This window comes from Ruegeria sp. BI7 (assembly GCF_056537925.1).
Genome location: NZ_JBQFSK010000001.1, coordinates 678,089 through 734,861 on the forward strand (window position 1 = coordinate 678,089; position 56,773 = coordinate 734,861).

Here is a 56,773-nt window from a genome sequence, read left to right on the forward strand (position 1 = left end):
GTGAACCTGACAGTCGACAAAGGCGATTTCGTCAGCTTCATCGGCCCCTCGGGCTGTGGGAAAACCACCTTTCTGCGCTGTATCGCGGCGCTGGAAACACCGACAGGGGGAACGTTAACCGTCAATGGAATGACCCCGGATGAGGCGCGGCGGAACCGTGCCTATGGCTATGTGTTTCAGGCGGCGGGGCTATATCCTTGGCGGACCATTGCCAAGAACATTAAACTACCCTTGGAAATCATGGGTTATTCCGCCAGCGAGCAGGAAGAGAGGGTTAAAAAAGTTCTGGAACTTGTTGATCTAGAGGGATTTGGCGGGAAATTCCCCTGGCAGCTTTCTGGCGGCATGCAGCAACGCGCCAGCATTGCGCGGGCGCTGGCTTTTGACGCCGATATCCTTTTGATGGATGAGCCCTTTGGCGCGCTGGATGAGATCGTGCGCGATCACCTGAACGAACAGCTTCTGGCACTTTGGGCGCGCACTGAAAAGACCATCGGTTTCGTGACGCACTCGATCCCCGAGGCGGTGTATCTCAGCACAAAGATCGTGGTGATGAGCCCGCGACCGGGACGGATCACTGATGTGATCGACAGCCCTCTGCCAAAGGAACGGCCGCTGGATATCCGCGACACGCCTGAATTCATCGAAGTCGCCCATCGTGTGCGCGAGGGGCTGCGGGCGGGGCATACGGATGACTAGTGCAGGGATCAAAGCTGTCTGGGCCGTTTTGACTGTTGTAGGCGTCATTATCCTGTTCTGGTATGCCGCCAGCGTGCCGATGAACATCAAAGGTGTTCTGACTGAATTCGAACGAGCCGGGGAACAGGTCGATCCGCCCAAAGCTGTTGACCGCCGCGACATGAGCGAGTTCGAGTTGGTCATCGACAACCCCTATGCCATTGATGAGACATGGGAACAGGACCGACCGCGTTTGCCCGCACCGCATCAGGTGGCCGAAGAGCTGTGGGACACCACGGTCGAGAAGAAAATCACCTCGAAAAGATCATTGATCTATCATTCCTGGGTGACACTCAGCGCCACTATTCTGGGTTTTGCGATTGGCACCGGGTTAGGCATTCTGCTGGCAGTGGGAATTGTACACAGCCGGGTGATGGACCTGTCGGTCATGCCCTGGGCCATTGTTAGCCAAACTATTCCAATCATCGCGCTGGCCCCGATGATCATCGTGGTGCTGTATTCGATAGGTATTCAGGGGATCATCCCCAAGGCGATCATCTCGGCCTACCTTAGCTTTTTCCCCGTCGTGGTCGGTATGGTGAAGGGGCTGCGCAGCCCCGATGCGATGCAATTGGACCTGTTGCGCACGTATAATGCCAGTCGGTCTCAGGGTTTCTGGAAGCTGCGCTTACCAGCGTCGATGCCGTATCTGTTTACTTCGCTGAAGATTGGTATCGCAGCCTCACTGGTCGGGGCTATCGTCGGAGAGCTGCCGACAGGGGCCGTGGCTGGTTTGGGTGCGCGGTTGCTGGCCGGCAGCTATTACGGTCAGACCGTGCAAATCTGGTCGGCGTTGTTTGCGGCGGCCATCCTGGCGGCCTGTCTGGTCGGGCTGTTGGGTCTGATCGAGCGGACGGTCCTGAAACGGATGGGGATGGCGCAATGATATCTGTTCTTGGTGCAATTGGCGTCTGGCTGTTTGGCTGGTGGTTGAACAGCCGCCTGGCCAGTGGCCCCTATGCCGATACAAAGACAGTGCGGTTTTTGGCGCCGCTGATCTTTGGCCTGACCGTGATTGCAATTTGGGAACTGCTGGTGCGCGGGCTTGATGTGCCGTTGGTCATTTTGCCTGCACCGTCAGTGATCGCTGTGCGCTTTGCTGACAGCCTGCCAATCCTGTGGGCGGATTTCGTGCAAACCATCATCAAAGGCGCGCTGAGCGGTTACATCATCGGTTGCGGATCGGCTTTCCTGATGGCGATTGCCGTGGATCGCTGGGATTTCCTGCGCCTCGGATTGTTGCCGGTCGGGAACTTTGTAGCGGCCCTGCCTATTGTCGGGACGGCCCCCATTCTGGTGATGTGGTTCGGGTTCGACTGGCATTCCAAGGCAGCAGTGGTCGTGGTGATGGTGTTCTTTCCCATGTTGGTTAACACCGTTGCCGGTCTACGAGAAGCCACCGTCATGCAGCGCGACCTGATGGAGACCTATGCCGCGACCTATTGGCAGAGCTTCCTGAAACTTCGCTTGCCCGCAGCGATGCCGTTTGTTTTCAACGGGCTAAAGATTTCTACCACTCTGGCGCTGATCGGCGCTATCGTGGCCGAGTTCTTTGGTTCACCCATTGTGGGCATGGGCTTTCGGATTTCAACCAGTGTTGGCCAATTGTCACTGGATATGGTCTGGGCCGAGATTGTCGTGGCCGCTTTGGCCGGGACAGCGTTCTACGGTCTGGTCGCCATGATCGAAAAGGCGGTGACATTCTGGCACCCATCGCAACGCGGATGACAACTTGAATTAATCAGACCCCGAAATGGGGCGTCAATAGCAACTAGGAGACTTGAAGATGAATAAGCTACTTAGCGGGGCGGTCGCCGCCTTGAGCCTGGCAGCCAGCACAGCTTTGGCAGCGGATGAGGTGACACTACAACTGAAGTGGGTCGGTCAAGCTCAGTTTGCCGGGTATTTCGTGGCGGAAGCCAAAGGGTTTTATGACGAAGAGGGGCTGGATGTCACTATCAAACCCGGTGGCCCTGATATCGCACCCGAACAGGTGATTGCTGGTGGCGGGGCGGATGTCATCACGACCTGGATGGCAGCTGGGTTGGCCGCGCGCGAGCGCGGGGTGCCGCTGGTCAATATTGCGCAGCCTTTCAAAACCGGTGGTTTGCAAGTGAACTGCCTCAAATCGACAGGTGTTGAATCTCCTGATGATTTCCCGGGGCGGACCATGGGCGTGTGGTTCTTTGGAAACGAATATCCGTTCTATGCGTGGATGGCGTCACTGGGGATTGAAACAGACGGCGCGGATGAAAACGGCGTGACCGTTCTGAAGCAGGCGTTTTCTGCTGATCCGTTGATCCAAGGGCAGGCGGATTGCATCTCGACCATGACGTACAATGAATACCGCCAGATCCTGCAGGCAGGCATCACGCCTGAAGAACTGGTCACCTTCAACTACCTTCAGATGGGTTTCGGCATGCTTGAGGACGGATTGTACGTTCTTCAAGAAAACCTGGACGACCCCGAGTTTGCCGACAAAATGGTCCGTTTCGTGCGGGCGTCGATGAAAGGGTGGGAATACGCCGCCGAGCATCAGGAAGAAGCCGCCGAGATCGTTCTTGATTTCGACGCGAGCGGCGCGCAGGAGTTGGACCATCAGATCTACATGATGGGTGAGGTTGCTAAACTGATTGAAGGATCTGACGGAGCGCTTGATCCCGCCGACTATGAGCAGACTGTGAAAACGCTGCTTTCGGCAGTTTCAGCGGAAAACCCTGCGATCACCGAAGAGCCCGACGGCGCCTGGACACATCAGATCACAGATGCGGCGCTGAACTGATCCCAGTTCAATTGCCTAAACACGCGCGGCTCCAGTTGGGGCCGCGTTTTCGTTTGGGGATGTCGGAATCGTGTCTGTACTTGGTGAGTAAATGGTCTAGTATCTTTATGAAATTAGGCGCATTTTGTACGAAATGCTCGTTATGTGGTAGAAAATGCAGGGATTTGCATCAGAATTCAACTCGGCAATGACTCTGATCCTAAACGGGGATGCAGAGTTGTGGGCGATTGTGTTGCTGTCCCTGAAAGTTTCCATCTTTGCCGTGCTGATTTCTGCGTTGATTGGCATGCCCGTTGGTGCGGCTTTGGCGGTCGCTCGGTTTCCGGGACGTCGAATTCTGATCGTGCTGATGAATGCTTTAATGGGGTTCCCTCCGGTCGTTGTCGGGCTGTTGGTCTATCTGATGTTGTCACGCTCGGGTCCGTTGGGTGTGCTTGAGTTGCTGTATACGCCGACCGCGATGATCATTGCGCAGGTTGTTCTAGTTACCCCCATCATCGCAGCGTTGACCCGGCAAGTGGTCGAATTGCTGGCCGAGGAGTATTCGGAACAGCTCCGCTCACTGGGGGTGTCCCGGCTGGCATCGGTTCCGGTGCTGTTGTGGGATGCGCGATTGGCGCTGGTGACCGCACTGCTGGCTGGATTTGGTCGGGCCATTGCCGAGGTCGGTGCGGTGATCATCGTTGGCGGCAACATCAATCACGTGACACGTGTTATGACGACCACCATTGCATTGGAGACCTCAAAGGGCAATCTGGCGCTGGCGTTGGCACTGGGGGCGATCCTGATCGGTATCGCGGTGGCGGTGAACGCCATGGTCAGCACGCTCAGCCTGCGAGCCGAGCAGGAGGGGTTGCGCCATGCGTGATTTGACTTTGCAATTGGCCAGTTGTTTGTCGGTTGATGGGATGCGGATCACCCGTAAAGGCAAGGCCTTGTTGGATGTGCCGCAGCTTATCCTTGATGGTCCGGGGCCAACCTTGATCCTTGGGCCGAATGGATCGGGCAAAAGCCTGCTGCTGCGCTGTCTGCATGGGCTGATCGTACCGAATCGCGGGCAGGTTCGGCAGGATGGTGTCGAGCTGAATGCTGATCACAAGGCGCGGCAGGCGATGGTGTTTCAGCAGCCCGTGCTGTTGCGCCGGACCGTTGCTTCCAACCTGGATTTTGTGCTGAAGCGCAAGGGGGTGCCGCGCAGCACGCGCAAGTCCCGGATCGAGGAATTGCTGACCGAAGGCGGTCTGGATGGCAAAGCCCGCCAATCCGCCCGGTCCCTGTCAGGGGGAGAAGCGCAGCGGCTGGCCATTCTGCGCGCTCTCGCGCTGGACCCAGAGACGTTGTTTCTGGATGAACCTACCAGCGCGCTTGATCCCAATGCCACGCAGATGATCGAAAGGATGATCCTGCGCGCCTCAACCCGGGGTGTCCGCATCGTTATGGTGACGCATGACATCGGGCAGGCCCGGCGGTTAGCCGCCGATATCGTGATGATGCAGGGCGGTCACGTGGTTGAACATGGGGCGGCCAAACAGGTACTGGATGCCCCCAAAAGCGACGCCGCACGCCGATATCTGGCTGGCGGGCTAGTCACTTAAACAATAACGGAGATCTAAATGATCCGAACTTTTTTTCGAGCAGCTCTTTTCGCCGTTGGTTTGACCGCTGCGTCCGCCAACGCCGAGGAACCCTTTATCGTGGTGCAATCGACGACGTCCACTCAGAATTCGGGTTTGCTGGATTACATCCTGCCGGGGTTCGAGGCCGAGACGGGTATTGACGTACGTGTTGTTGCCGTGGGCACCGGTCAGGCGATCCGCAATGCCATCAACGGGGATGGGGACGTGTTGCTGGTGCATTCCAGACCAGCCGAGGAACAATTCGTTGACGACGGTTGGGGGGTCGAGCGGTTTGACGTGATGTACAACGATTTTGTTCTGGTCGGGCCAAAATCCGATCCGGCCAAGGTGCGGGGTGGCATGGATATCGTTGAGGCGCTGGTTGCGGTGTCCGAAGCCGAAGCGCCCTTTGCCTCGCGCGGAGATGACAGCGGAACGCACAAGGCCGAGATGCGCCTTTGGGATTGGGCGGGTGCCGATCCGACCGCCGCATCGGGGACGTGGTACCGCGAGACCGGCTCGGGCATGGGGGCGACTTTGAACGTGGCCAGCGGGATGGGGGCCTATGTGCTAACGGATCGCGCCACGTGGCAATCCTTTGGCAACAGAGGGGATCTAGAGGTTCTGGTCGAGGGTGACCCGCGTCTATTCAATCAATACGGTATCATCCTTGTGAACCCGGATAAGCATCCGCAGGTCCGGGCCGCAGCGGGTCAACGGTTCATTGACTGGCTGATCGGCCCCGACGGGCAGGCGGCCATTGCGTCTTACAAGCTGGATGGTGAGCAGTTGTTCTTTCCCAACGCCGAGTGATCGGGGTCAGCCGCTTGCGCCATTGTGGTGGATCGTGCCCAACTCGGACAAGTCATAACCACCGAATTCGGCAGCACGGTTGGCGAAACGTTCAGACTGAAAAAAGCTGAGAAGTTTCAGCATCGGGTCATCAAAATAAGCGCGGCGCCAGATGGCCAGGTCCAACCGTTCAGTATGGGTGGGCGCGAAGCCCAGATTGTATAGGCTGGCCAGGGCACCCAACCCAAACCCGGCTTCGGCCTTGCTGTCATGCAGGGCAATGGCCAGTTCTTCTTCGGTCCGGGCGCAGGCGGGTAGGGCGTCCAGATCGTCGCGCGTCAGATCGTGGGCTTCTAGCTGTGCGTCGAACAGCCGTTGGCTGGCGGCGCTGTCCTGCCGCAGGATCACCCGCCGTCCTTTCAGATCGGCAAAGTCAGTGATACCGGTGACGCCCGGTGCCAATAACAATCCGCGTTGCCGCTGCGCGACTTCAAACAAAACCACCGGGGCTTCACCCAGATTGGCGCGCAGGGATTGCGTATTGAACCCCTGATCCTCATGAATATGCAGTGCCGCAGCTTGCGCGCTGCGGTCCTTCAGGCGGGTCAGCCCGTCGAAGGAACCGTCATAATACGTGGCCAGACCCGAACCGCTTTCGCGCAAAGCCCAATCAAGCAGCGGATCATGGCTGCCAGCAATGATCGGGGGCAGGGCGGGTTCTGCCACTTGCGGGCCGGACCGGGATGCGTTCAGCCAGGCGATGACCTCAGCCCGAGGAAACAGCAGCTTGCCCATGGCGCGCACGCAGGGGACCGCGCCGGATGAGGCCAGATCATAGGCCTTACGCTCGCCAATGCGCAGCAGGTCGGCCAGCTCTTTGGTGGTCAGGTATTCGGACATTCAGTCGAGACGCACAGCCGAACCGGTTCCCGCATCGGCAGCGCTGAACCCGACCTGTTGCAGTGCATAGGGCGCAGCGACGGTGATTACGACCATTACGGCCACAGCGGCAAGAAAGGCTTTCATTGGTCTCCTCCGGTCTTATTCTCCGGTGCCGTTGCGCGGCGCAAATAGGCAATCAGGTCATCGCGATCCTGGGCCTGAGTGATCCGCTGCATCGGCATCTTCGATCCCGGTATGTAGTGGTCTGGCCCCTCGTCGAAAAGGGCATTTATCGTTTCGTCATTCCAAACGATATCAGAGTCTTGCAGCGTATCCGAGTAGAAATATCCCGCCAGCGTACCGGCCTTGCGTCCGAAGACTCCATACAAAGTCGGCCCTGCACGTCTTTGCCCATCAGGCGTAAGGCTGTGGCAGATCGAACATTTTCGGAAAAATTGCCGTTCCCCGTTGCTCATTTCTTCGGGGTTCTTCAGGAAACTGGGCTCGGCCGCTGCCATCTGTTCGCGATTGCCGAGGGATGAAACCGGCCAGCTATACATCGCCTCGTCAATGCCTCCCGCGTGGATGTTCTGACCGTCCGCAGAAAAGGCCAGCGCCCAGACCGGCCCGCGCAGAGTGGCGCGGAAATCCTGCGCGATGTGCCATTCAGCCGTATCGATCACCATGATGTAACCCTCGCCGTCGCCAACAGCCAACAGGCTGCGATCCGGGCTAAGGGCCAAGGCCAGAATGGGGCGGCGATCCAGGGTAAAATCACGTTCTTCTCTGGTGGTCAGCTCCAAAATGCGGGTCACACCGTCGACTGCACCATAGGCAATCCAGTTGTCGGCGGCGTTCAGAACCAATTCATTGATCCCGAACCCGTGTTCCACCAGTCGCCGGATTTCCTGTCCACTGGCTACATCCCAAACTCGCAGTGTTCCATCTATGCCAGCCGAGTACAGCGTTGCACCATCTGGTGAAAAAGTGACGGCGTTCACACCGCTGCCCGCCGTAAGCGTTTGTGCGGCTGATCCATCTTCGGGCCAGAGTCCAATGGTGCCGTCCCAACTGGCAGTGGCGACATGCGTTTTCGAGGCCGCGACCCCCACGATCTTGCCTTTGTGCTGGCCAACAACCTCTCCGCCCGGCCAGCGGCGCAGGGTGAAATCATCGCCTGCTGAATAGATCGCGCGCCCGTTGAACGCGACCGAGTTTACGGCTGCCTCGTGCCCTTCCAGCCATTCGGGCGTACGGTTCGACCACAAGCCAACCGAGTTGTCGAAACTGGCCGTGGCGATCCGCCCGTCCGGCGCGGTGGCGATCCCCATGATCGGTCCGCCGTGACCCTTGAGTGTGAAAAACTCGGCCATGGCGGGCAGGGGGACCAGCGCCAGGGCCAGGACCAGCCCACGCATCTATTCTGCGGGTGAGGCCGCTGCCTTACCGGCCTCTTTTTCTTGTACCTCTTCCAACCACAGCGAGTGATGCTCGCGTGCCCATTGCTCTTCGACTTCGCCGGTACCCATTGCGTCAAAGGCACCTTCCATGCCGACCGAACCCAGATAGATGTGGGCGATAATGATGGCGATGAACACATAGGCGATCATCACGTGCCAAACCTGCGCGTATTGCATCTCCTCCTGTGGGGACATCTGGGTTGGCAAATTCAGGCCAAACATCTGTGGAATACCGGTGGAATTGGCGACCGAGAAGGTCTTGGCAAACATCGGCAGTTCGAACGGGAACAGCAGCGACAGCCCGGACAGGCTGATCGAAACGCCCAGCAGGATACAGGCCCAGAAGATGACCTTTTGTCCTGCGTTAAACTTCCTGGCAGGCGGATGGCTGCCTTTGGTGAAAAGGCCCCCACCGGCGGCCAGCCACTTCAAGTCCACCCGGTTGGGGATGTTGTGGGCGATCCAGTTCACGGTGACGATGACCAAACCCAGCATAAAGGCCCATGCGAGATTGTTGTGTAACCACTTGCAGCCTTGTGCGATGGTGGCAAACCCTTCTTTCCCGAAAAGCGGGATTAGGAAATCACGGCCATAAAGGGTCAGCAGGCCGGTCAGGCCAAGTACAAGGAAAGACCCGGCGAACAGCCAGTGCCCGAACCGCTCAAAGCTGTTAAAGCGGGTTACGGTGCGGCCGGTTTTTTCCCCGTCGATGCGGATTTTTCCGCGGATCAGGAAAAACAACACGATGATGGCCGCCATTCCGCCCAGGATGTACGTTCCGAATTCGCGCAAGGGGCCTGTGCGGAAGTTCAGCCACCACATGCCACCGTCCTGGATTAGAACGCCAGCCGCAGGCCCCTTGGATGAAACTGTTGTATCGGCCGAGCCGTATCGGATCGCGCGATAGACATCACTGTCTGAGGCAACGCCGCGTGTTCCCAACTGGCCCAGCAGACCTTCGGCATTGCCTTGACCGGTGTTGTCCGAGCGATAACGATTGTCGACCTTTTCACCGCGCTGACGGGCCAGAATGTCTTCCAGTGTCGTGGCGCCGCCAGTGGTGCTGCGTTCGGATTCAATCGGGACATCCGCACTTTCTTGAGCCAAGGCGACACTGGTGAGGAATAGGGGGATCAGCAGCATTAAGATCAGGCGCATCTGTCGAATCTCCTGTGTCGTTCGTGTCTATCGGTCAAAGCCGCTGACTTGTTTGTGAAAGACCGCTCCAACCGGCGTAAGCGCCGCGTGCAGGTCTTCTTTAGCGGGGCCGTAAACGTCCAGCTGAGTTGGTGTCAGAATTGCCAGAAAACGATCTGCGAAATTTGCCCCGAAGTTTTGCATATGGATCATCGCATCATCAGAACTGGCGTATCGTTCAAATATGTGAACTGCCGATCCGCTGCGGTGCCATTCATAGGACTTCGCACCGCTTTCATTTAGTGTTGCATCCACCATTTCAGCCATTAGCGCATCGAATATGTCATCCTGATCTGCTTGCAGGTCAAGTTTCAGCAGCCAATAAACATCTTCGGTCATGAATTACTCCGTTCAGGTTGGTCACGCCAACTTATGCCCGGCCAAGTGGTTTGGCCGGGCTGGGGCGGTCCCGTAGCTGACACTACGGGACCGCCAATTTCAAAACGGGACTAACCGTCTTTCTGGTCGTAGGCCGTGCCCCAACCCCAGGCGCCCGAGCCAAACCCGCGCGCCACGACGCGTTCGCGGTAGATGGCCGAAACCACGTCGCCATCACCGGCGAGCAGGGCCTTGGTGGAACACATCTCGGCGCAGATGGGCAGTTTGCCCTCGGCGATCCGATTGCGACCGTATTTGGCGAACTCTGCGGTCGAGTGCGTTTCCTCGGGACCACCGGCGCAGAAGGTACATTTGTCCATCTTGCCGCGTGATCCGAAGTTTCCGGCCTGCGGATACTGCGGCGCGCCGAAGGGGCACGCATAGAAGCAATAACCGCAACCGATGCACAGGTCCTTGGAGTGCAGGACGACGCCTTCTTCGTTCTGATAGAAGCAGTCGACCGGGCACACTGCCATGCAAGGCGCATCCGAGCAATGCATGCAGGCCACCGAGATTGAGCGTTCGCCCGGGTTGCCGTCATTGATCGTCACCACCCTGCGGCGGTTGATGCCCCATGGGACCTCGTGCTCGTTCTTGCACGCGGTGACGCAGGCGTTGCACTCGATGCAGCGTTCAGCGTCGCAGAGAAACTTTGCTCTAGCCATAAATCGTCCTCCTTACGCTGCCGAGATTTTGCAGAGAGTACATTTCGTCTCCTGCATCTGGGTCACTGAATCGTAGCCATAGGTCTGGGCGGTGTTGGAGCTTTCACCCAGCACGTAGGGATCAGCGCCAGCGGGGTATTTGTCCCGCAAGTCCTGTCCCTGGAAGTGGCCGCCGAAATGGAATGGCATGAAGGCCACGCCGGCACCGACCCTGTTGGTCAACATCGCCATCACCTTGACTTTGCCGCCCTCGGGACCTTCGACCCAGACCTGAGACCCATCACGAATACCAAGGTTGTTGGCATCGCGCGGGTTGATCTCGACGAACATGTCCTGTTGCAGTTCGGCCAGCCACGGGTTCGATCTGCTTTCCTCGCCGCCACCCTCATATTCGACCAGACGACCAGACGTGAGGATTAGCGGGTAATCCTTTGAAAAGTCGTTCTTCTGGATCGAAGCGTAAAGGGTAGGCAGGCGATAGGCCTGACGGTCTTCGTAGGTCGGATAATCCTCCACCAGATCGCGCCGGTTGGTATATAGCGGCTCGCGATGCAGTGGGATCGGATCCGGGAAGGTCCAGACGACCGCACGGGCTTTAGCGTTCCCGAAGGGCGCACAGCCATGCTCGATCGCGACCCGTTGGATGCCGCCGGACAGGTCGGTTTTCCAGTTGGTCTTCGGACCCGCAACAGCGTCGATTGCTGTGCGTTCCTCATCCGTCAGATCGCCATCCCAACCAAGATCCATCAGCATCTGCATCGTGAATTCGGGATATCCATCCTGAATTTCCGACCCAACGCTATAGACCCCTTCGGCCAGCAGGTTGTCGCCATCGCGTTCCACCCCGAAACGGGCGCGGAAGGTCAGGCCACCCTCGGCCACCGGTTTGGACATGTCATAAAGGTTTGGAGTCCCCGTATGACCCATCTCGGCCGTGCCCCAGCAGGGCCATGGCAGACCATAGTATTCGCCGTCGTTTGGTCCACCAACAGCCTGCAACGTCGTTCTGTCGAACGTGTGCTGGTTGGCCATATGGCTTTTCAGACGTTCCGGCGACTGACCGGTATAGCCGATGGTCCAGAGGCCCGAGTTGAACTCACGCGTGATGCTTTCAACATTCGGGGTTTCGGCGTCTTCCATTTCGATATTGCGGAAGAACCGGTCCGCCCAGCCGAACTTGTTGGCAAACTTGGCCATGATGACCTCGTCCGGCAAGCTTTCGAACAGCGGATCAACCACCTTGTCGCGCCACTGCAGCGAGCGGTTCGAGGCCGTGACCGAGCCACGGGTTTCGAACTGCGTACAGGCAGGCAACAGGTAAACGCCATCGGTGCGGTCATGCAGAACGGCCGAGACGGTGGGGTACGGGTCGATCACGACCAGCATATCCAGCTTCTCCATCGCCGTCTTCATTTCCGGCCCACGCGTTTGCGAGTTCGGCGCGTGACCCCACAGAACCATGGCGCGAACGTTGTTGTCCTGATCCATGTTTGCTGGGTCTTCCAGAACACCGTCGATCCAGCGAGAGACAGGGATACCGCGCTCGTTCTGAAGCGGTTTATCCTTGCCTTCCTTGTCCTTGATCGTGGCGAACTGACCAGCCAGCCATTCGGGTTCTTCACCCCAGACACGTGCCCAGTGGCCCCATGCACCTGCGGACAGGCCGTAATAGCCGGGCAGGGTATGAGACAGAACACCAAGGTCCGTCGCGCCCTGCACATTGTCATGACCGCGGAAGATGTTGGTGCCACCACCCGAGGTGCCCATGTTGCCAAGCGCAAGCTGCAGCACGCAGTAGGCGCGGGTGTTGTTGTTGCCGTTGGTGTGCTGGGTGCCACCCATACACCAAACGACTGTGCCGGGCCGGTTGTTGGCCATGGTGCGGGCAACGCGCTTGAGCTGCGAACCGGGCGTGCCGGTGACGCGCTCGACCTCTTCCGGGTTCCACTTGGCAACCTCTTCCTGGATCTGGTCCATACCCCAGACACGGGTGCGGATGAACTCTTTGTCCTCCCAGCCGTTGTCGAAGATGTGCCACAGGATGCCCCAGATTAGCGCAACGTCTGTGCCGGGGCGGAAGCGGACATATTCATCTGCATGGGCCGCGGTGCGCGTAAAACGCGGGTCGCAGACAATCAGCGGTGCGTTGTTCTGCTCTTTCGCGCGCAATATATGCAGCAGCGAGACAGGGTGCGCCTCAGCCGGGTTGCCGCCGATGATGAAGATCGCCTTACTGTTGTGCATGTCGTTATACGAATTGGTCATGGCGCCGTAGCCCCATGTATTCGCAACGCCCGCAACAGTGGTCGAGTGGCAGATACGCGCCTGATGGTCCACGTTGTTCGTGCCCCAGTAGGCGGCGAACTTGCGGAACAGATAGGCCTGTTCATTATTGTGCTTCGCGGAACCCAGCCAATAAACACTGTCTGGCCCCGACTCTTCGCGGATGCTCATCATGCCGTCGCCGATCTCGTTGATCGCCTCTTCCCAGCTGATGCGTTTCCACTCGCCACCTTCCTTTTTCATCGGGTATTTCAGGCGGCGCTCGCCATGGGCGTGCTCGCGAACCGAGGCCCCCTTGGCGCAGTGCGCACCCAGGTTGAACGGACTGTCCCAACCGGGTTCCTGCCCGATCCAGACGCCGTCCTGCACTTCGGCGACGACTGTACAGCCGACCGAACAATGGGTGCATACGGATTTGATGTTTTCAACGGCCTGATTGGCCGCTGTCTGGGCGCTGGCTGGCGTCACGGTTCCACCCGTGGCGCTGATCGCGGCAAGGCCGCCGATCGTCAGACCCGATCCACGCAGGAATGCGCGGCGATCGACGGTTTTCTCGCCGACCTGGGACAGGATACTTGTCCGCTGGGGGCGTCTCGCAACCCCGTTGGTCTTTTTCCTTAGCATTGTTTTCCTCCCTTGCGCGCCGTGTAAGCCACGGCTGGCTTGGTACTGCTGATGCCGACGTCAGGGCCAATCGCAACCGTCAGTCGGTTGGTGACATCGTCCGGTCGGTAAACCGGGCGCAGTCGAGGCGGCTTAGAAGCGCGCGCTGTCCAGGTAAGCGCGGGTGTGCGCTGTGTCCTGCATGCGGGTTTCGTCCGTGGGCAGCTCGGCTGCTTCGGCTTTTCCGCTTAGTGTGGCTGCGGCAACAGCAGCGGGCGCTGCGGTTCCGGCCAGTTTGAGGAAGTCGCGGCGCGAGGCGCCTTCTTCCTTGGTCTTGCTCATGGGCTTCTCCTTTCCCATTTGCGATTTAGCGCCAATTCGGGCGCTGGCGAGTTGCGGTGGTTCACACCGCCGTCATTCGGAAGGCCTCGCGTTCGATTTCCATAAACACCCGACCGGCTGTGCCGACCGAGGCATAGAGAACCGACGCTTCGGCTGCTTCCAAATCAGAATAGAAATGTGTGGCCCAGGGGCCGATATGTTTGTTCCAGAACGCCTTTTGATCCTCGACCGTGGCGGGTGCGCCAAAACGGCCAACGATCATGCCTGCCATCATTTCCATCAGCGAGGCAATGTTGTCTTCAGGCTCGAATACGTTCTGCGCTCTGGTGATCCCGCGGACGGCCATGTCATTGCGCAACTGCGCCAGAGGTTTCTCGTTCAAAAAACCGGTCAGGTAATAGCTGCCATAAGGCAGCAGCTCACCCCGGCCCAGTCCGATGAACAGCGCATTGAATTCCCGTTCCGCGGCGGCGGGTTTGGTGACTTTGGCCACCCGCGCCATGGCTTGAATGGCTTGACCCAGGTCTGTGCCATCCCCGGTCAGACCCGCGACCTGATCTAGCAGCATTTGATCTGGTGGGCCTGACAGAAGCAGACCCAGAAAATTGTAGAAATCCGCGCGCAGGCGATCTTCGGCCGAGACTTCCAGATTTTGCGCATTGCCTGCGGTCATTTCGTCATCCTTCGAATTCAAATTTCATGCGGCGCGGGGCAACCTGCGGCGCTGTCTCGTCCACCTCATCGGTAAATGCCACGGCCACCTGGGCAGGGGCTGGGGTTGGAACCACTTCCGGTTCCTCTTCGGCTGCCAGGGTTTCACCTTCATCCACCAAGGGTTCGATTTCAGGGGCATCCTCTTCGGCCTCTGCAGCCAATGCTTCGATGTGGCTCAGCATTCCTTTGCCAACTTGATAGGCGGTCTGGATGTTCTCGATCACACAGGCCGCGTCGGTATAGTCCTCGCCATAGTCGACAAGCCCGTCCACATTGGCCAATACCGGGTTCAGCCGCCACAGCCGCCGCAAGGCACGGCGGCGCAACCGGTCAGGGACGGCCTTTGCCATAAACCCCGAGACATCATCCCCAGCCTGCAACTGATCGGGGTCGGGCAAGTTGAACTGTGCCAAAATCTCGGCGTCGCTCTTTTCTTCCAACTCGGCGTGTTGCGTGGCGATGACCTGTTCTTCACTCGCGATGACCTCGGCCTCGGCTTCGGCCTGAACGGCAGCTTTGCGGCGGGACCAGAAATCGCGAGCTTGGGTCATTGCAACAGCCTCCGCGGTGCGCGGTAAACGTCCGAGGTCTGCCGGATACGCGCATCCCCCTTGCCGTCCTCTACAAGGTCCGTCCGTTTCTTGTCGCGGCGGCGTTTAACGAAAACCTCATCACGGTGGTGTTCCAGCGCGAAATCCCGAACCCAGGCAATCAGCCCTTCAGTCATCGGGATTTTTTCGACAATCTCTTCGCCGGTATCTGCATAATCCTGTCCTTCGAACGGGGACGCCGTGACCAGCACCGCATCCATCGGGCGTTCGCCATCCAGCGCATCGCGAAGAACAAGGTAGATCGAAGGTTGTCCGTCGGACAGGTTGACCATGTAGGCCTCAGTTTCATCAGCCCAAAGCGTCAAGGGAAGGGTGGCGGCGTGGTACTCCACGGCTTCACCCTCGCGACGCATCTCAAGCCAATCCGCTGGCCCGGCACCGGGTAGCACGGCAACGGCGCGCCAGTTCCATTTCGCCCAGCGGGTTACACCGGGTGTTTTGCGCACGACGACGCCGATTGGCATTTCAATCTGGCTTGCGGCCTTGGCCACTTAGTCCTCCCCGGAAGGCTCTCCCCTGCCTTCCCCTGGGTCTACTATGGTACACAAAGCAACCATGTGCCAAGTCTGAATTGCTGGGCTAATGATCTGATCACCGATTGTTTACGAACCCGAGAGGCATTGAAGACCCGGCCATGCCGAAAGATTTGCCATGGGGCATTGCCACTTTTCCAAGACACCCTAAGCTGAAACCAAGATGGGGAGGGGATGCCATGGGCACAAAACTAATACTATGCGATTGCGCCGGAACGCAGGATCTGGAGGCCGAGAAAATCGCATCCGCTTGTGGGATCGCCTGCTCAAAGGTTCATACGGCCCTGTGTACGGCTGAGTTGGAGACTGCTGTATCCCTGATGCAGGACGGGGATATGGTGATTGCCTGCGGGCAGGAGCAAGATGTGTTCCGGGACCTTGCAGACGAATTGAATATCAACATGCCGGGGTTTGTCGACTTGCGTGACCGCGCCGGTTGGTCAGAGCAGAGTAGCGATGCGACCCCCAAGATGGCCGCTTTGGCGGCTGAGGCTCTGCTGCCTCAGCCCATCACGCCCAGCGTTGACGTCTTTAGCGAAGGCACCTGTTTCATTGTCGGGGCAGGTGAGGTGAGTTTTGATCTGGCGGCCCGGCTGTCGGACACTTTGGCAGTGACGGTGCTGGTGACCGACGACGCGTCGCCGGTTTCGCGGTCATTTGACGTGGTGCGCGGCCAACTTCGGTCGCTGAACGGCGCACTGGGCGGGTTCACATTGCGGCTGGACGCCTTGCAACAGCTAAAGCCGGGCGGTCGTGGGGCGTTTACCTGGACTGAGGCCCGCGATGGGGCGCACTCGGCCTGCGATATTATTATAGACCTGTCCGGTGGCACTGCGTTCGTTCAGGCCCCGGCCAAACGCGAAGGCTATTTGCGCGCCGATCCCAAGGACCCGCTTGCCGTGGAACGGTTGGCCTATGAGGCAGTGCAACTGGTTGGCACGTTTGAAAAGCCGCTTTACGTGCGGCTCGAAGAAACGCTGTGTGCCCATTCCCGTGCCGAGCAGGTCGCTTGTACCAACTGTCTGGATATTTGTCCGACGGGTGCGATCGTGCCGGCGAAGGAACATGTGTCCATTGACCCAATGGTCTGCGCCGGATGCGGGGAATGTGCGGCGGTGTGCCCATCGACCGCTATCACATACGAGGACCCGCCAGTTTCTGCCCTGTTGTCACGCATGCACATTCTGGCGCGGACCTATCGGCGGGCAGGGGGGACGTCGCCCCGTTTGTTGGTCCACGATGCCCACGGTGCTGAGATGATCCGGCTGGCCGCCCGGTTCGGGCGCGGCTTGCCCGCAGATGTCATCCCGCTTGAGTTAAACGTGATTTCGGGGTTCGGCCACGCCGAAATGCTGGCCGCATTGGCGCATGGGTTCGCCCGGGTCGATATCCTTCTGGCCCCAACCACCGAGCGCGACGCCTTGGATCGCGAATTGGCGTTGGCGCAGGCGATTGCCGGACCGGATGGGTTGTCCTTGATTGATGAGGCCGACCCCGACGCGATGGCAGATTGGCTGTATGCGCAGGACGTTCCCTCACCACTGGCTGATCCGGTGCTGCCGCTGGGCAACCGCAGACAAATCGCGCGCTTGTCTGCACAGGCGTTGAATCCGCAGGCGGATACACCTTTATCATTACCCGAAAATGCTCCGTACGGGGCGGTGGTGGTGAATACGGACGCCTGTACATTGTGCCTCAGCTGCGTGTCGCTGTGCCCGTCAGGTGCGTTGGCTGACAACCCGGACAAACCGCAGCTGAACTTTCAGCAGGACGCCTGTTTGCAATGTGGCTTGTGCAAGGGCGTTTGCCCCGAGGATGCGATTACCCTTGTCCCGCAACTGGACCTGAGCGACGCAGCCTTGTCTCAGCAGGTGCTGAATGAGGAAGAACCCTTTGCCTGCGTTGAATGCGGTGCGTTGTTCGGTGTGAAATCTACGGTCGAACGGATCATGGAAAAGCTGTCTGGCACGCATCCGATGTTTGCCACCTCGGACAAGGCCCGGATGATCCAGATGTGTGACAACTGCCGAGTGAACGCGCAGTTTCAGCAATCAGACAATCCGTTCCAGTCCAATCCAAGACCCAAGGTTGTCACGACCGAGGATTATTTCTCAAAGCGAAAGGATCATTGAAGCTGTAGCGGTGCGCCCAAATCAGCAGCCTGGATGGCAGAAACAAACGCCAGAATGGCCTCCAGCTCTTCCAGCGTCATCTCGACCGGGTGAATGGGCGAGGGGCGTTCAGGGGCAAACGGCGGTGTCAGCCCGTCAATTTGTGTGAAGGCGGGATGAGGGTTTAGGGCAAAGAACGCCTCAAACCGTTCAGACCAGTCCGGCATCGATCGCAGCACCGCGAATGATGGGGTTGAGCCCAGACCGTTCATCCGGTTCTGCGGCCCAATCACATGACACCGGCCGCAATGGGTCATCGACAGTTCCGCGCCCCGGGCAGCGTCGCCTTCGATCACGGTTTCCTGCTGGGTTGCCGTTACTTCGAAACTCGCAGAGAAGGGTGCCCCTTGGTCAGGGACAAAGCTTTCGACCGTATTCTTGCCGATATCGGACAGCAGCCAGTCGCGGAACCGTTCGTGCCGGGCGTTGTCTTCGATCCGTAGATGGTACACCACACCGCCGCGTGCAAAGACTGGATCGCCCGGCGGGGAGGTTTCCAGCACCAAAATGCCCCCGTCATCCGCAATAACGCGTATCCCGGTCTTGAGAGAGAAGCGAGGAAGGATATGTTGCAGCAGACCAGAGTCTGTTACTTCCGTCGGGGCGGCAAGGCCAATGGCCTCCTGCGACCAAGAGGGACTGGCAGAGAGCGTCAGGCTCAGGCACAAAAGGACAACGCGCATGGCCCAACCTAACGGTCTGGTCCCGATTGCGTCAAATGAACTGAATGAGACGGAGACACATGCAATGAAACGCAACCTCATCGTGGGTGGAATTAAAGGGGTAATGGCATGAGTGTTCGTGACGCGGTTCTGGCAAACCTGAAAAAGATCACTGACCCTGTATCGGGGCAGGATATCGTTAGCGCCGGAGTGGTGCGCGCGCTGAATGTCGAAGGTGACACCGTTCGGTTCGTACTTGAGATTGATCCGAAACAGGCCGAGCGAATGGAGCCCGTTCGTGCCGCCGCCGAGCAGGCCGCAAAGTTGGCAGACGGTGTGGCCAATGTGTCTGCTCTGCTGACCGCGCATTCGGAAAAGGCTCCGCCAGATCTGAAACCGAAACCCAAGCCATCGCAAACCGGCCCGCAGGCCGTACCGGGGGTGGATCGGATAATCGCCATTGCCTCGGGTAAAGGCGGGGTAGGTAAATCCACCGTGTCTGCCAACCTTGCCTGTGCGCTGGCGGCCGAGGGGCGTCGTGTCGGTCTATTGGACGCTGATGTTTATGGCCCGTCGCAGCCCCGGATGCTGGGTGTCTCGGGCCGTCCGGCCAGCCCCGATGGCAAGACGATCCTGCCGCTGCGCAATCACGGCGTCACCATGATGTCGATGGGTCTGATGACCAATGAAGGGCAAGCGGTTGTCTGGCGCGGCCCAATGCTGATGGGCGCGCTGCAACAGATGATGAGCCAGGTTCAGTGGGGCGCTTTGGACGTGCTGATCGTGGACTTGCCGCCAGGCACCGGTGACGTGCAACTGACGCTGAGCCAAAAGTTCAAGGTGGACGGTGCCATTGTTGTATCTACCCCGCAGGACGTGGCCTTGATCGATGCCCGCAAAGGGATCGACATGTTCAACCAGCTCAAGACTCCTATCGTCGGCATGATCGAAAACATGTCGACCCATATCTGCTCCAACTGCGGGCATGAGGAACACGTGTTTGGCCACGGCGGTGTGAAATCCGAGGCCGAAGCGCTGGGTGTTCCGCTGCTGGGTGAAATCCCCCTGCATCTGGATATCCGGGTCGCTGCGGACGGGGGCGCGCCCATCGTGGTCAGCAAACCCGACAGCCCGCAGGCTGAGGCATTCCGCAAAGTCGCCCGCGATATGATTGCCAAGGGTAACGCATGAACCAACCGGTCTTTCCGCCATTGCTGACGGGCCATCCTGTGCAGGGCGGGGAAGACCCGTTCGACCGCGCCCAAGCCATGGCCGCGCTGGGCTGCGACGCGGGGACGGTGGTTTACAACATTCAAGCCGACCGCCTGCGCGTTGCCATCGTTTTTGCGCCCGAGGTGCCTTTGCAGGACGCTATGGCGATGCTGCCCTTGTGCGCCGTGGGGTTTCAGAACGCGCTAGGCGCGCTGGCTCCGCCCGAGGTTGCCGTGCATCTGGGCTGGGACGGACTGATTTGCGTGAACGGGGCGAAGTGTGGAATGTTCCGCACCGCCGCCTCAGGCCGCGATCCCGGGCAAGAACCCGATTGGCTGGTGGTCAGTTGGGAACTGGCGTTGCTGCAAACCGGTGATGATCCGGGGAAAACGCCGGATGTCACCGCGCTGTATGACGAAGGGTGCGCCGATGTCTCAGCAGCACAACTGGTTGAAAGCTGGTCGCGGCATATGCTGACCTGGCTCAATCGCTGGCAAGAGGACGGCAACGCTCCTTTGCACGGCGAATGGATGGGGCTGCTGCGCGGCGTCGGAGAGCCCTACGGAGAGACGGGCGTGTTTCTGGGTACAGATGAGCGGTTCGGTATGCTGATCCGTGACGGCGATGAAACACGTTTACGCCCGCTGACCGAACTATTGGAGAACCGATGATGAAACTGGCTCGAGCGATCCATTTCGATGAAAGCGACATGAACGTCTTCCATTCACCGGCGCGGACGGGGGAATGGTGCATATCAGGCGGGTTTGAATTCTCGAACTGGGGTGAGGCCGATCTGGAAGGTAAGGCGCGGCAGGCGTTTTCAAACGGTTGGTTGGGTGTTGAAACCTTTGGGCGTGTGACTTTCGTCGCCGTGACACAGATCGAACAGGCCGAATTGGACCAGATTGTGCAAACTCTGGCCGAGCATTTTGTGCAATTCTACGGTGCGCCTTCAGTCGAAGCGGCCTTGGGTGTGGCACAGGCCGAAATCGTCCATATGAGTGAGCTTTGCGAAGAACACGCCCCGAACACACTGTTGACGGTCGCGCGTGAGTTGTCCGACACGGGCGTACACGAAGCGTTCCGAATTATCACCCCACAGGAAACACAGCTTGAGGCGTTGGCCGTTCACGGCTCGCTTGATGAATGAAGCTTACAGCAGGTCCGCGAAGCCGCCGAACTGACCGCGTTTGAAGATCAGCCCTTTGCCCGTGCGATACATCACCTGTTCAACCTCACCAACCAGGATCAAGTGATCCCCGGCCTCGTGCTTGGCATGTAACTGGCAATCGAACCGGGCCAGACACTCGTTCAGTTGCGGCCTGCCTTTGTGATCCGTATCCCATTCCACGTGCGAGAAATCCAACCCATCACGCGCGAACTGCAGTGCCTGATTCTGCTGTTCCTGTGCCATCACGTGAATGGAATAATGTTGGCAGGCATTAAAGGAATTGAACCGAAACGAGTCCTTTGCCAGGCACCACAGCACCAACGGCGGATCCAGCGAGACCGATGAGAACGAGTTGACGGTTATCGCACGCGGTCCGTTTTCGGTGTTCGTCGTGATGACGGTGACACCTGTTCCGAAACACCCCAGCGCTTCGCGAAAAGCGGTACTTTGGTCAGGAGTTGGGGTGAAGGTCTTTTCAGTCATTGTCCGCTCGTGCAGTGGCCGCGCATCAGGTGCCACGGTCTGCCGGAATTGTCCATGAAAAGCTGAATCTTGAGCGAATATTTTGACGTTCAGTTCAAATCTTCCAGCAGGCGGCCATGTTGGCGGGTTGCCTCGATGACTGCGCCAAAGGTTGTCATGCCACGGGCTTGCAGCATCGGCAGCATCTTGACCAGTGCTTGCGCTGTGGCGACAGCGTCGCCAAGGGCGGTGTGGCGCAGGTCGTGCGGAATGGCAATCTCTAACCTGTCACACAACGCATCCAGGGTGTGCTTGTCGCTGGCGCCGAACAGAACAGCAGATAGCAAAACGGTGTCGAGGATGGGGTGATCCCAGTCGACATCCATGCGTTTGGCATGGCGCCGCAGAAAGGCCATGTCGAAAGGCGCGTTATGGGCCACGATCACCGCATCCCGCGCGAATTCGTGGAACGTGCGCCCCGCCGCAGCAATATCCGGCGCGCCCTGAACCATGTGGTCGCTGATATGATGAACTTTGGTCGAAGCCGGCGGGATCGGCATGCCAGGATCAACCAACATATCAAACCGCTCGCCCTGAACGATGCGGCCATTCACAACCCTGACCGCGCCGATCTGGACGATTTCGTCCTTGTGCGGCAGTAGTCCCGTGGTTTCGGTGTCAAACACCACAAAACACAGATCGCGAAGGGCGAGAGATTCGAACTCGCCCGCGACCGCGCTGTTCAGCAAGTCAAAGTCGTATACCAGTGGGCGCGCAGCCTCGGGTGCGATATTAGCGGCGCTTTCGTCGAATATCAGCAGATATCCGGGCGCGTCGCCCAGCGGCTTCATGCGGGCGGAATAGGTTTGCGCACCGTCGATGCTGGTCAGGATGCAATCGACCTCAAGCCCGGATTTTGACAGTTTCTCATAGGCTTGTTGCAGTGGCACGGGCTGTAGGTATTCGTAAAGCGAGGCGTTCAAGCGGGGATGGGCGATTTGGGCCAGCACTCCGGCGGCCTGCCCATCGTACAACACGATTTTGTGGGTGGGGCTGGCCAGCACCATCGCCACCGGAATCTCGGTCAGCAGGGCCGTCAGTCTTTGTTTTTCAGCAGACAGATGCGCAGTCTCAGCAGCCACGGCCTGAGCCACATCCATGGTCTTGCCTGACAGCTGATCCGCCAGCCCGGCTGCCGCTGGGGCCAGGTCGCCCAGATAACGCGCGGCCTGCATGTCCATATCCGTGCTGACGCCCGCATGTGCGCGGGCGCGCAGCTGGGCCGATAGACGTTCGATGGGCTTTGCCACGTTGTCGTCAAACAGCAGCCAGACGGCAATGATCAAGGCGATGAAGCCGAAACCCATAAGGATTTCAGCCAGGATAAAAGCACTTGCTAACGCAGGATCAGCGACACGCAGATAGCTTACCCAAAGTGCCACAGAGCTAACGGCCAGTGCGCCCACTGCCATCAAGCAGAAGAACAGAAAAATTCGGACGCGCAGGCTAAGCCGGGTCAGCATGTTAAACTCCGCAGGTGGCCTCGACGATGGGGTCCTCGGCGTTGACGGTCAGCCAGTCGGCATTGAGCAATTGGCCGTCGTCACCGAACTCGGCTCCATCGGCCAGGCTGGCACGGCTGTTGGTGGCGCAGTCGACGGCCACCGGCAGTTTCGAGATCGGTGACCAGCGACCAAAGAAATACATGTCCACAAGGCGTTGATCCGGCACCTGCTCGTTGGTGCGGACCGAGGCGGTGTCGATCGCGGCAAAGCGATTGACGAACGGTACGGCGTAGGTCCACGGGCGATAGAAGGCCCGGCTTTTAACCTCTTGCACGATTTCCATTTCTTCCGGCAGCGTTTCAGTGGTTCGGTCGTACCAGGAATACTCGCTGGCGATGGTCATGCCGATCATACCCAACCCAGCCGCGACCGGAGCGGCCCAGCGGGGCAGGCGACCACCCGTCAGTTTGTTCACTCCCATCACCACTCCTGCAAAGGCGATCCCTGCAAAGATGGTGCCGATCAGTTCCAGAAACATGTTTTTCTCCTGGTTTAACGCTTTTGCGCCCGTTTGGGTCTGCCTAGTTCAGCATACCTTTGCCATGGCCCACCGCCGACTGCATTGTTTTTACGACGACAAAGGCGTCTCGCAGATGACTTCGCTCAAAGTCAGACAAAGTCGATGGTGGAAGATAGTTGTCGGGGTTTTTGCCGGATTTGACCAGCCTCACCTGATGTTCCAACCGTGTTTCAGCGATCAAGTCATAGGCGTCCAGAATATCCCGCGCGCCCGAAGGGCTAAGAACTTGGGCCGCTTCGGCGGCTTTCAAGCGGGCGCGGGTGTTGGCCTCGGGCAACTGACCCTGAAGGCTGTAGATGCGGGCCAGATCAACCACCGGCACAACGCCGTTATGTTTCAGATCAAGCGTGTTGCGATGTTCGCCCGAGCGGATGGTGGCAAAACCTCGCAACAGGCCGAGCGGGGGCGTGTGCTTTAATGAATTGGAAATCATGTGCGCCACGAAGATCGAATTCGCGTTGGCTGCAGCCAGCGTGTCGGCTTGCAGATCCTCGAACAGTTCGAACGCGCCGCCGATGGGGCGCAGGTCGAACATGACCGAGGCTAGCATTTGCGCCTCGGGGTTCGGTTTGGCGATCCAGCCGTTGAAATAATCCCGCCATACCCTCACCGGCTGACACCAGCGGGGGTTGGTCGCCATCATGTCGCCCGGGCAATAGAAATACCCGCAAGTGTCCAACCCGTCCGAAACATATTTTGCCAGTTCGCTGAAATAGGCCATGTCGCCGTCAGACATGTTGTCGTCCAGCATCAGGCAATTGTCCTGATCCGATACGCCGGTCTGCTCTTGCCGCCCTTGCGAACCACAGGCTAGCCACAGATAAGGCACGGGCGGCGGGCCTAATTTCTTTTCTGCCAGCGCCAGCAGACGGCGGGTCACGGTATCGGCGATGTCGGTGATCAGACGGGTAACGATCTCATGCCGGTTACCGCTGGCCACCAGCTGCACCAGAAGTTGAGGAATTTCAGCCGTGACCAGTGCCATTTCACCCGCAGACTTGGCATGAGCGATCCGCCGAACCAGTTCGGCCGAGTTTACGGCCTGATAGTGGGTCAGATCGGTCTGCGTGACGATACCGACCAGCTTGCCGCCTTCACAGATCGGGATATGGCCGATCCCGCGCTCCATCATCACATGCAACACGTCCGATCCGATATCGGAGGGTGAAAGAGTGACGGGATCAGGTGTCATGATCGCTGAAACGGGCGTTGTTTCGGGCATGTTGTCCGCCACGTATTTTCCGGCTACGTCCCGCAGCGTTGCGATGCCCAGCAGCGTGTCGTCGTGGGTCACGCACAGAGACGAGATATGGCGATCGCGCATCACCCGCGCGGCTTTTTGAACTTGCATGTCCGGAGGACAGGTGGCCGGGTTGTGGGCCATCAAAACGTCAATCGCGCTGGTGGCCAAGCTTTGCGGACCGGCACGTTCCCCGCGCGTACGGTTGAAGAAGTTGGCGACAACATCATGGCCGTCGATCAGCCCGCGCACCACGTTGGGGGGCAGAACCATCAGAACGGACGGCGTATGCGTATGTGCATGGGTTGCAGCTTTGCCGTCCTTCAGAAGACCACGTTCCCCAAAGGAATTGCGCAGTCCCAGATGCGAAACGACAGCGCCGTTTTCATCCGTGATCTCAACCTGTCCTTCATAGATCACAAATATGCCGGGTAGGGTGTTGCCCAGCTCATACACGGGAAACCCTTCATCGACCTCCCACACCTCGATCTGGTTGGCCAGATCGTCCAGCGTGTCAGGCGGCAAGGCGTCATAGGGGTGTACGGATTTCAGAAACCGGGTGATCTGGTCATGGGACAGGGGCATCAGACAATCCTGGGCTTCCATTTGAAAAATCCCGCCCGGTGGAATGCCGGGCGGGAACAGTAGGTCGAAAGACGCGGCACACGGGTGTTATCCATATGCCGCATCATGCTCATTTATTCTGAGCTGCGCCAGCGCCACGGGGAATGCGAACGCTTTCGACCAATTCCACGATCTCCTGCGGGGTCTCTTTGGTCATACCAGCGACCACGTAGGCGACACCGAAGTTGATCATCGCACCGATTGCACCGAACGAGGTCGACTTGATCGGACCCAGCAGCGGATCAGCATCGGTGAACGAGTTGGTGCCCGGAATGAACAGCCAGCCCTTGTGCAGGAAGATGTAGACCAGGGTCACGGTCAGACCAGCCAGCATACCAGCAACCGCGCCGGTGTTGTTGATGCGGGTCGAGAAGATCCCCATCATCAGCGCCGGGAAGATCGAGGCTGCCGCCAGACCGAAGGCCAAGGCCACAGTTTGCGCTGCAAAGCCCGGTGGGTTCAGACCCAGATAAGTTGCAACAACGATGGCCACGGCCATTGCGATCCGCGCCGCCAGAAGCTCTCCTTTTTCCGAGATCTGCGGGTTGATCGCGCCTTTGACAAGGTCGTGGGACACAGCCGACGAGATCGCCAGCAACAGACCCGCAGCGGTCGACAGAGCAGCCGCAAGACCACCGGCAGCGACCAGACCGATTACCCAACCTGGCAGGTTGGCGATCTCGGGATTGGCCAAAACCAGGATGTCGCGGTTGAACTTGGTCAACTCGTTACCCACCCAGCCTTTTTCTTCGGCAAGCACCTGCATGTCTGCATTCTGATCGTTGTAGTACTGGATTTTACCGTCGCCGTTCTTGTCTTCCCAATCCAGCAGCCCGGTTTTCTGCCATGTCTGCATCCAGTCATAACGCGGATCCGTGTCGATTTCCTCGACCGAAACGGCACCACCTTCGATGCCACCATTGGGCCACATCATGTCGGTGATGTTCAGGCGGGCCATTGCGCCAACCGCAGGGGCGGTCAGATACAGCAGCGCGATAAAGACCAGCGTCCAGCCAGCCGACCAGCGGGCGTCAGCCACGCGAGGCACGGTGAAGAAGCGCATGATCACGTGCGGCAGACCGGCAGTACCGATCATCAGCGACAGCGTGAACAGCACCATGTTCAGCGTGTTCGAGTGGTGCGCTGTGTAGTCGGCAAAGCCCAGCTCGGTCACGATTGCGTCCAGCTTGGTCAGCAGAGGCTCACCACTGGCGGTATCACTGAAAAGACCCAGCGCCGGAACCGGCGTGCCGGTCAGCTGCAGCGAGATAAAGATTGCCGGGATGGTATAGGCTGTGATCAGCACGCAGTACTGAGCGACCTGAGTATAGGTCACACCCTTCATCCCGCCGAACACCGCGTAAGCAAACACGACACAGGCACCGATCAGCAGACCGGATGTGTTGGACACCTCGAGGAAGCGGCCAAAGGCCACGCCAACGCCGGTCATCTGACCGATTACGTAAGTCACAGAGGCCACGATCAGACAGATCACCGCAACGATACGTGCGGTCTGGCTGTAGAAGCGGTCGCCGATGAATTCCGATACGGTGTATTTGCCGAACTTACGTAGGTAAGGCGCAAGCAGCAGTGCCAGCAGCACGTACCCACCGGTCCAACCCATCAGGAAGGTCGAGTTGTCATAGCCGGTAAAGGCAATCAGACCCGCCATCGAGATGAACGAAGCCGCCGACATCCAGTCGGCCGCTGTTGCCATACCGTTGGTGACCGGGTGAACGCCGCGACCGGCGGCGTAAAATTCCGATGTGGAACCCGCCCGGGCCCAGATCGCGATGCCGATGTATAGCGCAAAGGACGCGCCGACAAACAGCAGGTTGATAGTAAACTGGTCCATGGGGTTTACTCCTCATCCACGCCGTATTCGGCGTCCAGCTTGTTCATGCGCCAGGCGTAGTTGAAGATCAGCACCAGAAAGACCAGGATTGATCCCTGCTGAGCGAACCAAAAGCCCAGATCGGTGCCGCCAACGGCGATACCGGACAGCAGCGGACGCAGCAGAATGCCGAATCCAAAAGACACCAGCGCCCAGATCACGAGGCTGATGTAGATGAGACGCAGGTTGGCCTGCCAATAGCCCTTGTCGGCCTCGGCAGCCTGCGCGGAGTTTGTTGATTGATCCGCCATTGCGGGTTCCTCCTTCGCTTCCTCGTTGGGCGGCCCGTGCCCAACTCCTCCAGTGACTTGGGCCGCTTCTCGATTGTGCCTGGCACCAGCATGATGTCAGGCAAGACTCCTCTGGTCCGCCAAGGCGGGTCCATTGAAGTATTCTCTTGTTGGATCAAAGCCTTGGGGGGCTTTTCTCCTCCCCTTAACTCATCGCGTGACCCACGATATTCTTGAGGTCGCTCGCGATGTCTTCGATCTTGCCCATTGCGTTAGTGCGTTGCAGAACACCGTGGGATTCATAGTAAGTGATCAGCGGCGCGGTTTGGGCGTGATAGGCAGCAAGGCGCGAGGCAACGGTTTCGGCGTTGTCGTCGGCGCGGCGTTTGAACTCGGTATAGCCGCATTTGTCGCATTTGCCTTCGACCGCGGGGACCTTGAACGTGTCATGAAATCCTTCACCGCAGCCTGCGCAGGTGTAGCGGCCCGAGATGCGGGTGACCATTTCGGCGTCTTCGACCTCAAGGCTGATTGCGGCGCTGATCTTCTGGCCGTTTTCCGACAGCAATCCGTCCAGCGCCTCGGCCTGCACGGTCGTGCGCGGGAAGCCGTCCAGAATGACACCTTTGGCGCAGTCCGGTTCATCCAGCCGGTCGCGCAAGATAGCGATGACGATCTCGTCGCTGACCAGATCGCCAGCTTCCATAACGGCCTTTGCAGCAAGTCCGGCCTCGGTCTCGGCGGCAACGGCGGCACGCAACAGGTCGCCGGTGCTGAGTTGTACAAGCCCGAACGTGTCTTCGAGCATCCGCGCCTGCGTGCCCTTCCCGGCGCCCGGAGGGCCGAGAAGGATCAGAACGGCGGGGGTGGTGGTCGTGGCAGCGTCCATCACATCCTCACTTACTTGCGCGGTTTTCGATCAGATCTTCGACCACCGACGGATCGGCCAAGGTCGAAGTGTCACCCAGCGAGCCAAAGTCGTTTTCGGCGATCTTGCGCAGGATACGGCGCATGATTTTGCCGGAACGGGTCTTGGGCAGGCCGGGGGCCCATTGGATCACATCGGGGCTGGCAATCGGGCCAATTTCTGTGCGAACCCAAGTGCGCAGCTCTTTCAGAAGCTCATCCGAAGGCTCGCGATCGTTCATCAGAGTGACATAGCAATAGATGCCTTGCCCTTTGATATCATGGGGATAACCGACAACAGCAGCTTCGGCCACGGCGGCGTGCGCCACCAGCGCGCTTTCTACCTCGGCCGTACCCATACGGTGGCCCGAGACATTGATCACGTCATCGACACGGCCAGTGATCCAGTAGTCGCCATCCTCATCCCGGCGGCAACCGTCGCCCGTGAAGTAATAGCCTTTGTAGTCGGCAAAATAGGTTTTCTCGAACCGCTCGTGATCGCCCCAGACGGTGCGCATCTGACCGGGCCAGCTGTCTTTGATGCACAGCACGCCCTCGACCCCGTTTCCAGTGATTTCGACACCCGATTGCGGGTCAAGAACGACAGGCTGAATTCCAAAGAACGGTTTCATCGCCGAGCCGGGCTTCATCGCATGAGCGCCGGGCAGGGGGGTCATCAGGTGACCGCCGGTTTCGGTCTGCCACCATGTGTCGACGATGGGGCAATTGCCCTGGCCGACAACCTCGTTATACCAGTTCCACGCTTCGGGGTTGATCGGTTCACCCACGGTGCCCAGCACTTTCAGATCGCTCAGATCGTGCTTTTCGACCCATTCGGTACCCTGACCCATCAATGCGCGGATCGCCGTGGGGGCGGTATAGAACTGGTTTACCTTGTGCTTGGCGCAGACTTCCCAAAAACGGCCAGCGTCGGGGTAGGTCGGCACGCCTTCGAACATCAGGGTCGTCGCACCATTGGCCAGCGGGCCATAGACGATATAGCTGTGGCCGGTGACCCAGCCTACGTCTGCGGTACACCAATAGATGTCGCCATCGTGGTAATCGAAGGTGATCTGATGCGTCATGGCTGCGTAGACCAGATAGCCACCAGTGGTATGCACCACGCCTTTGGGCTGACCGGTTGATCCGGAAGTATACAGGATGAACAAAGGGTCTTCGGCGTTCATCTCGGCGGGCGCGCAATAGTCATCCGCTTCAAGCGCCATTTCGTTGTAATCGAAATCGCGGCCGTCAACCCATGTGGTCTGGCCGCCGGTGCGCTTGACCACCAGACATTTCACGGTGTCTTTACAGTGCAGCAGAGCGGCATCCGCATTGGACTTAAGAGGGGTCTTGCGACCGCCGCGCGGGGCCTCATCCGCCGTGATAACCACCTTGGCATCGCAGCCGTTGATCCGCGCTGCCAGCGCGTCGGGCGAAAAGCCCGCGAATACGATGGAATGGATCGCGCCAATACGCGCACAGGCCAGCATCGCATAGGCTGCCTCGGGGATCATCGGCAGATAGATCACCACCCGGTCACCTTTGCGAACGCCCAGAGATTCCAGAATATTGGCCATTCGGCAGGTGCGGCGGTGCAGCTCGGCATAGGTTATGTGCTGGGCGTCGTCGTTCGGGTCATCCGGCTCCCAGATGATCGCGGTCTGGTCGCCGCGTGTTTTCAGATGGCGATCCAGACAGTTGGCTGCCACATTCAGTGTGCCGTCGGCATACCAGTTTATTCCAACCGAGCCGAAATCATAGCTGACATCTTTGACTTGTGTATACGGTTTGATCCAATCTACTCGCTTGCCTTGCTCATCCCAGAACGCCACAGGATTTTCGATCGAGGCGTTGTACATCTGGGTGTATGCGTCGGCATCGACATGGGCGCGGGCAACGGTTTCTGCGGATGGCGGATAGACCTTGGCATCTGCTTGAGCAGCGGTTGTCATTCTGAGGCTCCTCCCTCTGGACTTTATTTCACTGGGCCAAATCTTGCCCGCGGAACGGGCGATGTCGACCCGTTTCCTCCCCACGTCAAATAATAAGCGAAACTGAAAACAATTAAATAAATTACCGATATCTTTATATTTGTTTGTAAAGAAATTTTGTTAGTGTGCAAATAATAGTAAATAAAACTACTATGAATTTCAAAAAAACAAATAAAACCAAATTAGTAAGTGTCATGAAATTTTGATTGGTGGATGCAGATGATCAACCGCAATTTTTGAATCTTGGATGCACCTATTGGTTGTTAGCGCTGTCTTCTGGTGCTTGGTGAATTTGTCCGGGGTTGGCACACATCAATGTTGGCGCTAGCTTTGAACGCAAGCGCTTGCAAAAGAAGCGCAACAAAGGGAGAAATTACGATGAAAAAGATGTTGAGCGGCGCGGCCGTCGCCGCCTTGGGTGTTGCATTCGTCTCAGAGGCTGCTGCAACCGAATGGAATGCTTCGGTTTGGGGTAAACGGCGCGCCTTTACTGAACATGTTGAAAAGTTGTCCGAACTGGTGGGTGAAAAGACAGATGGAGAGTTCACCATCAACGTCAGTTATGGTGGCCTGTCAAAGCCCAAGGAAAATCTGGACGGGATTGAAATCGGTGCTTTTGAAATGGCTCAATTCTGCGCCGGGTATCACCGCGACAAGAACCGCGCGATCACAGTGCTTGAGCTGCCGTTTTTGGGTGTGAACAATCTTGACGAAGAAGTGGCTGTCAGCCACGCGGTCTACGATCACCCGGCTGTTAAGGATGAGATGGCGCAGTGGAACGCGCGCATCATCATGACCTCACCAATGCCGCAGTACAACCTGGTCGGTACTGGTGATCCGCGCGACGAATTGGCGGATTTTGACGGGATGCGTGTACGTGCCACTGGTGGCCTGGGGCAGGCGTTCGAGGCTGTGGGCGGTGTGCCAACCTCTGTCCCAGCAACAGAAGCGTTCAACGCGATGGAATCGGGTGTGGTCGACACGGTTGCCTTTGCCCAACACGCTCACCTGTCTTTCGGCACCATCAATGAAGCCGACTGGTGGACCGCGAACCTGAACCCCGGCACGGTCAACTGCCCGGTGGTGGTGAATATCGAAGCCTATGAAGCGCTGCCTGCGGAGCACAAGGAGGCGCTGAACAGTTCGATCGACGAGGCGATTGACCATTACCTTGCGAACTACGGCGGGCTGCTTGAGCAGTGGGATAGCGTTTTGTCTGAGAAGGGCGTTGAAAAAGTTGAGATCGACGATGCCGTTCTTGAAGAATTCCGTGCTAAGGCAGCCGATCCGATCCGTGAACAGTGGATTGCGGATATGTCAGCACAAGGTCTGCCAGCGCAGGACCTCTATGATCTGGTTCAAGCTACGCTGAAGCAACAGCGCGGCGGAAACTGAGTTCCTTTTCCGGGTGCCTGACCGGGCACCCGGACGCTCATCAAAAAACAGGGGATCACCGGAATGGCAGGACAAGCCACGGTGCTTGAGGACGGCAGTCGGCTCAGTTGGCTGGATCGTCAGCTCTTGAGGTTAGAGCAGTTTTTGGCATTGATCAGCGGGCTTGCCGTTTTTGGCCTTATGGTGCTTGCGGTGGTTTCGGTCAGTGGCCGCAACGCGATTAACGCGCCTTTGCCCGGTTATGTGGACTGGATCGAACAGGCCATGCCGCTGATTGCCTTCCTTGGAATCTCATACGTGCAGCGCGAAGGCGGTCATATTCGTATGGATATCGTGATCGCGCGTCTGCACGGGCGGGCGCTGTGGCTATTCGAACTGATCTCGGTAGTTTTGATCCTTGTGCTTATGCTGGCACTGGTCTGGGGCAGCTGGTCCCATTTCGACCGCTCGTTCGATTTTGGCGCACCGCTGTGGAGCCGTGACAGTTCAATTGACATCGGCATTCCGCTTTGGCCTGCCAAGCTGCTGGCGCCCGTGGCGTTTTCGGTCCTGTGCGCGCGGCTGGTGTTGCAGGTCTGGGGATATGGGCGTGCTTTTGTGCTGGGGCTCGAACATCCGGTGGCTGTCCCGTTGATCCAGGATGCTGCGGCGCAGGCCGCTGCCGAGGCTGAGCAATTCGAAGGGCAGGACTAACGCATGGACACAATAGATATTGGTCTGTGGGTTACAGGTGGCCTGCTTGTATTGGTCGTCACAGGGATGCGGGTCGCCTTTGCCGCTGGGCTTGCCGGGTTGGTCGGGCTGGTGTGGATCTTCTGGGCCAAATTCGGATATGACCCCGACCGGTTTGGCAAAGCCTTAACAGTTGCCGTGAAAACGGCCGGGCAGGTGCCGCATTCCAAGGTGGCCGCCCATACGCTCAGCCTGATCCCAACCTTTATCCTGATCGGATACTTGGCCTATTACGCGGGCCTGACCAAGGCCTTGTTCGAGGCGGCCAAACGCTGGGTGGCGTGGGTACCGGGTGGGCTGGCAGTTTCGACCGTGTTCGCGACAGCCGGGTTTGCCGCCGTGTCGGGCGCGTCGGTCGCCACATCCGCGGTTTTCGCCCGCATCGCCATCCCCGAGATGCTGAAAGTCGGTTACAACAAGCAATTCGCTGCTGGGGTCGTTGCTGCCGGGGGTACGCTGGCCTCTCTGATCCCGCCTTCGGCCATTCTTGTGATCTATGCCATCATCGTTGAACAGGACGTGGGTAAGCTACTGTTGGCCGGGTTCATACCCGGGGCGTTTTCGGCAGTTATCTATGGCCTGCTTATTGTAGGAATAGCGGTGATTTTCAAATCCGTTGGGCCTCCGGTCACGGGGTTTACATGGAAACAGCGCTTTGCGTCCTTGCCCGGTGCCTTGCCGATTGTGGCTGTGATCCTGATCATCATCTGCTTTGTCTATAACCCGTTCGGAGAAAAGGCCTGGGGCACACCGACCGAGGGTGGTGCTATCGGTGCCTTCATTGTCTTCTGCTTTGCCCTGTTCCACGGCATGCGCTGGACCGAGCTAAAATCCGCGCTGCTTGAAACCGCCAAACTGACCGCGATGATTTTTTCGATCATCTGGGGCGTGCTGATCTACGTGCGGTTCCTTGGTTTCGCCGACCTGCCGGGCGCGTTTTCGGACTGGATCACCTCGCTTGAAATGTCGCCGATGCTGATCCTGATTTGCATCCTGCTGGCCTATGCGGTGTTGGGCATGTTCATGGATGCCATCGGAATGCTGCTGCTGACGCTACCGGTCGTGTACCCGGCCGTCATGGCGCTGAACGGTGGGGAAACCGTCAGCGCCGCGGAAAGCGCCTTTGGTATGTCCGGTCCGATGTGTGCGATCTGGTTCGGTATTCTGGTTGTGAAAATGGCCGAATTCTGCCTGATCACGCCGCCGATTGGCCTGAATTGCTTTGTCGTCGCTGGCGTGCGCCCGGACCTGAGCGTTCAGGACGTCTTCAAAGGCGTGACACCGTTCTTCATCGCCGACGCGATTACCATCGCGTTGCTTGTGGCGTTCCCGGCCATCGTCCTCTACTTGCCGTCGCTGGCCGGATAGAATAAGCCCCCGGGGTTAACCGGGGGCGAGGTAATGCCATTTGCGGGTTCTTTAGCTTGCCCGCATCAGCATTCCAAATAGATCGCGCGGATCGTCAGGATCGGCCAGCATGTCCAAAGGTTCAAAGAAATCAGTTCCCTCGATAGCGGACTTGATGTAGCGGAGGGCCGAGAAATCCTCGATCGCAAAGCCGACGCTGTCGAACAGAGTGATTTGACGATCATCGCTGCGCCCTTTGGCCTGGCCGGTCATGACCTGCCACATTTCGGTCACCGGATGGGTGTCGTCCAGCGCCTGAATCTCACCTTCGATACGGGTCTGCTCGGGGTATTCCACGAAGATTTCCGACCGCAACAGGATATCACGATGCAATTCGGTTTTGCCGGGACAGTCTCCGCCGATGGCGTTGATGTGAACGCCGGGGCCGACCATGTTGTCAGTCAGGATCGTGGCGTATTTCTTGTCGGCGGTGCAGGTCGTGATGATGTGTGCACCTTCAATGGCCTCTTCGGCTGTTTTGCAGGGCACTACTGTCAGTCCTTTGCCTTGAAGGTTCGCGGCACATTTCTTGGTGGCATTCGGATCGGTGTCATACAAACGAACCGTATCAATCCCGCACATGGCCTTGAAAGCCAGGCACTGGAACTCTGATTGCGCGCCGTTGCCGATCATGGCCATAACCGACGAAGATTTTGGCGCCAGATAACTGCCCACTAGTGCCGAGGTTGCAGCTGTACGCAGGGCGGTTAGCATCGTCATCTCGGTCAGCAGGGTGGGATAGCCGGTGTAGACATCAGCCAGCAGGCCAAAAGCGGTCACGGTCTGCAGCCCTTCGGAGGTGTTCTTGGGGTGACCGTTCACGTATTTGAATCCGTAGGCCTCACCATCCGATGTAGGCATCAATTCGATCACGCCATGCGGTGAGTGGGCCGGGATGCGTGGGGTTTTGTCGAAGCTCTCCCAACGCTTGAAATCGGCTTCGATCTGGGCCGCGATTTGGGTGATCATCTTCTCAAGCCCGACGTGATGCACCAGACGCATCATGTTGTCGACGGATACAAAGGGCACAAGCGCCTTTTCAGATGGTTGCATTGGGGTCTCCTATCGACGGGACAGGTGGATGCCTGCAATCATACAGCGCACGGATCCACCGGCAGTTTCAATTGTGGGAACCGACAGCGGCAGCGGCGTTGCGCTGGCTTCGATTGTTGCGAGTTGATCCGGGGTCAGGGCGGCAAGCGCCCGGCTCGACAGCGCCAAAACCAGGCCATCCCGACCGCTGAGTTCGATGGCGTTGCCCGCAAATTCGGCGATCTGTTCGTGGGTCAGGTCAATGACCGTACGACCGGATTCTTCCAACCGGGCTTTTACGGTCGCGCGCCGTTCCGGATCGGTGATCATGTCCAGACAGATCAGTGCGTACTCGCTGCCGATACCCATCAGAACATTGGTGTGATAGACATCTCGCCCTTCGGCATCATGTGCTTCGAACACAATAGGCTCATAATTGAAATGGGTGCAGAAACGCTCCAACAAAACGGGATCGGCACGGTTGGATTTGACTGTGTAAGCGACGCGGCCAACGTGGTCCAGAACCATCGCTCCGGTGCCTTCCAGCGCCAGTTTGTCCTGCTCAAGTCCAGAAAAGTCAATCACGTCCTGAACACGGTATTCCTGTTTCAGCATCTCAATGACGTCCGCGCGGCGTTCCCGCCTGCGCGACGGTACAAACATCGGATAGATCGCCACATGCCCGCCGGGATGGGTCGAGAACCAGTTGTTCGGAAATACGCTGTCGGGTGTGTCGAGGTCCCCGTGATCGTCAAAGACATGAACCTTTACACCCGCATCGCGCAGCAATGCGACCGCCTGATCATGTTCATCACGCGCCTGAGCAGAGGTGGCCGCGGCCGAGCGGTTGGCCAAAGTCTGAAACGCATTGTCGTCGCGGGTCTCAGGGTTAGAAGCAAACGCATGGGGCCGGATCATCACGACGGCAGGGGGGGCTTGCAGAGAGTGCATCAGAAGCTCCGTGTTGGGCGGTCAAAAATGCGGCGGCCCAACAATGAGGCGGCCAGATCGACCATCAGTTTTGCGGTACGGCCGCGTTCGTCCAGAAACGGGTTCAGCTCGACCAGGTCCAAAGAGCAGACATGGCCGCTTTCGTGCAGCAGCTCCATCACCAGATGCGCCTCGCGTTCGGTCGCGCCGCCGGGGACGGTGGTGCCGACGGCAGGGGCGATCGAGGGATCAAGAAAGTCGACATCCAGCGAGACATGCAGGATGCCATTCTCCGCCCGGACCCGATCAAGGAACGCGTTCAATGGGGCTTTGATACCGTGTTCGTCAATGCTGCGCATATCGGCCAGCATGGCGTGATCTTCCTCAAGCCGTGCGCGCTCGGCAGGATCGACCGAGCGCAAGCCAATCATGCCCACGCGATCTGTTGGAACCGGGGCGGGTACGGTTGGGAAATTATCAAAACCCGCCTGGCCGGTGAAATAGGCGACAGGAGTACCGTGCAGGTTGCCGCTGCCAGTGCTGTCGGGGGTGTGAAAGTCGCTATGTGCATCCAGCCAAAGCACGAACAGAGGGCGTCCGATCTGCTGGGCATGGGCGGCCATCCCTGCAACGGTTCCCATCGACAGCGCGTGGTCGCCGCCCATAAAGATCGGCAGACCCTTGGGGGCAGTTTCCTGCGCCGCACGGCTTAGCGCGTTGGTCCAGCCTATGACCTCGGGCAGGGCGAACAGATGTGTGTCCTCAGCCACATCCGTGCTGTCCGGGTGGACATCGCCAATGTCTGAAACCTGATGACCCAGATTGGCCAAAGCCTGATCCAGACCGGCCACTCGATAGGCGTCAGGCCCCATGCGGCAGCCCTGACGACGCTTGCCAGCGTCCATCGGGGCGCCGACCAATATAACGTGTTTGTTGTCCATATGTTTGTTTAGTTCCGCAGGGTGGGTTGCGAAAAGAGAGCAAAATGCTCAAAATGAAACCTCAATAAGCGAAATGAGAAATGACTATGGACGATTTGGACAGTAGGTTGCTGAATGCGCTGCACCGGGACGCGCGGGCCTCGCTGTCTGAACTGGCCGAGACGCTGGGCGTCACCCGCACCACGGTGCGCAGCCGCCTGCAGCGTCTGAAACAATCGGGTGAGATTGTGGGCTTTACCGTCCTGACCCGTTTGGATGTGGCGGAAAGCCCGGTGCGGGGCCTTATGATGCTTGAGATCGAAGGCCGCGGGACCGAACGCACGATGGCCAGAATCGCGGCCCTGCGCCAAGTGCGCGCCGTGCATACGACCAACGGCAGTTGGGATTTGATTGCCGAGATTGGCACCGAAACTTTGGCGGAACTGGACGAGGTCTTGTTTCAGATCCGGCGGATGGAGGGGATAACGCGGTCCGAGACCAATCTGTTGCTGTCCACGCGTAAAGGGCGGGTCTGATCCCTTGTAGTGCTTTGACGTTCAAGGAAATTGTGCCAAGGTTGCCCTGCGTCGCCGATCCACGCACAGGATCGTTGCAGTGCCTCAGAGCAGGGGGGAACCATGACCACGCAGGAGACTGACAAAGAGCTTTGGGCCGTTCGTCTGGCCGAGCGGGTCACCGGGTTCCTTGAAAAGCCCGCGGTCAGAGTTGCGGTTCCAATCCTGGTGACGTTGATTGCGCTGGTCGTACTGCACGAACTGTCCCAGCACGTGAAATGGGCCGATGTTCAGGTGGATGTGGCAAATACATCCTGGAAACTGATGTTCATCGCCCTGTGCTGGACCTGTTTCAGCTTTTTGTCCTTGTCCATGTACGACGTGCTGGCCGTGCAAAGCGTGGCGGACGGAGAGGTTCCCCTGACCGTAGCTGGCATGGCCGGAGCCAGTGGTTATGCCGTATCGAACTGCCTAGGCTTTTCCTACATTACCGGAACGGCGATCCGCTATCGCATCTACGCCTCGCTTGGGTTGGACCTAAGCCGGGTTGCCGGGGTCATCGCGACCTCTTGGATCGCGTTCTGGTCCGGGCTGGTGCTGTTGCTGGGCATACTGCTTACCCTGCATCCCGATGGTATTTCAAATGTTCTGCCGATCAGCGACACGACTGAGACCATAATCGGTCTGTGCCTGTTGGCCGCGTTGGTGGCCTTGTTCCTCTGGCTCGCGCGGGGCGGGCGCAAGTTGGCCTATGGCGGATTTGGGTTTAACCTGCCTGGCGGCAAACTGGCAGGCTTGCTAACGCTGGCCGCGATCGGGGACCTGTTTGGCGCTTCGATGGTGCTTTATACCCTGATGCCCGATGACCTTGGGGTCGGCTACCCCTATTTCTTCACGATCTTTATTGGGGCTATTGCCGTTGGGATCGTAAGTCACGCGCCGGGCGGCATTGGCGCGTTCGAGGCGACATTGATCGCAGGTTTGGGTGCCTCTGGCCGGTCTGACGTAATCGCGGCCTTGCTGCTGTATCGTCTGGTCTACACATTTCTGCCTTTTGTCATTGCCAGCGTGTCGATTGCTGTGGCCTCGGCGCTGACGCATCGTCACCATATCAGCGGCGCGGCCACGTGGGTCTATCGCGCGATCCGGCCGATTGTGCCGATGGTTGCCGCAGGCGTGACTGCGGTTGCAGGGATCATCCTGTTGGTGTCCGGGGCTTTACCGTCCAGCAGTCAAAGCCTTGGTGTTTTGCGAGATTTTCTGCCTTTGTCCTTTGTCGAAGCCTCACATCTGGCAGGCAGTGCAATAGGTGTTCTTCTGATCCTGATTTCGCGCGGTTTGTTCCGCAAACTTTATCGTGCCTGGATCGTGGCGATGTTGCTGATGGTGGCCGGTTTCGTTGCCTCGTTGACCAAGGGGTTGGATACGCACGAGGCGATCGGCATGCTGGCTTCAATCGCGGTGCTGGCCACATTCCGGGGTGCGTTTTACCGGGTCAGCGGCGCGCCGATTTTTCGGCTGAACATCCCGTGGCTGGTCAGCGTAGTGGCCCTGTTGGCGGTCATTTTCTGGATCGGGCTGTTTGCCTATTCGCATGTCGAATACCAGAACGCCCTGTGGTGGGATTTCGCGTGGAGCGGCGACGCCTCACGGTTCCTGCGTTCCAGCCTGGTGGTAGCGGTCATACTTGGTGTGGTGGCTGTGAACTCACTCTTCGGGCGGGAAATCCCTGAACCGGTACGCACAGAAATACCGCCCGCCGTCGAACGTTTGGCATTGGAAAGCGAAGATACCGAAGCGCAGATTTCACTAACCGGTGACAAGCAGTTTCTGATCGCGCCCGATGAATCCGCGTTTCTTGCTTATGCCGACACCGGCAACGCTCTAATCACCAAGGGAGAGCCGGTTGGCGATGAAAAAGCCGGTCAACAACTGATCTGGCAGCTGCGCGAAATGGCGGATCGCGAGGGCAAGCTCTGTGCGTTTTACAGCGTTTCTACCAAATATCTGCCAACCTTTCTGGATCTGGGTCTGTCCATCTTGAAAATCGGTGAGGTCGCGCGGGTGCCGCTGCAAGATTTCTCGCTGGATGGCAAATCCCGCAAGCGGTTCCGTCAGGCCAAAAACCGGGCCGAGCGTGAAGGGTATGTGTTCGAGATCATCCCGAAGGAAGAACTGACCCCGGTCCTGCCGGAGCTACGCAAAATTTCTGACGACTGGCTCGAGCATAAAGCGGGTGAGGAAAAGGGATTTGCCCTTGGTGGGTTCGACGATGACTACCTGTCCTATTTCGATTTTGCCGTGCTGCGAAATGGGGACACAGGCAAGATCGTGGCTTTTGCCAATCTGTTCCAAGGCGGCCATAAATCTGAACTGTCGCTGGATTTGATGCGCTACGAACCTGACGGCTCGAACTTCATTATGGACGCGCTGTTTGCCGAGATGATGTCATGGGGGGCAGAGCAGGGGTTCCACTGGTTCTCGCTGGGCGCGGCGCCGTTTTCGGGGATCGAGAACCGGCAACTGGCTTCGTTCTGGAACCGTGTCGGCGGGTTCGTCTATGAGCATGGCGAACAGTTTTATCACTTTGAAGGATTGCGATCCTTCAAGCAGAAGTTCGACCCGGAATGGAGCCCGAATTATCTGGCCAGCCCGGGCGGTTTTGCAGCGCCGCGCATCCTGTATGAAGTGAACATCCTGATTTCCGGCGGGCTGCGCGGATTGACCAAATAGCGATTAGTTGAGGCTTGCCCGCGTTGGGTCTTGTTGCAGCAGGTCGCCCCAATCGGTGCGGTATGCCATCTCGGCCAGCACGGTTTCAGGCAGGAATTCCTGATTTTGGCGAATCTGCCAGCCGCCACCCAGCCCCTTGTACACGGCAACCAGATTGCTTGAGACCTGTTGCCGCGCCTCGATCAGATTGGCCTGCGACCGCAGCAACGCGGTCTGAGTGTTCAGAATGCGGGAATAGTCGGCAATTCCATCGCGATATTGGTCCACCGCGATCTGGGCGGCCTTGCGCGACGCGGTGACGCTGTTTTCGTAAAAGCCCACCTGCTTGCGCGATTGGGCATAGGCGACCATCGCGCTTTCCACCTCTGAATAGGCGGTTAGAACAGTGTTTTGGTAGTTGGCGATCAGCGCTTGATAAGCCGCGTCTTGCGCACGGACGTTGTTCTTGATCCGGCCGTAGTTCAGCACGTTCCAGACCACACCTGCATTGGCCAGACTGGTTGAGCTGGCTACGGAAAACAAATCCCGCCCGCCCGATGCTTGCAGGCCGATGGACCCTGACAGAATGAATTGCGGGTACAGATCAGCCATCGCAATGCCGACCTCGGCCGATTGCGTTGCCGCGGCCAACTCGGCCGCGCGGACATCGGGACGGCGACGCAGCAGCTCGGCCGGAACACCCACGGCTACATTCGACCGGGCTGAAGGGATGCGCCCCGAATTACCCAGCAGACTGGTCATTCGCGAGGGCGTTGCCCCCAGCAAAACAGCCAGCGCATTCTTGGCCTGTTGCAGATCGCTTTCAATTTCGGGGACCAGCGCCTTGGTGTTGTTCAGCAGGGCAGTGGATTCCTGCACGTCCAGCTCGGTCGTCACCCCGTTGTCAAAGCGCAGTTGGGTCAAGTCAGCGGATGCCTGTTGCAGCTGAATGTTCTCACGCGCGACCGCCAGAGATTCCTGCAACGCGCGGATGTTCACGTACAGTGCTGCAACGTCGCCGGTCAGCGTCACTAGGGCGTCGTCGTAATTCGCCACCTGCAATGCCAGATTGGACCGCGCCGCCTGAACGCCTCGCCTTTGCTGACCCCAGACGTCCAGCTCCCATTGCGCATCGAACCCAACCTGAGATGTCGAAAACTCGGTATCCAAGGGGATGATCCGATTTACATCCGAAATCGGCCCAAGATTGTCACTGATTTGGCGCCGCTCGATTGATCCGCCGATGGCTTGCGATTGCGGATACAGCTCCCCGAACGCAATCCCCAACTGCGCGCGAGCCTGCAGGACACGGGCACCTGCCACCTGTAGATCAAGGTTCTGGGCATAAGCCTCTGCAACCAGTTTGTTCAGGGTGGGGTCGTTGAACGTCTCCCACCATTTCACCACCGGCGCGCTGCGCGAGGTTAGGCCGCTGGGTCCGGCGCTGGGGCTGTTCACCTCGATCCATTCTTTCACGACCGGAGAGTTCGGGCGCACGAAATCCGGGCCAACTGGCGTGCAGCCGACCAGCAGGGCCGCGCATAGGGCGGTGCCGATCAATCTGCGGTGAAGTCTGGCCCGGGTCATGTCATGTGTCCTCAGATATCCAGTGGTCGGATGAAGTTGGCGAAGGAATACAGGCGGATATTGATGCGGCGCAGGAATTCAAAGCTTTTGCCCTGACCGGTGTAGATGGCGACCGCCGCGTGGCCGCCGGCGGGAAATGTGTGACCGTCTGGGATGTCGACCGAGATCTGCACCGCGATGCGACCCGGTAGTTTTGGAAACTCAAAGCCGGGCAGGCGGCCTGAGGGCAGGTACTGACCCTGACGTGTGGCCCACCAGATTGCTTCGACCTTGCCGGTTAGAATCTCGCCGGGATAAAGGTCCAGCGCGACTTCTACCTCCTGACCGGGCTCGACAAATTTCAGGTTCTGCTGGCGATAGGTGGCCAGAATGTAAGGATTGTCCTTGGTCACGAAACTGGCAATTGCACCCAGCCGGATATCGCCAACAACCAGACCGGGACGCGCCTGTTGCGAGACGATCATACCGTCTTCGGGTGCATAGATCGTCGTGTTATCAAGAAAATACTGGGCTTTATCTAGCTGTGCCTGCGCCTGAAGGATGCCGGTATTGACCCCGTCAATCTGGGAATCCAGCGCCAGTTGGGCCTTTTCGAGATTGGCCTCGGCCTCTTTGACCTGTGCCTGATCCTCGGTGACCTGCTCATCCCAGCGATCCAGTTCGTCCTGCCTTGCGCCACCAGCAGGCACGAGGTTCTCGTACCGCGCCTGTTGGGTCAGCGCGTAGGCCAGCTGCGCATTTGCGCGCTCGATGGCCTCGGACGCCGCGATCACGTCCTGTTCTAGGATTTTGGCATTCTGCTCGGCTGCCACCAGCTGCGCGGTTGCCTCTTCAACTTCCAAAGCGAATACCGTGTCGTCAAAGCGATAGAGGGGATCGCCCTTTTTCACCTCGGTATTCGGCTCGACCAGCACCTCGGTCAGGATCGTCGGTTCAGTCAATCGCGGTACGATTTGGATGGTCGAACGTACCACGTGGCTGTCGAGCGAAAACGGTTGAAAAAAGCGCAGTGCGACAAGGAAAATCAGCAGCAGATGCGCGCCGACCCAGAATGAAACGACACCCCAGGTGATGTTGAACTTCAGTAACTTCGCTTTGAAGAAAATGAACCAGACGAAAATGATGTAGAACAGCGTAATGCCGAGGGCGACAAACATATTCTGTGACTTCCTTTGGCCTTAGCTTTTCTGCGTCTCGTCAGGGTCTAGCGGATCGCTGTATTCTTCGTTCACCGTTCCGCCCAACCGCTTGATTTCCTTGCGGATAGCATCTTTTTCGTCATCGGGTGTGCGCCGAATGTCGACTGTGACGCCATCGTGGAAGGCCCACATAAAGGCATGCACCCACGGCACAACAGCCAGAAAACCCATCCACCCCATTATCTTGACGGCTTCGGCATGGGGATGATTGCGTTTAATCGCGATCCGCCCCGGTAACCCCATGATGAACAGGATCAGCGCCATCACCGCCGCAAGAAGCAGGATCAATGCCACGAAAGTCAGGTAGTCATAGTAGCCAAGTGGCTGCCCCAATAGTCCCATGCTCGTGCCTCCTTTTGGGCAGGTTGTCCTATCCTCAGCCGTCGGTGCCCAGTTCGTCAATCAATTTGTAGCTGGTGGGTGGGTCTGCGCAGATTCCAGGCCCGCATTCCACCAGTGTCGAGACCGCATTCAGCGCCGCCAGCCCCAGCATGATAAAGAACGCGCTTTTGGCCAAAATGCTGCCACCAAAACGCGGTTGTTGGGAATTTTCGGCGTATTGCCGGTCAAACAGCAGCATAAAGGCCGTACCCAGCAAGATCAGGAAAAAGCAGATCGCGGACCAGGTATAATAGTGCAACCCCAGAACCGGTGACCCATAGTGACCTGTGCCCGGTACGATATGCAGCAGAATCTGGCGTACGGCGACGCTGCCGCCGAACAGTGCCGCAAGCAGCATGATCGCATAGTGCTGCGGCCGCGCTCCGTACAGCAGGTTCAGGCCTAGACCAACGCCCACGGCCACCAGTCCAACCCTTTGCAACAGGCACAGAGGGCAGGGGAGTTCATCGAGTTTTAACTGGTAGAAATAGGCCAGCACCAACACCAGGCTGACAGCCAGCATACCAAGAGTGTTGAGATTGCGTGAAAGTTCCGGTGTCATCGCGGCCCCCTTACAATTGGATCGTCAGTTGGCTGGTGGCATGGAACTTCAGCCAATATACACTCAACGCCAGCGTGAAAAAGAACAGCACGTTGGCCGCTGTTGTCCGATTAAAGTAATTCAGTCCCATCGTGGCTGTAAGTAACGCAAATAAAAGCGCTATCATGGCTCGGTTCTCCCCTCCCGTGCGACGATTGCAATATGGGGGAGTGTGTCAGGTGAATTTGGTTCTGGCAAGAAGTCGCGAAGGAAATTCCCGTTTAATGCGAATTGCTTGGGGTCAGGCGCACAGCTTTAATTGTGTTCGCCATTCGGAACATTTCTTGGTCAGAGAATTGGGAAGGGCTTTGTCGGTATAGAACACATCGACATCGGACAATGAGGCAATTCGGGCGGGGGCTGAACGTTGGAATTTGGAGTGATCGGCCACCACGCAGGTTCGGCGGGCTTGGGCAATGATGGTCTGACTGACCCGGACTTCTTGAAAGTCAAAATCCATCAGATCACCTTCGGCATCCAACGCCGAACATCCGATGATGGCATAGTCGAACTTGAACTGTTCGATGGTAGCAATCGTCAGGTTGCCGACCAGTCCCCCATCCGAACGGCGCAGCACACCGCCCGCCACAACAATCTGACAGTTTGGGTTGTCGACCAGAATATTGGCGACGTTCATGTTATTGGTCACCACCATCAAGTCTTTGTGGTTCAGTAATTGCCGGGCAACAGCCTCGGTCGAGGTGCCGATGTTCAGGAACACAGATGCGCCATCGGGAATATCCTGCGCGCAAAGTTGCGCGATGCGCGTCTTGGCGTCTGCGTTCAGGGCACGGCGATCCTCATACCCGATATTCGACACCCCGGAACGAAGGACAGCACCTCCATGCACGCGGTCCAGTTTGCCCATGTCAGCAAGTTCCGAAAGATCGCGTCGGATGGTCTGAACCGTCACATCAAACCGCAGCGCCAGGTCTTCGACCATCACGCGGCCATCTTGTTTAGCGATGTTCAGAATGTCTGACTGGCGAAAGGAAAGGGACACGGTTGGCTCCAATTATGATGTGTTCGTTTTTGTTCTGTTTCCGTTGAATTGCAATAATGTGCTGGGCGAATGCACAAAAAAGCAAGTATTGTGTGGCAAAACGAACAAAAACGAAAACAAACATTGACGAAGCGCGGGCCTGTACGGTTAATGAGCGCGCGTTTTCGGCAAACGGGAATCATCCAGATATGGAACAGTCACACGATCAGATATCAGACCTTTTTATCATTGGCGGCGGCATCAATGGATGCGGCATCGCACGCGATGCAGCGGGGCGCGGGCTGTCGGTGACTCTGGCCGAGATGAACGATCTGGCCTCGGCAACCTCGTCGGCGTCGACCAAACTGTTTCACGGCGGATTGCGGTACCTGGAGTTCTTTGAATTCCGCCTTGTCCGCGAGGCTCTGATCGAACGTGAGACCTTGCTGCAGGCGATGCCGCATATCAGCTGGCCGATGCGATTTGTGCTGCCGTACCACGCAGACATGCGTTTCGATTCCGAAACGCCGACCTCGCGCCTGTTAAGCACCGTGATGCCTTGGATGAAGGGTCGTCGTCCGGCCTGGCTGATCCGGTTGGGGTTGTTCATGTACGACCATCTGGGTGGGCGTAAAATTCTACCGGGCACGGCGTCTCTGAACCTGAAAACAGCACCCGAAGGGCGACCGCTGCAGGACAAGTTTGAGACCGCCTATGAGTATTCCGATTGCTGGGTCGAGGATTCGCGCCTTGTCGTTCTCAATGCCCGCGATGCCGCGGCACGCGGTGCTAATATTATGGTTCGCACCGAGGTTCTGGCGGCGAAGCGCGTAGACGACCTGTGGGAGGTGACGGTTCGGGACCGCGACAGTGACGAGACACGCGTTATCAAGGCTAGAATGCTGATCAACGCTGGTGGTCCATGGGTTGGGGATATCATTCAATCGAAAATCCACGTGAATTCGCGCGAGGGCGTCCGGTTGGTGCGGGGCAGTCATATCGTGACCCGCAGGCTGTTTGACCACGACAAGTGTTACTTTTTTCAGGGCGAGGATGGGCGCATCATTTTCGCCATCCCGTACGAACGTGATTTCACCTTGATCGGCACGACAGATCAGGATCATCCGAATCCATCTGAATCTCCGGTGTGTACCGAGGCGGAACAGGAATATCTGTGCGCGTTTGCGACCAAATATTTCAAGACGCCGGTGACGCGAGATGAAATCGTCTGGACATACTCAGGTGTCCGCCCGCTGTACGATGACGGTGCCAGTAGCGCCACCGCCGCGACTCGGGACTATACGTTGAAAGTGGACGCGCAAGGCGGGGCACCGGTGCTGAATGTCTTCGGCGGCAAGATCACAACCTACCGACGTCTGGCCGAGAGTGCGTTGGAGAAAGCAGCCGAGCATTTCCCGGACTTACCCGGTCCCTGGACGGCTGGTGTGGCTTTGCCTGGCGGAGATTTCCCTGTCGACGGGGTGCAAAATCTGGTGGCTGGGTTGGAAGCTGACTTTGGCTTTTTGGAGCGCGCCTGGGCCGAGCGTCTTGTGAGCGCCTACGGCACCGAGGCCAGAATCATTCTAGGGGATGCGAAATCCGCCCAAGACTTGGGAGAGGACTTCGGTGCCACACTGACTGCGCGCGAGTTGGAATGGCTGATGGATAAAGAATATGCCCGCACGGCCGAGGATGTCGTCTGGCGTCGAAACAAGCTGGGCTTGCGTCTGAGCGCTGAGCAGATCGCCCGGATACAGGATTGGATGGACCATCGCAGCGCTCAGGCTGCTGCCTAAGAAAAAGCCCCGCCGATTTGGCGGGGCTTTTATTATTACGCTGTTTCTTCCGAGGGACCGGGGTCGTTCTTGGTGCCCTTGATCCATTCCCTGAGACTCTGCATCAGGGCATAGAGAACCGGCACCAGAATGACACCAACCAGCGTGGCTGCCAGCATCCCGCCAAAGACGGCAACACCGATCGCTTTCTGGCTGGCCGCACCCGCACCACTCGCTGCTAGCAGCGGTACAACGCCCAGCAGGAAGGACAGGGCGGTCATCATCACCGCGCGAAAACGCTGATAGGCTGCCTCGGCGGCGGCATCCCGGATCGAAAGGCCATTTGCCCGTTGCTCCATCGCGAACTCAACGATCAGAATGCCGTTTTTCGATGCCAACCCCACAAGCATGATCATCCCGATCTGTGTGTAGAGGTTGATATCACTGCCCACGATGGCCACGGCGGCCACCGCCCCGAACAGGGCCACAATCACCGACAGCAGAATCGACACCGGCATCGACCAGCTTTCGTATTGCCCCACAAGGAACAGATAGCCAAACAAGATAGCCAGCCCCAGGATCACAATCACCAGACTGCCCGAGGCCAACTGCTGCTGCGCCGTACCAGTCCATTCGAACGCGTATCCCGGGGGCAGGGCGGTCGCTGATTCCTCGGTCATCACGTTTATCGCATCGCCAGTGGATAGGCCCGGCGCAGGCACAGCTGTAACGGTCGCCGACCGGAACAGGTTGTGCCGTTTAAGCAGCACTGGTCCCAGCACGTTTTCCACGTCGATCAGCGTGCCCAGTGGCACCATCTCACCTTGTTCCGAGCGGACATAGAGGTTCGAGATATCTTCGACATTGTCGCGATAGCTGCCATCGGCCTGGATCATCACGCGATACACCCGTCCGAACAGGTTGAAGTCGTTGACGTAGTACGACCCCAACTGCGCCTGCATGGTCTGGAACACTTCGGCCACGGACACTTGCAGTGTTTTGGCTTTTTCGCGATCTAGATCGACGAACAACTGCGGCACGTTTGCGCGGAAGGTCGTATAGGACTGCCCGATTTCGGGCCGCTGGTTCGCCGCGTATACGAACGACCCCACGGCTGAGGCCAGATCCTGCGGTGTTCCGCCCCCGGTTTGTTGCACCTCCATCTCGACACCGGCCGAATTGCCAAGGCCCTGAATAGGCGGCGGGTTAAAGGCCACGATCGAGGCGGCGGATTCCCCATACGCAATCGCCAGAACCTTTTGCAGAATAGCATCTGCACTCAGGTCATCGTCCTGACGATCATCCCAGTTTTCGAGGTTCACAAAGATCGCCGCGCCATTTGTGGTGGTGCCATTCAGGATCGAAAATCCGTTGATCAGAACGGTACTTGAAACGCCAGGAATCTGCTGAATCTGATCATCCACACGGGCCGAGACGACCTCGGTCCGTTCCAGCGTTGCCGCGTCTGGCAGCTGAATGTCGACGAACAGGTAACCGTTATCCTCAAGCGGCAGGAAGCCGCTGGATGTGTTGGACATGATCGTCCCGGTGCCCATCGCCAGCGCAACGATAACGCCCAGACCGACGACCGGCAGGATCAACAGTTTGCGCACGATGGCGACATAGCCGTTGCGGATTGTGCCGATGAAGCGTTCAAACACGGCCAGCAACCCCTTGGGTGGCCCCGAACGCGCCTTCAGAACAAGGCCGCACAAGGCTGGCGACAGGGTCAGCGCGTTGATCGAGGAAATCACAACGGCGGTTGAGATGGTCACCGCGAACTGTGAATACAGCCGCCCCGAGATACCGGGCATGAAAGTCACCGGTACGAACACGGCCAGCAGAACCAGCGTGGTAGCAATAACTGGGCCGGTGATCTGTCCCATGGCCTTTCGGGTTGCTTCGGCCGGGGGCAATCCTTCGTCCGCGATGATCCGTTCGACGTTTTCAACCACAACAATCGCGTCATCCACCACGATGCCGATGGCCAGAACCAACGCAAACAGGGAGATCGTGTTCAGTGACATTCCGAACAACAGCAAAAACGCGAACGTACCGATCAGAGAGACCGGGATCGCAACAGCCGGGATGATCGTCGCCCGCCAACTGCCCAGAAAGACAAACACAACCGAGATTACCAACGTGAACGTCAAGATCAGGGTCGTCACCACGTCGTTCAGTGATTGCTCGACAAAGTCGGTGGTGTTGAAGGGAACGTCATATTCTACATCGTTAGGGAAGCTGCGAGACAGCCGCTGCAATTCGGCCTCGACACGTTCAGAAACCGCCAGCGCGTTTGCGCCAGGGGCCTGATAAATACCAATGACGGTGGCCGGAACGCTATCGAAATAGCCGGACGCCGCATAGTATTCTGCACCCAGTTCCACCCGTGCGATATCTTTGACCCGCACGATAGATCCTGCATCGCCGGTGCGGATGACAATTTCGCCGAATTCCTCGGCCGAGGTCAGGCGGCCCTTGGTCTTGATCGTGTACTGAAATGTCTGCCCCTCGGGCACTGGTGGGGCACCGATCGAACCTGCCGATACTTCGACGTTCTGCTCGCGGATGGCGTTGATCACGTCGCCCGGAGTAATAGACAACGCGGCCATTTGATCCGGGTCCATCCAGATCCGCATGGCGTATTCCAGATTGGTCAGAACGTCCGCCTTACCAACGCCCTGAACGCGCGCCAGTGCGTCTTTCAGGTTGATCGAGGCATAATTCGACAGAAACACGCTGTCATACGTTCCCTCGGGCGAGGTCAGCGTCACCAGCAGCAGCATGTTGGTGGACGCCTTCTGCGTCACCACGCCCGAAGATGTCACTTCGGCCGGTAACGAGGACATCGCTTGTGCCACGCGGTTTTGCACGTTCACCGAGGCGATATCGGGATCGGTGCCGACCTCGAAGGTGACATTCAATGAATACGAGCCGTTATCGGCCGAGGTGGACGTCATGTAGATCATGTCATCCACACCGTTCACCTGCGCCTCAATGGGCGCGGCAACGGTGTTTTCAACGGTCTCGGCGTTGGCACCGGTATAGGTGGTCGTTACGCTGACCACCGGTGGCGTGATGTCGGGGAACTGGGCCACTGGCAGAACCAGATAGCCGATGGCGCCCATGATGGTCAGGACAAGCGAAATAACAAGCGCCAGCTTGGGCCGGCTGATGAACAGGGCTGAGAACATCTGTTACTCTCCCGGCTGCTCAGATGCCACGACGGCATCAACGGCAACCCCGGGACGAACCCTTTGCAGGCCCTCGACAATGACGCTTTCGCCTTCGCGCAGGCCGTCTTTGACGATCACAGCCGTTCCTTCGTTGTCGCCGGTGGTGATGTAACGCTGTTCGACCATTTGCTGGTCATTGACGACCAGTACGAATTCACCCCTTTGATCACGTTGCAGTGCGGCCTGTGGCACCAGAACCTCAAGCGTAGGTTGCAGGGCCTCGATCCGCACGTTCAGAAATGCACCGTCCACGATCAACCGGTCGGCGTTCGAGAATTCGGCACGCATCGTAATGGCACCGGTCAGAGGGTCGATCCGGTTGTCGACAAACACGATTTTGCCCGTTTCATCCAGTTCTGAGCCGTTTGGCAGATCTATATGAACATTCGGGCTTTTGTCGCTTTCGCTCAGGGATGCGGGGTTCTCACCCACGGTTTCAAGAACCGAGGTAAACTGCTTTTCATTCAGTGAAAAATTCACATAGATCGGCGCCTCGCTGACGATATTGACCAGCGGCGGGTTGTTCGGACCGACCACGTCACCGACGCTGATTGCAACCCGACCAATGCGCCCGTCAAACGGGGCGTGGATTTTGGTGTAACTCAGATCAAGTTCGGCCTGCTGGATCGCGGCTTTGGCAGCTTTGACTTGTGCTTCGGCCACCAGTTCATTTGCGCGTGCGATATCGCGTTCGGATTCAGGGGTGGCGTCTCGTTCGTACAGCTCTTGTTTACGGGCTAGCTCGACTTTGGCGAGTTCCAGATTGGCCTCGGCCTTGTCCAGGTCGGCGTTGCGTGCCTCTACCGTCGCCTCATAGAGGTCGGGCTCAATGGTGAACAGCAAATCGCCCTGTTTCACCAGCGCGCCGTCTTCGACATTCTGACTTTCCAGAAACCCGCTGACGCGCGCCACGATGTCGGCCTTGTTCAGGGCCTCGGCGCGGCCGATAAAGCTGGCCTCTTCGGTGATTTCCTCAGTATACGCAGCCGCGATCGAAACTTTGGGCGGCGGGGCGTCGCTTTGGTCTTGTGCTGTGGCTGTGTGTGCCATGCCCAGACAAACCAAGACAGCAAAGGCCTGGACCGGTCCGCTGTGACGGATATTCAAGTTCTTCAATGCAAGGGACATGGCAGGCGCCTCGTTCATTATAAGGATTTTGCGCCCGGGCAGGTTGGCCGCCCCGGCGAGTCGACTGAATTCAGGTCAGGATGACCGTTTTAGGATTATATCTCAAGCTTCTTGAATACGACGAACGGGCAGAGACTTGCGGGAATTTTCTCGTCAACAGGCCGACTTAGGCCGATTTGCCTGTGGTCGCATGGCTGGCTTCAGTTGAGACAACGGAAAACGGGGACCGTTTGGCCCCCGTTTCCAATTTCAGATGTTGCATCAGATCATTCGCGCGCGCCGGCGAACCGGTTTTCCCAATCTTCGCGCTGTTCGTCAGTGATTTTGGCGAACAGCACGTCTGGTACCGTAAAGGCATGCCCAGCGGGCAGTGCGTTCAGCGCAGCCGCAATATCGTCGGGCCAGCTGGTGTCCAGAGTATTCATCGCGCTCAGCATCCGGGCCGACGTTTCGGGGATGAAGGGGGCGCTGAGAACGGCATACAGGCGGATCAGGTTCAACCCCAGACGTACCTGAACTGCGGCCTGTTCCGGATCTTCTTTGAAGGTTGACCAAGGGGCAGCGGCCTGCAGATATTCGTTGCCCGCGACCCAAATCGCCCGCAATTCCTGCGCGGATTTGCGAACCTCCATCGCCTCCATATGTCCTTCATAGGCCCGAACGCGTTTTGTGAGATCGTCAATCAGGGTCTTTTCACGTTCACCAAAACTACCGCCTTCGGGCACGGCCTCAGAGAATTTAGACCGGCAGAATTTGGTGATCCGGCTGACAAAGTTGCCCAAAACATCCGCAAGGTCTTTGTTCACAGATTGCTGGAAGTTCTCCCACGTGAACTCGCTGTCGCTGCTTTCGGGCGCATGGCTCAGCAGCCACCAGCGCCAGTAATCAGCGGGCAGAATCTCAAGCGCCTGATCCATGAAGACGCCGCGGCCCTGAGAGGTCGAGAACTGGCCGCCGTCATAGTTCAGGTAGTTGAACGATTTCAGGTGGTCGACCATCTTCCACGGCTCACCCGAACCCAGAATGGTGGCCGGGAAGGACAGCGTATGGAAGGGCACGTTGTCCTTGCCCATGAACTGCACATAGCGCACGTCATCCGCGCCCTTGTCGGTGCGCCACCAGCGCTGCCAATCGGCGTCGGCTTTGCCGTTTGCGTCGGCCCATTCCTTGGCGCAGGCGATGTATTCGATGGGCGCGTCGAACCAGACATAGAAGACTTTACCCTCCATCCCCGGCCAGTCCTGATCACCTTTCTTGACCGGTACGCCCCAATCCAGATCACGGGTGATGCCGCGATCTTGCAGACCGTCGCCATCGTGTAGCCATTTCTTGGCGATGGAGGTCGTCAGGATCGGCCAGTCGGTCTTGCTGTCAATCCAGGCGTCCAGTTGATCCTTCATGGCCGACTGACGCAGATACAGGTGCTTGGTTTCGCGCACCTCCAAATCGGTAGAACCGCTGATCGCACTGCGCGGCTCAATCAGGTCGGTCGGGTCCAGCTGCTTGGTGCAGTTTTCACACTGGTCGCCGCGCGCGCGCTCATAGCCGCAATTGGGGCAGGTGCCCTCAATATAACGGTCGGGCAGAAAGCGGCCATCGGCATTGGAATAAACCTGCTTTTCCGTGACTTCGCGGATCAGTCCAGCGTCATCCAGCTTACCTGCAAAATGCTGGGTCAGCTTCTTGTTCTGATCGCTGGACGAACGGCCAAAGTGATCGAAGCTCAGACCAAAGCGGTTGGCGATGTCGGCCTGAATGCCGTACATCTCGGCGCAATATTCGGCCACTGGTTTACCCGCCTTGGCGGCGGCCAGTTCGGCGGGGGTGCCGTGTTCATCCGTGGCGCACAGGAACATGACCTCATTTCCCCGGCCACGCTGATAACGCGCGTACAGATCGGCAGGCAATTGCGAGCCGATCAGATTGCCGAGGTGCTTGATCCCGTTGATGTAAGGGATCGCCGAGGTGATGAGAATCCGAGCCATTTTGCGTTTCCACGTATCTATCTGCGCGCCCGTCTACCTTATGTAACCGGCCAGCAAAACCCCGGGTTTCGCGCAGGGGCGATTTAAAACAACAACAACCCCGAAAATCCATCTGGCAGAGGAATGCGATTGCATCCGGCTGGTGGTCCACAATACCCCTAGGTTGAATAATGGAATCACGGCTACTTGAATTTGTGTTATCGCTACCTATCTAATGTATACAAAAGTATACATAAAACGAGGGCAACCTACTGATGTTTGACTTTTTGCTAGAGGGCGCATTTGTGCCCTTTACCTTGGCGCTTGCGCTTCTGTTCGGTCTTCTTGGGCTGGAACTGATCGCTTTGGTTCTGGGCGGAAGTCTTATGGCAGGCGAGGCCGAGGTCGATCTGGATGTGGTTGACGGTCCCGATCTGGACATTGGTGATTTTGACCTGGATGTCGACGCGGATGTTGATCTGGGCGAATTCGAACTGGCCGAGGTTGAGGCGGACGTATCGGGCGCAGCCCCTTCGAGTCCTTTGGCGTGGCTTGGGATCGGCAAGGTGCCATTCATGATATGGCTGGCGGTTCTGCTGGCTGGATTCGGCCTGTCGGGAATTGGCCTGCAATTGGCGCTGCGCGATCTGCTGGGCTTTGACCTGCCAAGCTGGATGGCGGCACTTCCGGCCGGTGCCTTTGCCCTGTGGTTTGCGCGCGGCTTTGGTGGTGTCTTTGCCCGCCTGTTGCCGAAAACCGAGACCGAGGCGATGTCGGAACGCATGCTTGCACGCCGTCGTGGCATGATCACGCAAGGAACGGCCTCGCGCGGGCGTCCGGCTGAGGTCCGCGTCACCGACCGTTTTGGAAACTCTCACTACCTTCGCGCGGAACCGCTGCAGGACAAGGATGCGCTGAAACAAGGCACCGAAGTGTTGGTTTTGCGTGACCGACGGCGTGACCGGTTCGTTCTGGTCGGCTTGTCAGACTAACAAAATTCAAACCCCAACCTGGAGGATTTAGCATGGAACTACCATTCCTGGCCGTCACAGTTGTGACCTTATTAGCAGTCGTTTTGTTCATCGGCCTTGTGCTTGGCCGTCTGTATCGCCGCGCGACCCGAGAGGTCAGTCTCGTGAAAACCGGGGCAGGTGGCAAGAAAGTCATCATGGATGGCGGCGTCATCATCGTACCGCTGCTGCACGAGGTCAGCCCGGTCAACATGAAGACCTTGCGCCTTGAAGTGCAGCGCAGCGGCGAGGCTGCTCTGATCACCAAGGACCGGATGCGTGTGGACGTTGGCGTGGAATTCTACGTCTCGGTCATGGCCACCGAAGAAGGTATTTCGCGTGCGGCTCAAACACTTGGTGGTCGCACTTTTGACGTCGAGCAACTGCGCGAGATGATCGAAGGTAAGCTGATCGACGGTCTGCGTGCTGTGGCCGCTCAAATGACCATGGACGGGCTGCACGAAAACCGCGCCGACTTTGTGCAAGAGGTGCAGAATGCGGTGTCTGAGGACTTGTTGAAAAACGGTCTGTCTCTGGAATCCGTCTCGCTGACCGCGCTGGACCAGACGCCGTTTGAGGCCTTGGACGAGAACAACGCGTTTAACGCCGTAGGTATGCGCAAACTGGCCGAGGTCATTGCGACCTCAAAAAAAGAGCGTGCGCAGATTGATGCGGATGCTGAGGTCGAGGTACGTCGTGCAGCGATGGAAGCTCAGCGTCAGAAACTGTTGATCGAAAAGGACGAAGAGCAGGCGCGCATTGAGCAGACGCAGCAGGTTGAAACCCTGCGTGTGGCGCAAGAGGCTGAGATTGCGGCCCGGACCGAGGACTCGGTGCGCGAAACCGAACGCGCCCGGATCGCGCGTGAAGAAGCCATCCGTGCTGCTGAGATCGAACGCGAGCGCAATATCCGCGATGCCGAGATCGCGAAAGAGCGGGAACTGGAAGTGGCTGAGCAAGAACGCCAGATCATCATCGCGCAGAAATCCGAAGAGGAAAGCCGCGCGCGTGCCTCTGCTGACTTGGCCCGTGCCGAGGCGACCAAGGCGACCGAAGCCGTGGCAACTGCTCGCGAAGTGGCCGAGGCCGAGCGTCAGAAGCAGATCGTACTGATCGAAGCCACGCGTGAAGCCGAACGTCAGGCCACCGCTATCCGTTTGGCCGCACAGGCCGAGAAAGAAGCCGCCGCCGACCGCGCCGAAGCCCGCCGCGAAGAAGCGCAGGCCGAAGCGGACGCGCTGAATATCCGCGCCGAGGCCAAGAAGAACGACATGCTGGCCGAAGCGGAAGGTAAGCGCGCGATTGTTGAGGCAGACAATGCCCTGTCGCCCGAACAGATCCGCATGAAGGTTGATCTGACCCGGATCGAAACCATGCCGTCGATCATCTCGGAAATGGTGAAGCCGGCTGAAAAGATCGACTCGATCAAGATTCATCAGGTCGGCGGCATCGGCGCTGCCAATGGAGGCGGGGCTGCAAATGGCGACAAGCCGGTGGTCAATCAGGCGCTGGATTCGATCATGGGTATGGCGGTGCAGATGCCCGCGCTCAAGAAGCTGGGTGAAGAACTTGGTTTGTCGATGGAGCAAGGCGTCGGTGGCGTGGTGAACGGCGCGCTGGAGCAGACGGTTGAACCCGCCAAAGTGGCCGAGGTGGTGGAAGACGAAACACCGCCGACACAGCAATAACCGAATAAGGGGCCGGGATTTCCCGGCCCTTTAATCTTCGCGCGACTTTTTCAACAACCGCCCGATGGTGAACGAAGTGCGTGGGGCGTAAACATAGTTGGTCCGCTCGTCCGGTGTTGGGCGAGACCGCATCCGGGCCAGGCCAAACACGATCAAAACCAGATGCCCGGCTGCCACGAAAGCAAACAGGGCACTTGGACCGAATTGCTGGATCAGGGTGGACGAAATGTAGGGCGACGCAATAGCCCCTAGCGCGTACCAGAACATCAACGCGGCTGATAATTCGACCCGTTCCTCGGTGGTAGCAAAGTCATTTGCGTGCGCCGATGACACCGAGAAGATCGGGAAAGTTGTCAGGCCAAAAATGGCAGCGGCCAGCATGACGCCCAAGGTGCCGGTTCCGCTGGCGGCCATTGTAACGCCACAGCTAAGCACGGCAGCACCAGACAACCAGATCAGTACCCAGCGCCGGTCGAATTTGTCGGCCAACCATCCCAGCGGATATTGCGCCAGCGCCCCACCCAGAACAAATGAGGCCAGGAAGAACGCGATCTGATCCACGCCTAGTCCGACCTCTTGCCCATAAACCGGACCGACCATTCGGAACGAGGCTGAGCTGAGCGCCGCAACAATCACACCTGCCACAGCAAGGGGCGAACTGCGCCAGGCCAGTTTGGGCCGCAAGCGGGGGGCGTTAGGTGTGATCGGCTGACTGGCGCGGGTCAGGGTCAGCGGCAACAGGGCGGCACAGCACAAAATCGCCAACAGGTTATAAGACACGTATGAGGCGGGCGGCAGTACGGCGATGATCAACTGCGCCCCCAGTGACGCCCCCATATCCACGAACCGATAAGTTCCCATCGCCCGGCCACGGGTTTCGTTGGTGACCTTGGCGTTCAGCCAGGCCTCGATCACGGTATAGCAGCCCGCCACACAGGTGCCCGAAGCGATCCGCAATGCGGCCCATAGATAGGGGTTGTCTGTCAGGGTGTGCCCGATCAACCCCATTGCGCCCAAAGCCGTGCAGACCGCGAAGGCGCGAGAGTGGCCGACATTCCCCATCAGTCTCGGGGCCCACCAGCAACCAATGAAAAAGCCTAGGAAATGGGACGAGCCCAGCAGACCGATCTGCTCGGTCGTGAATTCCAGTGTAATGCCCGAGATGGCGTCCAGCGGCCCGACGCCACCTGTGGAAAGTTGCAGCAGAATGACTGAAAGAAAGAGGGCGGCAAAAGAAATGATCGTACGCATGATGGGGGCACCTTGGCGGAATTTGCCGGTGATGCGCGCGCCTAATCGACGCGGGCGCGTCGTTTTTTGCCTATTCGGCCT

General features: G+C 58.2%; 53 protein-coding genes (2 of these 53 cut by a window edge). 19 read left to right on the plus strand and 34 right to left on the minus strand.

Annotated elements, in window-relative coordinates:
* From ACR0JB_RS03415 to ACR0JB_RS03445, 7 genes are all read left to right on the plus strand, one after another.
* Positions 1–699: the 3' portion of an ABC transporter ATP-binding protein gene (locus ACR0JB_RS03415; protein WP_170348400.1), read on the plus strand. It extends 96 nt beyond the left edge of the window; 699 of the gene's 795 nt are visible here — the last part of the coding sequence; the start codon falls outside the window, past its left edge; its stop codon occupies positions 697–699.
* A gap of 7 nt (positions 700–706) precedes the next feature.
* Positions 707–1,624: an ABC transporter permease gene (locus ACR0JB_RS03420; protein WP_170376093.1), complete on the plus strand. Its 918-nt coding sequence runs from the start codon at positions 707–709 to the stop codon at positions 1,622–1,624.
* Positions 1,621–2,466 carry an ABC transporter permease gene (locus ACR0JB_RS03425; RefSeq protein ID WP_170393664.1) on the plus strand — a complete coding sequence of 282 codons (846 nt, stop codon included), beginning with the start codon at positions 1,621–1,623 and terminating at the stop codon, positions 2,464–2,466. The genes ACR0JB_RS03420 and ACR0JB_RS03425 overlap by 4 nt, the downstream gene beginning before the upstream one ends.
* A 58-nt stretch (positions 2,467–2,524) precedes the next feature.
* Complete coding sequence (locus tag ACR0JB_RS03430; protein ID WP_170393666.1) at positions 2,525–3,520, plus strand: ABC transporter substrate-binding protein; 996 nt, start codon at positions 2,525–2,527, stop codon at positions 3,518–3,520.
* A gap of 154 nt (positions 3,521–3,674) precedes the next feature.
* Positions 3,675–4,388 (plus strand): ABC transporter permease, encoded by a 714-nt coding sequence (locus ACR0JB_RS03435; RefSeq protein ID WP_170358007.1) that lies wholly within the window; start codon positions 3,675–3,677, stop codon positions 4,386–4,388.
* Positions 4,381–5,115, plus strand: coding sequence for an ATP-binding cassette domain-containing protein (locus tag ACR0JB_RS03440; RefSeq protein ID WP_480789678.1), 735 nt, complete (start codon positions 4,381–4,383; stop codon positions 5,113–5,115). The genes ACR0JB_RS03435 and ACR0JB_RS03440 overlap by 8 nt, the downstream gene beginning before the upstream one ends.
* A gap of 18 nt (positions 5,116–5,133) precedes the next feature.
* Entirely contained in the window at positions 5,134–5,949 is an 816-nt protein-coding gene (locus ACR0JB_RS03445) for an ABC transporter substrate-binding protein (RefSeq protein WP_170374910.1), read from the plus strand.
* A gap of 6 nt (positions 5,950–5,955) precedes the next feature.
* Here ACR0JB_RS03445 and ACR0JB_RS03450 read toward each other — a convergent pair whose 3' ends face one another.
* From ACR0JB_RS03450 to ACR0JB_RS03500, 11 genes are all read right to left on the minus strand, one after another.
* Complete coding sequence (locus ACR0JB_RS03450) at positions 5,956–6,828, minus strand: substrate-binding domain-containing protein (RefSeq protein ID WP_480789679.1); 873 nt, start codon at positions 6,826–6,828, stop codon at positions 5,956–5,958.
* A complete protein-coding gene (locus ACR0JB_RS03455) occupies positions 6,829–6,954 on the minus strand; it encodes a hypothetical protein (protein ID WP_264187089.1) in 126 nt (41 codons plus the stop codon).
* Complete coding sequence (locus tag ACR0JB_RS03460) at positions 6,951–8,228, minus strand: c-type cytochrome (RefSeq protein WP_170393674.1); 1,278 nt, start codon at positions 8,226–8,228, stop codon at positions 6,951–6,953. The genes ACR0JB_RS03455 and ACR0JB_RS03460 overlap by 4 nt, the downstream gene beginning before the upstream one ends.
* The gene (locus ACR0JB_RS03465) at positions 8,229–9,428 is read right to left on the minus strand and encodes a formate dehydrogenase subunit gamma (protein WP_480789680.1); all 1,200 of its coding nucleotides are present in this window, start codon (positions 9,426–9,428) and stop codon (positions 8,229–8,231) included.
* A 27-nt stretch (positions 9,429–9,455) separates the two neighbouring features.
* Positions 9,456–9,806 carry a putative quinol monooxygenase gene (locus tag ACR0JB_RS03470; protein ID WP_170348409.1) on the minus strand — a complete coding sequence of 117 codons (351 nt, stop codon included), beginning with the start codon at positions 9,804–9,806 and terminating at the stop codon, positions 9,456–9,458.
* A gap of 110 nt (positions 9,807–9,916) precedes the next feature.
* Positions 9,917–10,510 (minus strand): formate dehydrogenase FDH3 subunit beta, encoded by a 594-nt coding sequence (gene fdh3B, locus ACR0JB_RS03475; RefSeq protein ID WP_037307340.1) that lies wholly within the window; start codon positions 10,508–10,510, stop codon positions 9,917–9,919.
* Between the two features lie 12 nt (positions 10,511–10,522).
* Positions 10,523–13,417 (minus strand): formate dehydrogenase subunit alpha, encoded by a 2,895-nt coding sequence (locus tag ACR0JB_RS03480; RefSeq protein ID WP_170393678.1) that lies wholly within the window; start codon positions 13,415–13,417, stop codon positions 10,523–10,525.
* Positions 13,418–13,549: 132 nt separating this feature from the next.
* A complete protein-coding gene (locus tag ACR0JB_RS03485) occupies positions 13,550–13,738 on the minus strand; it encodes a twin-arginine translocation signal domain-containing protein (RefSeq protein ID WP_170348411.1) in 189 nt (62 codons plus the stop codon).
* Between the two features lie 61 nt (positions 13,739–13,799).
* A complete protein-coding gene (locus tag ACR0JB_RS03490) occupies positions 13,800–14,411 on the minus strand; it encodes a TorD/DmsD family molecular chaperone (protein ID WP_170358029.1) in 612 nt (203 codons plus the stop codon).
* A gap of 4 nt (positions 14,412–14,415) precedes the next feature.
* The gene (locus ACR0JB_RS03495; RefSeq protein ID WP_170348413.1) at positions 14,416–15,003 is read right to left on the minus strand and encodes a DUF3306 domain-containing protein; all 588 of its coding nucleotides are present in this window, start codon (positions 15,001–15,003) and stop codon (positions 14,416–14,418) included.
* The gene (locus ACR0JB_RS03500) at positions 15,000–15,554 is read right to left on the minus strand and encodes a DUF3305 domain-containing protein (protein ID WP_170348414.1); all 555 of its coding nucleotides are present in this window, start codon (positions 15,552–15,554) and stop codon (positions 15,000–15,002) included. The genes ACR0JB_RS03495 and ACR0JB_RS03500 overlap by 4 nt, the downstream gene beginning before the upstream one ends.
* A 221-nt stretch (positions 15,555–15,775) precedes the next feature.
* Between ACR0JB_RS03500 and ACR0JB_RS03505 the strand changes: the two genes are divergently transcribed.
* Positions 15,776–17,728 carry a 4Fe-4S binding protein gene (locus ACR0JB_RS03505; RefSeq protein ID WP_480789681.1) on the plus strand — a complete coding sequence of 651 codons (1,953 nt, stop codon included), beginning with the start codon at positions 15,776–15,778 and terminating at the stop codon, positions 17,726–17,728.
* Here the strand turns inward: ACR0JB_RS03505 and ACR0JB_RS03510 are convergent.
* Positions 17,722–18,450, minus strand: coding sequence for a c-type cytochrome (locus tag ACR0JB_RS03510; protein ID WP_480789682.1), 729 nt, complete (start codon positions 18,448–18,450; stop codon positions 17,722–17,724). The genes ACR0JB_RS03505 and ACR0JB_RS03510 overlap by 7 nt on opposite strands.
* 108 nt (positions 18,451–18,558) lie before the next feature.
* Between ACR0JB_RS03510 and ACR0JB_RS03515 the strand changes: the two genes are divergently transcribed.
* From ACR0JB_RS03515 to ACR0JB_RS03525, 3 genes are read left to right on the plus strand one after another with little or no spacing between them, the layout of a single operon-like run.
* Complete coding sequence (locus ACR0JB_RS03515) at positions 18,559–19,620, plus strand: Mrp/NBP35 family ATP-binding protein (RefSeq protein ID WP_170393693.1); 1,062 nt, start codon at positions 18,559–18,561, stop codon at positions 19,618–19,620.
* Positions 19,617–20,312 (plus strand): biotin/lipoate--protein ligase family protein, encoded by a 696-nt coding sequence (locus ACR0JB_RS03520; protein ID WP_170393695.1) that lies wholly within the window; start codon positions 19,617–19,619, stop codon positions 20,310–20,312. Before ACR0JB_RS03515 ends, ACR0JB_RS03520 begins: the two co-directional genes overlap by 4 nt.
* The gene (locus tag ACR0JB_RS03525; protein ID WP_170359302.1) at positions 20,312–20,791 is read left to right on the plus strand and encodes a DUF6505 family protein; all 480 of its coding nucleotides are present in this window, start codon (positions 20,312–20,314) and stop codon (positions 20,789–20,791) included. Before ACR0JB_RS03520 ends, ACR0JB_RS03525 begins: the two co-directional genes overlap by 1 nt.
* A gap of 3 nt (positions 20,792–20,794) precedes the next feature.
* Here the strand turns inward: ACR0JB_RS03525 and ACR0JB_RS03530 are convergent, their stop codons facing one another.
* From ACR0JB_RS03530 to acs, 8 genes are all read right to left on the minus strand, one after another.
* Entirely contained in the window at positions 20,795–21,295 is a 501-nt protein-coding gene (locus tag ACR0JB_RS03530; protein ID WP_170393697.1) for a flavin reductase family protein, read from the minus strand.
* A gap of 89 nt (positions 21,296–21,384) precedes the next feature.
* Positions 21,385–22,797 (minus strand): 3'-5' exonuclease, encoded by a 1,413-nt coding sequence (locus tag ACR0JB_RS03535; protein ID WP_170393699.1) that lies wholly within the window; start codon positions 22,795–22,797, stop codon positions 21,385–21,387.
* A 1-nt stretch (position 22,798) separates the two neighbouring features.
* A complete protein-coding gene (locus ACR0JB_RS03540) occupies positions 22,799–23,317 on the minus strand; it encodes a hypothetical protein (RefSeq protein WP_170393701.1) in 519 nt (172 codons plus the stop codon).
* A gap of 43 nt (positions 23,318–23,360) precedes the next feature.
* On the minus strand, positions 23,361–25,184 hold the full coding sequence (locus ACR0JB_RS03545; protein ID WP_170393703.1) for a DUF294 nucleotidyltransferase-like domain-containing protein: 1,824 nt from the start codon (positions 25,182–25,184) through the stop codon (positions 23,361–23,363).
* A 109-nt stretch (positions 25,185–25,293) separates the two neighbouring features.
* Positions 25,294–27,078 (minus strand): sodium:solute symporter family protein, encoded by a 1,785-nt coding sequence (locus ACR0JB_RS03550; protein ID WP_170393705.1) that lies wholly within the window; start codon positions 27,076–27,078, stop codon positions 25,294–25,296.
* Positions 27,079–27,083: 5 nt separating this feature from the next.
* Positions 27,084–27,368: a DUF4212 domain-containing protein gene (locus tag ACR0JB_RS03555; RefSeq protein WP_170348424.1), complete on the minus strand. Its 285-nt coding sequence runs from the start codon at positions 27,366–27,368 to the stop codon at positions 27,084–27,086.
* Between the two features lie 184 nt (positions 27,369–27,552).
* Complete coding sequence (locus ACR0JB_RS03560) at positions 27,553–28,236, minus strand: adenylate kinase (protein WP_170374930.1); 684 nt, start codon at positions 28,234–28,236, stop codon at positions 27,553–27,555.
* A gap of 7 nt (positions 28,237–28,243) precedes the next feature.
* A complete protein-coding gene (acs, locus tag ACR0JB_RS03565) occupies positions 28,244–30,208 on the minus strand; it encodes an acetate--CoA ligase (RefSeq protein WP_170348426.1) in 1,965 nt (654 codons plus the stop codon).
* A gap of 417 nt (positions 30,209–30,625) precedes the next feature.
* Between acs and dctP the strand changes: the two genes are divergently transcribed.
* The 3 genes from dctP to ACR0JB_RS03580 all read left to right on the plus strand — a co-directional run bounded on the left by dctP (position 30,626) and on the right by ACR0JB_RS03580 (position 33,742).
* Positions 30,626–31,642 carry a TRAP transporter substrate-binding protein DctP gene (gene dctP, locus ACR0JB_RS03570; protein WP_170393707.1) on the plus strand — a complete coding sequence of 339 codons (1,017 nt, stop codon included), beginning with the start codon at positions 30,626–30,628 and terminating at the stop codon, positions 31,640–31,642.
* Between the two features lie 63 nt (positions 31,643–31,705).
* Complete coding sequence (locus tag ACR0JB_RS03575) at positions 31,706–32,335, plus strand: TRAP transporter small permease (protein ID WP_170358049.1); 630 nt, start codon at positions 31,706–31,708, stop codon at positions 32,333–32,335.
* Between the two features lie 3 nt (positions 32,336–32,338).
* Positions 32,339–33,742 (plus strand): TRAP transporter large permease, encoded by a 1,404-nt coding sequence (locus ACR0JB_RS03580; RefSeq protein WP_170505023.1) that lies wholly within the window; start codon positions 32,339–32,341, stop codon positions 33,740–33,742.
* A gap of 51 nt (positions 33,743–33,793) precedes the next feature.
* Here the strand turns inward: ACR0JB_RS03580 and ACR0JB_RS03585 are convergent, their stop codons facing one another.
* From ACR0JB_RS03585 to rocF, 3 genes are read right to left on the minus strand one after another with little or no spacing between them, the layout of a single operon-like run.
* The gene (locus ACR0JB_RS03585; RefSeq protein WP_170505027.1) at positions 33,794–34,834 is read right to left on the minus strand and encodes an ornithine cyclodeaminase; all 1,041 of its coding nucleotides are present in this window, start codon (positions 34,832–34,834) and stop codon (positions 33,794–33,796) included.
* A gap of 9 nt (positions 34,835–34,843) precedes the next feature.
* Positions 34,844–35,764: a citrulline utilization hydrolase CtlX gene (gene ctlX / locus ACR0JB_RS03590; protein WP_170505030.1), complete on the minus strand. Its 921-nt coding sequence runs from the start codon at positions 35,762–35,764 to the stop codon at positions 34,844–34,846.
* Entirely contained in the window at positions 35,764–36,684 is a 921-nt protein-coding gene (gene rocF, locus ACR0JB_RS03595; protein ID WP_170358057.1) for an arginase, read from the minus strand. The genes ctlX and rocF overlap by 1 nt, the downstream gene beginning before the upstream one ends.
* 86 nt (positions 36,685–36,770) lie before the next feature.
* On the opposite strand from rocF, the gene ACR0JB_RS03600 reads away from it, so the two are divergent.
* Both ACR0JB_RS03600 and mprF read left to right on the plus strand, forming a co-directional pair.
* Entirely contained in the window at positions 36,771–37,199 is a 429-nt protein-coding gene (locus ACR0JB_RS03600; RefSeq protein WP_058280995.1) for an Lrp/AsnC family transcriptional regulator, read from the plus strand.
* A gap of 102 nt (positions 37,200–37,301) precedes the next feature.
* Positions 37,302–39,911 carry a bifunctional lysylphosphatidylglycerol flippase/synthetase MprF gene (gene mprF / locus ACR0JB_RS03605; protein WP_480789683.1) on the plus strand — a complete coding sequence of 870 codons (2,610 nt, stop codon included), beginning with the start codon at positions 37,302–37,304 and terminating at the stop codon, positions 39,909–39,911.
* 3 nt (positions 39,912–39,914) lie between these two features.
* Here mprF and ACR0JB_RS03610 read toward each other — a convergent pair whose 3' ends face one another.
* From ACR0JB_RS03610 to ACR0JB_RS03635, 6 genes are all read right to left on the minus strand, one after another.
* Entirely contained in the window at positions 39,915–41,477 is a 1,563-nt protein-coding gene (locus ACR0JB_RS03610; RefSeq protein ID WP_480789684.1) for an efflux transporter outer membrane subunit, read from the minus strand.
* 11 nt (positions 41,478–41,488) lie between these two features.
* Positions 41,489–42,634 carry an HlyD family secretion protein gene (locus ACR0JB_RS03615; RefSeq protein WP_170358063.1) on the minus strand — a complete coding sequence of 382 codons (1,146 nt, stop codon included), beginning with the start codon at positions 42,632–42,634 and terminating at the stop codon, positions 41,489–41,491.
* Between the two features lie 21 nt (positions 42,635–42,655).
* The gene (locus tag ACR0JB_RS03620) at positions 42,656–43,018 is read right to left on the minus strand and encodes a DUF3302 domain-containing protein (RefSeq protein WP_170348435.1); all 363 of its coding nucleotides are present in this window, start codon (positions 43,016–43,018) and stop codon (positions 42,656–42,658) included.
* A gap of 34 nt (positions 43,019–43,052) precedes the next feature.
* Positions 43,053–43,619 (minus strand): disulfide bond formation protein B, encoded by a 567-nt coding sequence (locus ACR0JB_RS03625; RefSeq protein ID WP_170393719.1) that lies wholly within the window; start codon positions 43,617–43,619, stop codon positions 43,053–43,055.
* A 10-nt stretch (positions 43,620–43,629) separates the two neighbouring features.
* A complete protein-coding gene (locus ACR0JB_RS03630; protein WP_170331252.1) occupies positions 43,630–43,785 on the minus strand; it encodes a DUF5993 family protein in 156 nt (51 codons plus the stop codon).
* Positions 43,786–43,899: 114 nt separating this feature from the next.
* Complete coding sequence (locus ACR0JB_RS03635) at positions 43,900–44,661, minus strand: DeoR/GlpR family DNA-binding transcription regulator (protein ID WP_170548436.1); 762 nt, start codon at positions 44,659–44,661, stop codon at positions 43,900–43,902.
* 188 nt (positions 44,662–44,849) lie between these two features.
* On the opposite strand from ACR0JB_RS03635, the gene glpD reads away from it, so the two are divergent.
* Positions 44,850–46,436 carry a glycerol-3-phosphate dehydrogenase gene (glpD, locus tag ACR0JB_RS03640; RefSeq protein WP_480789685.1) on the plus strand — a complete coding sequence of 529 codons (1,587 nt, stop codon included), beginning with the start codon at positions 44,850–44,852 and terminating at the stop codon, positions 46,434–46,436.
* 35 nt (positions 46,437–46,471) lie between these two features.
* Here the strand turns inward: glpD and ACR0JB_RS03645 are convergent, their stop codons facing one another.
* From ACR0JB_RS03645 to metG, 3 genes are all read right to left on the minus strand, one after another.
* On the minus strand, positions 46,472–49,609 hold the full coding sequence (locus tag ACR0JB_RS03645; RefSeq protein WP_170348439.1) for an efflux RND transporter permease subunit: 3,138 nt from the start codon (positions 49,607–49,609) through the stop codon (positions 46,472–46,474).
* Between the two features lie 3 nt (positions 49,610–49,612).
* Positions 49,613–50,779: an efflux RND transporter periplasmic adaptor subunit gene (locus ACR0JB_RS03650; RefSeq protein WP_170358073.1), complete on the minus strand. Its 1,167-nt coding sequence runs from the start codon at positions 50,777–50,779 to the stop codon at positions 49,613–49,615.
* Positions 50,780–51,045: 266 nt separating this feature from the next.
* The gene (metG, locus tag ACR0JB_RS03655) at positions 51,046–52,764 is read right to left on the minus strand and encodes a methionine--tRNA ligase (RefSeq protein WP_480789686.1); all 1,719 of its coding nucleotides are present in this window, start codon (positions 52,762–52,764) and stop codon (positions 51,046–51,048) included.
* Between the two features lie 254 nt (positions 52,765–53,018).
* Here metG and ACR0JB_RS03660 point away from each other — a divergent pair, with 254 nt between their 5' ends.
* Together ACR0JB_RS03660 and ACR0JB_RS03665 are read left to right on the plus strand one after the other, a co-directional pair.
* Positions 53,019–53,735 carry an OB-fold-containig protein gene (locus ACR0JB_RS03660; protein WP_170505033.1) on the plus strand — a complete coding sequence of 239 codons (717 nt, stop codon included), beginning with the start codon at positions 53,019–53,021 and terminating at the stop codon, positions 53,733–53,735.
* 32 nt (positions 53,736–53,767) lie between these two features.
* Entirely contained in the window at positions 53,768–55,441 is a 1,674-nt protein-coding gene (locus ACR0JB_RS03665) for a flotillin family protein (protein ID WP_170505036.1), read from the plus strand.
* Positions 55,442–55,471: 30 nt separating this feature from the next.
* Here ACR0JB_RS03665 and ACR0JB_RS03670 read toward each other — a convergent pair whose 3' ends face one another.
* Positions 55,472–56,692: an MFS transporter gene (locus ACR0JB_RS03670; RefSeq protein WP_170348444.1), complete on the minus strand. Its 1,221-nt coding sequence runs from the start codon at positions 56,690–56,692 to the stop codon at positions 55,472–55,474.
* 70 nt (positions 56,693–56,762) lie between these two features.
* Positions 56,763–56,773, minus strand: partial view of a YceI family protein gene (locus ACR0JB_RS03675; protein ID WP_170393733.1) — the 3' portion only. 586 nt of this gene lie beyond the right edge of the window; only the last 11 of its 597 coding nucleotides appear in the window; its start codon lies beyond the right edge, outside the window — the gene reads right to left on this strand; its stop codon occupies positions 56,763–56,765.

What these genes read in the sequence shown, in the direction of transcription:
- ACR0JB_RS03455 (WP_264187089.1), bottom strand. Translation starts at nt 6,954, where the DNA reads ATGAAAGCCTTTCTTGCCGCTGTGGCCGTAATGGTCGTAATCACCGTC.
- dctP (WP_170393707.1), top strand. Translation starts at nt 30,626, where the DNA reads ATGAAAAAGATGTTGAGCGGCGCGGCCGTCGCCGCCTTGGGTGTTGCA.
- ACR0JB_RS03545 (WP_170393703.1), bottom strand. Translation starts at nt 25,184, where the DNA reads ATGCCCCTGTCCCATGACCAGATCACCCGGTTTCTGAAATCCGTACAC.
- ACR0JB_RS03665 (WP_170505036.1), top strand. Translation starts at nt 53,768, where the DNA reads ATGGAACTACCATTCCTGGCCGTCACAGTTGTGACCTTATTAGCAGTC.
- ctlX (WP_170505030.1), bottom strand. Translation starts at nt 35,764, where the DNA reads ATGCACTCTCTGCAAGCCCCCCCTGCCGTCGTGATGATCCGGCCCCAT.
- ACR0JB_RS03490 (WP_170358029.1), bottom strand. Translation starts at nt 14,411, where the DNA reads ATGACCGCAGGCAATGCGCAAAATCTGGAAGTCTCGGCCGAAGATCGC.
- ACR0JB_RS03610 (WP_480789684.1), bottom strand. Translation starts at nt 41,477, where the DNA reads ATGACCCGGGCCAGACTTCACCGCAGATTGATCGGCACCGCCCTATGC.
- ACR0JB_RS03560 (WP_170374930.1), bottom strand. Translation starts at nt 28,236, where the DNA reads ATGGACGCTGCCACGACCACCACCCCCGCCGTTCTGATCCTTCTCGGC.
- ACR0JB_RS03435 (WP_170358007.1), top strand. Translation starts at nt 3,675, where the DNA reads ATGCAGGGATTTGCATCAGAATTCAACTCGGCAATGACTCTGATCCTA.
- ACR0JB_RS03575 (WP_170358049.1), top strand. Translation starts at nt 31,706, where the DNA reads ATGGCAGGACAAGCCACGGTGCTTGAGGACGGCAGTCGGCTCAGTTGG.
- ACR0JB_RS03525 (WP_170359302.1), top strand. Translation starts at nt 20,312, where the DNA reads ATGAAACTGGCTCGAGCGATCCATTTCGATGAAAGCGACATGAACGTC.
- ACR0JB_RS03425 (WP_170393664.1), top strand. Translation starts at nt 1,621, where the DNA reads ATGATATCTGTTCTTGGTGCAATTGGCGTCTGGCTGTTTGGCTGGTGG.
- glpD (WP_480789685.1), top strand. Translation starts at nt 44,850, where the DNA reads ATGGAACAGTCACACGATCAGATATCAGACCTTTTTATCATTGGCGGC.
- ACR0JB_RS03465 (WP_480789680.1), bottom strand. Translation starts at nt 9,428, where the DNA reads ATGCGCCTGATCTTAATGCTGCTGATCCCCCTATTCCTCACCAGTGTC.
- ACR0JB_RS03495 (WP_170348413.1), bottom strand. Translation starts at nt 15,003, where the DNA reads ATGACCCAAGCTCGCGATTTCTGGTCCCGCCGCAAAGCTGCCGTTCAG.
- ACR0JB_RS03505 (WP_480789681.1), top strand. Translation starts at nt 15,776, where the DNA reads ATGGGCACAAAACTAATACTATGCGATTGCGCCGGAACGCAGGATCTG.
- ACR0JB_RS03660 (WP_170505033.1), top strand. Translation starts at nt 53,019, where the DNA reads ATGTTTGACTTTTTGCTAGAGGGCGCATTTGTGCCCTTTACCTTGGCG.
- ACR0JB_RS03515 (WP_170393693.1), top strand. Translation starts at nt 18,559, where the DNA reads ATGAGTGTTCGTGACGCGGTTCTGGCAAACCTGAAAAAGATCACTGAC.
- ACR0JB_RS03650 (WP_170358073.1), bottom strand. Translation starts at nt 50,779, where the DNA reads ATGTCCCTTGCATTGAAGAACTTGAATATCCGTCACAGCGGACCGGTC.
- ACR0JB_RS03600 (WP_058280995.1), top strand. Translation starts at nt 36,771, where the DNA reads ATGGACGATTTGGACAGTAGGTTGCTGAATGCGCTGCACCGGGACGCG.
- acs (WP_170348426.1), bottom strand. Translation starts at nt 30,208, where the DNA reads ATGACAACCGCTGCTCAAGCAGATGCCAAGGTCTATCCGCCATCCGCA.
- ACR0JB_RS03460 (WP_170393674.1), bottom strand. Translation starts at nt 8,228, where the DNA reads ATGCGTGGGCTGGTCCTGGCCCTGGCGCTGGTCCCCCTGCCCGCCATG.
- ACR0JB_RS03430 (WP_170393666.1), top strand. Translation starts at nt 2,525, where the DNA reads ATGAATAAGCTACTTAGCGGGGCGGTCGCCGCCTTGAGCCTGGCAGCC.
- ACR0JB_RS03535 (WP_170393699.1), bottom strand. Translation starts at nt 22,797, where the DNA reads ATGCTGACCCGGCTTAGCCTGCGCGTCCGAATTTTTCTGTTCTTCTGC.
- ACR0JB_RS03580 (WP_170505023.1), top strand. Translation starts at nt 32,339, where the DNA reads ATGGACACAATAGATATTGGTCTGTGGGTTACAGGTGGCCTGCTTGTA.
- fdh3B (WP_037307340.1), bottom strand. Translation starts at nt 10,510, where the DNA reads ATGGCTAGAGCAAAGTTTCTCTGCGACGCTGAACGCTGCATCGAGTGC.
- ACR0JB_RS03615 (WP_170358063.1), bottom strand. Translation starts at nt 42,634, where the DNA reads ATGTTTGTCGCCCTCGGCATTACGCTGTTCTACATCATTTTCGTCTGG.
- ACR0JB_RS03445 (WP_170374910.1), top strand. Translation starts at nt 5,134, where the DNA reads ATGATCCGAACTTTTTTTCGAGCAGCTCTTTTCGCCGTTGGTTTGACC.
- rocF (WP_170358057.1), bottom strand. Translation starts at nt 36,684, where the DNA reads ATGGACAACAAACACGTTATATTGGTCGGCGCCCCGATGGACGCTGGC.
- ACR0JB_RS03470 (WP_170348409.1), bottom strand. Translation starts at nt 9,806, where the DNA reads ATGACCGAAGATGTTTATTGGCTGCTGAAACTTGACCTGCAAGCAGAT.
- ACR0JB_RS03520 (WP_170393695.1), top strand. Translation starts at nt 19,617, where the DNA reads ATGAACCAACCGGTCTTTCCGCCATTGCTGACGGGCCATCCTGTGCAG.
- ACR0JB_RS03450 (WP_480789679.1), bottom strand. Translation starts at nt 6,828, where the DNA reads ATGTCCGAATACCTGACCACCAAAGAGCTGGCCGACCTGCTGCGCATT.
- ACR0JB_RS03645 (WP_170348439.1), bottom strand. Translation starts at nt 49,609, where the DNA reads ATGTTCTCAGCCCTGTTCATCAGCCGGCCCAAGCTGGCGCTTGTTATT.
- ACR0JB_RS03625 (WP_170393719.1), bottom strand. Translation starts at nt 43,619, where the DNA reads ATGACACCGGAACTTTCACGCAATCTCAACACTCTTGGTATGCTGGCT.
- ACR0JB_RS03630 (WP_170331252.1), bottom strand. Translation starts at nt 43,785, where the DNA reads ATGATAGCGCTTTTATTTGCGTTACTTACAGCCACGATGGGACTGAAT.
- ACR0JB_RS03440 (WP_480789678.1), top strand. Translation starts at nt 4,381, where the DNA reads ATGCGTGATTTGACTTTGCAATTGGCCAGTTGTTTGTCGGTTGATGGG.
- metG (WP_480789686.1), bottom strand. Translation starts at nt 52,764, where the DNA reads ATGGCTCGGATTCTCATCACCTCGGCGATCCCTTACATCAACGGGATC.
- ACR0JB_RS03585 (WP_170505027.1), bottom strand. Translation starts at nt 34,834, where the DNA reads ATGCAACCATCTGAAAAGGCGCTTGTGCCCTTTGTATCCGTCGACAAC.
- ACR0JB_RS03540 (WP_170393701.1), bottom strand. Translation starts at nt 23,317, where the DNA reads ATGTTTCTGGAACTGATCGGCACCATCTTTGCAGGGATCGCCTTTGCA.
- mprF (WP_480789683.1), top strand. Translation starts at nt 37,302, where the DNA reads ATGACCACGCAGGAGACTGACAAAGAGCTTTGGGCCGTTCGTCTGGCC.
- ACR0JB_RS03510 (WP_480789682.1), bottom strand. Translation starts at nt 18,450, where the DNA reads ATGCGCGTTGTCCTTTTGTGCCTGAGCCTGACGCTCTCTGCCAGTCCC.
- ACR0JB_RS03550 (WP_170393705.1), bottom strand. Translation starts at nt 27,078, where the DNA reads ATGGACCAGTTTACTATCAACCTGCTGTTTGTCGGCGCGTCCTTTGCG.
- ACR0JB_RS03620 (WP_170348435.1), bottom strand. Translation starts at nt 43,018, where the DNA reads ATGGGACTATTGGGGCAGCCACTTGGCTACTATGACTACCTGACTTTC.
- ACR0JB_RS03480 (WP_170393678.1), bottom strand. Translation starts at nt 13,417, where the DNA reads ATGCTAAGGAAAAAGACCAACGGGGTTGCGAGACGCCCCCAGCGGACA.
- ACR0JB_RS03530 (WP_170393697.1), bottom strand. Translation starts at nt 21,295, where the DNA reads ATGACTGAAAAGACCTTCACCCCAACTCCTGACCAAAGTACCGCTTTT.
- ACR0JB_RS03555 (WP_170348424.1), bottom strand. Translation starts at nt 27,368, where the DNA reads ATGGCGGATCAATCAACAAACTCCGCGCAGGCTGCCGAGGCCGACAAG.
- ACR0JB_RS03485 (WP_170348411.1), bottom strand. Translation starts at nt 13,738, where the DNA reads ATGAGCAAGACCAAGGAAGAAGGCGCCTCGCGCCGCGACTTCCTCAAA.
- ACR0JB_RS03670 (WP_170348444.1), bottom strand. Translation starts at nt 56,692, where the DNA reads ATGCGTACGATCATTTCTTTTGCCGCCCTCTTTCTTTCAGTCATTCTG.